This is a genomic window from Inquilinus limosus DSM 16000 (assembly GCF_000423185.1).
Classification (GTDB): domain Bacteria; phylum Pseudomonadota; class Alphaproteobacteria; order DSM-16000; family Inquilinaceae; genus Inquilinus; species Inquilinus limosus.
In genome coordinates this window covers 229,900-284,667 of record NZ_KE383986.1, presented here as the reverse complement: position 1 = coordinate 284,667, position 54,768 = coordinate 229,900, and the positions used below count along the sequence as shown (strand labels likewise).

Genomic DNA, 54,768 nt, shown 5'->3' with positions numbered 1-54,768 from the left:
ATCTATTGGCATTCGCTCAAGAAGCTCGTCGGCCTGCCCGCATGAAGATCGACGGCGCCCTCGGCCGGCGCCTCTCCGACACGCTTGCGAGGGATCTGATAGCTCAGATCGACGCGCTGGACGTGGAGCAACTGGGGCGGGGCGGCCAATCGGCCCCCAAGCTGCTCACCTGGCAGATCGCGTCGGAGCTGGGCAACGACCCGCCAGAACGGGAATGGCTCGTCGAGGGCTGGATTCCCCGTGGATGCGTGACGATGCTGAGCGGCCGGGGCGGCAACGGGAAGACGCTGCTCGCGCAGCAACTCCTCATCTCCGCCACGTCGGGCGTCCCCTGGCTTGGGCTCGAGGTTGCCAGCGGTGCCGCACTCGGCCTCTTCACTGAGGACGACCATGCGGAGATTTGGCGCCGGCAGACTGCCATCCTGCAGGCGGCCCAGCTCGAGCGTGCGTCCCCTGTTCTGCGTTGGGCGGCTCGTGCCGGCTTGCCGAACGTCCTGTTCGAAGTCGAGCCGGGCTTTCAGGGGCGCCACACCGAGCTGTTCAGCCAGCTGCTGACTTGGGTTCACGACGCCAAGCCCACGCTGATCGTCATCGACAACGCGGCCCAGACGTTCGCCGGGAACGAGAATAGCCGGGCCGAGACGACGCAGTTCGTGAACATGCTTGCCAGGCTGTGCGAGCCGTCAGGGGCCGCCGTGATCCTCCTGGCGCATCCGGCGAAGGCCGGCGATTCAGAATACTCCGGATCGACCGCCTGGGATGCGGCAGTGCGCAGCCGGCTCTTTCTCGACCGGCCAAAGGCCGATGCCGACGATGAGGTCGATCCGGATGCGCGCGTCCTGCGACGCGCCAAGGCCAACTATGGCCGCGTCGGCGAGGAGATCTTGATGCGATGGCAGAGCGGGGCTTTCCAGCCTGTTCTTGCCTCGCTGGAGGATACCGTCGATCGCATCGACCGCCGCGTTCGAGCCGAAGGCACTTTTCTTCGCCTGCTGCGCCTGTGCCTTGAGCAGGGTCGGAACGTCTCCGCCAACAAGGGGCCGACCTATGCGCCGGCCGTCATCGCAAGCCTACCCGGCGGCAAGGGTGTGTCGCGGCGGGATTTGGCGGAGGCGATGGAGAGCCTTCTGGCCAGCGGCCGAATTCAGTCGGTGCCGTTCGGCCCGCAGTCGAAGCAGCGTTGGCGTCTCATGCCATGCGAGCAGCCGACATGATCGGAGCCTTCCAACCGGTTTCCAACCGCCTTCCAACCGCTTCCAACCGGTTTCCAACCGCCTTCCAACCGACTTCGGAGCCCAGAGTTTCTGCGGTTCCAACTGACTTCCAACCGCTTCCAACTGCCTGTTCCAACTCCCCCCTTATACCCCCCAGGCGGTTGGAACGCCCCCGCTTGGGGCGGGGCGCCCAACCTGCCGGGCCAATGAGGGCCTGCGACTGGAGGAATCCGTCATGAGCGTGACCGAACGACAGGCCCTGATCCGCGCTGCCATCGCCAAGGCCGAGGTCGAGCTGGAGCAGTTGCGTGCCGCGGCAGCGGCCGAGGTCGTCGGCGAGCTCGAGAGCGGCGAGCGCTCCACCAGGCTCATCGACATCCGGGCCCGCAGGATCGCGCTGCAGGATGACCTGGTGGGCCTGCAGGATGCCCTAGCCCTCCTCGGAGCGGGTCGATGAGGGGGAAGGGGGGGTATCCGAGGATCGGGGGCCAACCGGTCGGGGACCGGCGCAGGGACCTCCGCGCGCAAAGCCGCGTTTCAAAAGAAAAAAGTTGGGCGGCCTCCGGAAAGCCGAAACCCCCCCTTTCAAAATTTGATCTCGGTGCGAACGAAGGGCCCGCGCCGGCCCCTGGGGGAGGCGGACCCGATTTTGACACTCCCCCCGCCTCGCGACCGAGCAGCTTTTCCCTGCGATTTTGGCACGCCGCGTGCGGACCTTCCGGCACCGGCCCGCGAGGGCTCGGTCGGCAGACCGGTCGCTCCCCCCGGTCGGGGGGATCCAGAGGTCTTGTCCCGCCTCGACCGGGGACCGGCGCGGGCACTCGCTCTTTCCAAAACCTGTAGAAAAAACCTTCGCCTAGGAAGCTTCGATGTTGAGTGATGACCTGCTCGATCGGATTGCCTGCATTGCGAATGGGCTGACTGACACGGCGGGGGACGCCGCATGAGCGGTCCCTCGTCGAAGGAACGCATGCGTCGGCTTCGCGAGCGCCGGAGGGCCGGACGTCGGGTGATCATGATCGAGGTCGACGAGGTCGATTTCGGGGCCGCGCTTGAGGCGCTTGGCTTCCTGGATCCGATGCTCGCCGACAGCGAGCAGGCTTTCGATCGAGCCGTGTCCGAACTGATTCAGTCGATCTCAAGACAATGGAACGAATATGAGTGACGCGTCACTACGCAGGCCCAAGAACCGTGACACATTGGCCCTATGATGATTGAGGCTTCCACCATGGACATTGTCTCAGCAGGAACTCGGCCTGCCCTACGTGTTCGGGTGTTCGAGCCCGGGAAGCACTACGAGAGAAGGGCGATCGTGATTCACCATTGCAAATTCTGGTGCGCTCTCCGCGATACCAGCGACGCGCCGCCTTCTAATGACTGGCACGAGATGAAGGCGCGGCCGTCATGGTGAGTTCGGCCGCTGCTCTACATGAGGCTGGGCACGCCGTTGCTGCCTACAAGAAAGGGATCCCAGTCTTCGTCGCTATGGTCGGCGCAGATCCTAGCGTCACATTCGGGCAGCCCCATGACCTGTTCATGCGGGGCAAGCACCACTCGCAAGTGGCAATGGCCTTCGCCATCACCGCGTTGGCCGGAGTTTGCGCCGAGCGGACAGGCGACATGTCCGCGAGCGATGAGCAGCTTCTGGCCCACGCCATTTTCATCGGCTCCTGGGGCGATACCGGCGCCATCCGCGGCGCGCTGCGGGACATCACACAGGAATTTGTCGAGAGGCATCGGGAGGCCATCGAGCGCGTCGCCGTCGCCCTCGACGAGCGCCAAACCCTGACAGGCGCCGAGATCGCCGCGATCATCGGAGGCAAGCCCAAGTGATGGAAGACACGATGGAACAGGCACTCGCTGATGGCGAGGCGCTGCTGCGCCGGCTGGAGGCGAACGAGCGCGCCCGGGAGAGGCGGAGCCAAGAGTTCGTGTATGTGGCGACGGAGCGGCGGATAGGCGCCGACGGCATCGTTAGAGAGCGCGGCGAGGTGGTCCGCCGACAGAAGGGATGGTGACGATGACCCACAAGGACATCGCGGCTCTGATGAAGGGTATGGCGCCGGCCATCCGCGACTATGTCGCGACCGCCGTTCTGCCCCTGGTCGAGCGCCTCGACGCGATCGAGAGGCGCCTGCCGCCCGGCGACAGCGACGCCGAAGACGCGGTTTCCCGGCGCTGGGAGTCGTGATCATGGCCGGCATCGATCCAGAGCGCCTTGCCGATGCCCTAGTCGGGGGCGCCAAGAGATACATCGATAAGGCCATGTCGGACGTGCGGAGCAGGCTGGAGGCGCTGGAGCGCCAGGCCAACGCGGCGGCCGAGCGGGGCTTCCCCTATCGCGGCGTCTGGCAGAAGGCCGAGCAGTACAACCGCGGCGACTTCACCACCTGCGATGGCTCGATGTGGTTCTGCTGCGCCAGCACGCGCGATCGGCCGGGCAGCAGCGACGCTTGGACCCTGGCCGTGAAGCGCGGCCAGGACGGGAAGGATGCCGGCCGATGATCCCTGAGGAACAGCGCGAATTCTGCGAAGACGTTGCCGCCGTCATGCGTGCGGCGATCGAGAAGGCTCTGGCGCCGATCCTGGAACGCCTCGACGCGCTGGAGGCGCGGCGCATCCAGCCGCTTGCCGCCGAAGCAATCACGGCAGCATGGGCAGGAGGCGGAGAGCCATGAGTTCCGACGGGAAGGACGGCGGCTTCAGGATCACGGGCATGACCGAAGACGAGTTCGCGACAGAGATAGGCCTCGTCGTCCGCGAGGCGATCGACAGGGCCGTGAAGCCCATCCTGGAGCGCCTCGACACGCTGGAGAAGGGCCAAGCCGACCTGCGCGCTTCGCAAGCAATCTCCGCCGCTTGGTCAGAAAGGGACGAGCGATGAGTTTCGACGGGAAGGCCATGGGCCAGGAGATCGCCACGATCGTTCGCGGCCATATCGACCGGCGTCTTCAGCCGATCCTGGCCCGGCTCGATGCCATCGAGGCGAAGCTTGCGGATCGCGAGCCCGACCCGGCGGCAGCGGTCGCAAAGGCATGGAGCGCGGACAAGTGACCGAGGATCCGTGCATCTGGAAGCTGATGGCCGAGGTCGACCGTGCCGAGCGGGAGGCTCTCCTCGAGGTCGAGATCGCGCTGCTCGCCAGAGATGCCGAGCCGGATGAGATTGAGGCCGTGATGGCGGAGAACCGGCGACGCTGGGCCGTCTGGCGCGCGGCCGAGCTTCCAAAGGCTGAAGCATGGGTCCGCCGCAGAGGTGCGGCGCTGCACTGAGAAACAACCCGGATCGAGCGTCGTGAGACGGCCGGATCCCTTAGATGGAGACCTCTATGAATCTCGCTCCCTTCCCGATCTCCGGCGACCTCCTGGAGTGCATCCGGGCGTGTCGCCGTTCGCCCTTCCTGACGCGGCTGTGCCTTGTCGCGCTTCGAGCCATCAACGAGGGGAGGGACTTCGTCGCTGATGTGGACGAGCTCCTTGCCGACTACCAGGTCGGCATGGTCGATGCCGGCATCGATCCGCAGAAGGCGGCCGCCACGCTCAGCGAGCAGCGCGCCATGATTCTCGACGAATGGGACCGGTGCACGACTGCCGCCGGTCACGGCGGCGCATAAGGGGGGCTGGGAGATGGCCACCCCGTCCGTTGATCAGGTCTGGGCCGACAACAACCCGGACGGCAGCGTCCATGAGCCGAACAAGCTCGATATCCGCCGATTGCTGCGCTTCATCCAGGCCCTAGCCGAGGCGGCCGGCAGTGGTGCCAAGTCCTACCCGACCAAGGCCGCGATGGATGCCGACACGTCGCAGCCGGACGGCACGGTGGGCATCGTCCGAGCCGATCCGGTCGACGCCAACAACTTCCCGACGCTCTGGGTCTGGCAGGACTCGACCAATCAGTGGATCATGGGCGTCGATCGGGTGTCCAATCTCGCGACGGCCCTCACGACGCTGCAAGGGATCGTCACCGCACTCCAGGCTGTGTTCGTGGTCGATGGTGGGCAGGCCGCATTCGAGTTCGTCGACCCCAACGGCTTGGCCTATGGGCGCGTCCAGAAGGACGGTGTGTGGGAACTGTTCGGGGGCGCCCTGATCGGCGAAACGCCGTTCCAGGTCTATAGGGACACCATCTACTCGCTCGCGGTGCTGGGAGCGAACGGAACCCTGCTCCAGGGCTTCCGGATGGACGGAGACATTGATCTTCTCGGCGCGCGGGTGGGGTACGGCGAGATCGGCGATTACGCCCTCGTCATCACCGATGCCAATGGCGTTGTCCTATTCGGCGCGAAGCCGGACGGCTCATCTTCCGGCGGCGGTGGCGGCCTCACGCCGGAAGAGATCGCCGAACTTCAGCACCAGATCGATCAGATGGTGGCCGACGGCTATGCCGCCGTTGCCGCGGCGACCGGCCCGATCCTCTCCTATGGACCAATCACCAACTATGCGCCGGCCACTGCCTATGACGCCCGCGATCTCGTGCGCGACACCGCGACCGGCGTCGTCTACATGGTCACGACGGCGTATACCTCGACCAGCCTCACGGCGGATGTCACGGCTGGCAATCTGATCCCGTTCATCGGGCTGACGGCGGAGAATTACGTCGGCTCCACCACTGTCACGGACTATGCGGCATTGCGCGTCTATGGCGGCCCGCTCACCAGGATCGTCGTGACGGGCGAGAAGATCGCGGGGGTATTCCAGGTGCGGGCTGGCGACACTACCAGTCCCGATGACGGCGGCGGCATCATCGTCGGCACCGACGGGCGCCGGTGGGAACGCATCTGCCTCCCGGGTCTCGCCAGCGGCGAAGTCACTTGGGAGATGTTCGGAGCCGATGCCACCGGCATCACGCCGACGGAGACGGCGCTGATCAACTGCCACGCCTTCGCCAACGTCAGAGGCCTTCGGGTGCGGCAGAACGATGGTGTCTTCCTGTGGCGCTCCGGTGAGATCCAGGCGAGGACGGATTGCCATCTGAATGGCGCCACGATCCTGACCGACGATCAGTCCGGCGACGGCATCGTCAACTGGGACACCGCCCCTCAGATTTTTCGCATCAGCGGTAAGCCTCGGGTAACTCTCAGCCCCTCGGAAGTCACCGACTTCAATGCGAACTACAAGCAGTACCTGATAAAGGGTGGGGAATATCTCCCATTTCCGAAGCTGCTTGACTACTACGGCGGGATGTTCACCTGGATCTCTGATGAGATCCACATGTGGCGCCGGGGCGATACCTCGAACCTCCGCAACCGGGTCTTCAAGAACGACTGCGTTCTGATTGGCAAGGACGGGAACCTCTCGAACCGGTTCGTTGAGACCCTGACGACCGGGAACGTGGTTGAGGCGATCATCACCCAGAAGGAGGACAGCTTCCTCACCTTCGAGGCCCCGAAGTTCCGTTGCACGGCGCCGCGCTCCTGGGTCGGCATCAAGTGCGACCGGCCCATGACTCGCATCATGGGCTTGGTCGACGAGTACACCTCGGCTCTGACCGACATGGAGAGCCGGCGGATGTTCTTCCCGGAGTATGTGTTCTCGATCCAGCTGAAGGACGCCGAGACCAACGCCCATCCTGCCGTCGCCGGCTCCTACGGCCTGTTCATGACGAACTGTGTCGACGTGCATGTCGACCACTTCCGGGGGCTCTACGGCTGGGGCGTCCTCGGAAACTATATGTGCAAGGACTTCCGGATGACGAACAGCCACGTCAACCGGATCGACTTCCACTGGGGCGGTTGGGACGTCTGGTTTGAGAACAACGTCTTCACGAACCGCGGGGCTCGGCTGATCGGCGGCGGCAAGTTCATCGCCAAGAACAACCGATACGAGTACGTGAACACCCCGGGCGACGTGCTCGGCGAGGCCAACGACTCGCTGCCCGCGATCTTCAGCTTCCGCAACGATTACGGTTGCGACTGGGACGGTGACATCGAAGTCGACGGGCTGACCGTCCGGATCCCCCCGACCGCGACCTTCAACGGCCCCAACTTCGCCAACGCGACCAGCTTCGATGTGGTGCGGCTCGGTTATCCGAATGCCGATAACGTCCAGAGCGACGTCCACATGCCGAACGTGGTCCTGGTCAAGAACATCGTGTTCGACTTCCAGGGCTGCACCAGCATCATCGACCGGCTGCGCTGGGGTGCGGTCCGGATCGTACAGATCAAAGCGCTCGCGAATGCGGGCTACAAGACCTACCTGCCGACCGTGATCGAGGTCGATGGTGTCTCGGCCACGAACGTGCCGGCGAACTCGAATGCGATCTGCTCGGGACTCATCACCGGCACCCTGCACGAGAACACCGACGGGGCGCGGAACCCTCTGCGCTACGACGGCACCAATGCCGACATCGTCATCAAGAACGTCTACTCGACCCTGAACAAGGCGTTCATCGCTGACGGGAACTCGACCCTGGTTCTCGACGGCAATCCGGCGCTGTGGGACTCCGCCTACCTGAACGCGACGCGCAAATGGGTCCCACGCGTCCGGATCGAGAATTGCTGGCCCTGCATGGTCGACATTCGGGCCCTGTGCTCGGTCGATATCCAGGGCGGCGTGATCGGGCGGATAGACACCAACGATCTGACTTCCGCGCACGCGCGGGTCAAGGTCAACGGCGGCGATATCCGGATGATCCCGAGGACCAACGGCGGAACCGATTATGCGATCGGAGATCCCGCCATCACCTCCTTTACCGGGTGCGCCTTCTTCAACCATCTCGGAGGAGGAACGACGCCCATCAATGCTGTGCTCCGGGGCGTCGGCAATGACGCCAGAGCCTCGGCCGGCGTCTATCCGAACCCGCCCGCAACCTTTTGGATCGCATAAGGAGCCTTCAATGCTCGGCACCCGCATCGTCACGCACGTCGTCGCGACCAACCCAAACCTGCCCTCGGTCCCGATGCCCTCCGTTCTGACCAGCATCTCCGGCTGCCTCGCAGCCTGGGAATTCCGGTCGCGCTCCGATGCCACAGGCAATGTGCCTATGTTGCCGGCCGGCCTGACCTTCAGCTCGACCGGCCTAGTGCTGCCCGGCGGCACCTTCGCGGTCGCTACCGGCCTCAAACCATCGACCCCCTATTGCACGGTGGCTTTGGCGGCGATGCCGGCGGCCGACATCTCTGCGACCGGCTACTTCCTCGGGTCGCTTGCCTCGACCAGCGGTTTCGGCATGAATTTCGACAGCGCGACGAACCAGGTCGCAGCCGTGCAGATCAAGTCGGACGGGTCCGTCGCCGCGACGACCGCGACAACTCAACCGAAGGGTGAATGGTTCGGCTTGGTCGTGGCCGTGAACACCACCCAGATCTGGGGGTTGGTGGACGCCGGTTCAAACATCTCCTCGCCAACCTATACCAGCGGTGCTCTGGCGGCCCCCACCAACCAGCTTTACCTGGGAAGCCGTGAAGGCGCGGGGAGCGGCCTCAAGTGCACGCTGGGCGCCTTGGCCGTCTATGACCACTATCTGGACGACACCGGAAGGACTCAGGCCATGGGCCTGCTACGGCAGGTGATGGCAACGAAGGGCGTCACGCTTCCGGGCGGATAACGCCGCACCGGCGTCTCATTTCCGAAGCAGACGCGGCTCCTCTGCGGGATCGAACCGCCGCTTGCCGTCCTTCGCCGCGTCCCAGGGATCGCCATAGGCACGAGGGTGAGGCAGGGCGCCGGCATCGTCCTTGATCGCCACGCGTACCTGGCGACGCTCGCGACGATGCTCAGCGGCCTTGTCCTCCTTATCGGAGGCCGCGGTTGTCATGGCGGAGAAGGGGGATTTACGACGGGATCGGCTCATAGGAGGTCGGCGCCAGATATCCTTTTCTTCGCTGCCGTCATTTAACGGCGGGATGTCGAATGCTGCGGGCCGGTCGCTACTCCGGCTGCGGTGGCTTTCGCGAGACTTCCGATTTCCTGGGCCGGGTATCGGGGGCACGACCTTTCGGCTGTCCTTCCCGCCCTGCTCGCTTCCGCTCCGATTAAGCCTTTTCCTCCGGTCAATTCCGGTCGAGGGCCCCACCCCCTTACCACCTATCGCGCAAGCTCCTCTTGCGAGGAGACGTCTACCCTTTCGGGCAGGCAGCGTGTCTGCTTTCCACGCCGCCGCAGCGAGCGGGACCATAATCCATCTGAGAACAGCGGGGAAGAGCCGGAGGCGCGAGGCTAGCGCCCTTAGCCCACCACGCGGCCGAGGTCGTACAGCCCGAGCCGGACATAACCGTCTTCGTCGAGCCGCTCCGCATCGATCGCGCGAGATGTGGCGTCCAGAATCTCACCTTGGTGAGCTTCGAACGCTCGGACGTGATCTTCGTCGGTCGCTAGATCGGCGCCAGCAAGATCGGAGAGGGCGTCCACGCTGATGAATGCGATGACTTTCCGGCCGCGCCAAGCGACGCGAAACGGAAGGTACTCGCCGGCCACCTTTGTCGGACGCCGGATAACAATCGCCCTTCGTCCGCGCAGGCGCACCCCAGGCCCGTCACCATTAGGCGGGATGAACACAACGCCGGCGTCCTCCAGCGCCCTTCGGATAGCCGCCAAGTTCGCGGCGATGGGCTCCCGCTTTCCGCTCTCCACGTCCTTCACCGTGCTCAGGCCGACATTGGCGGATCGAGCCAAGGTGTCTTGAGACCAATCCAAAAGGGCCCGTCCAGCCCGAACCTGAGCTGGGACGATCACCGGCTCATCCATTTTCAATCACCTCATCTAAAACAGTTGACATGCTGTTTGTGACATCTAACATGGATGATGTCAACCAAAATGGATGACATTTTATGGAGGTGAGCATGCCGGACGGATTGACCATCGAGCCGCGCGCCATTTCAGCGACCATTTGCCTGCGGGAGATCGATGCGATGATTGGCTCTGACGATAATGAGGATCCCAACGCCTACCTTGACGGCATGACCGCGCTCGGGTGGACGCCCTATCTCGTCATGCATGAAGACGGCTCGGCGTCCCTCTTCGAACGGCTTCCCGACCGGCCGTGGATTGCCGCAGACGACGAGGCTCGCCGCATCTCTGCCTATTGGGCGGCGACGGAAGAGCGTCGACAAGCCGTCAAGCGGTGCATGATCGAGCGCGGCTTGGTCGCGCAAGCCTGACGCGAGGGAGGGCCGTCATCATGATAGCTGATACCCGCGCCGAGATCCGCGAGGCGGTGGACGAGTACGAAAATAACCTGCGTGCCGCCGCCGACCTTTGTCACGCCGTTGTCCTGCTGCTGCGCAGCTCAGGCCCGTTCGAGGAGGCTGACGTGGCTGCGGTCCGTCGGGTCGCTGAGGAGGCAGAGATGTTCGCCAAGACTGCGCGCGACGACTGGCCTCTGATCGGCCGGGAGGCAATCGCGGCGTCCTAGCTTCACAACAACGTTGTGAACGGCCCCGGCTTCGGCCGGGGCTTCTGTTTGGAAGAGGACGGATTAGCCTTCCCTGAGGAGGTACCGATATCCCTCTCGGCTCAGCCACCGCGCCCGCTCAAGGTGGCTCTGGTGCATGAGCCTGGCGCGCTCGGGATCGGCTGCAGGATCGATCTCGAAGAGCGCCCGCACCACCTCGCGCCAATCGGCGCCCTCCTCGGCGGCGTCCAGCAGCCGCAGATAGAGCACGAGGTTCTCGCGATCGTAGTCGGTCAGGGTCGGATCGGTCGGCGCTTGGTTGAGATAGGCCCTGGCTTGGGCACTTGACCCATGGCCTACAAGTCGCCTAGCGCGTTGCTTATGGGCACTCCGGCAGGCTCAACAAATTGTTCGGTGGATATCCATCGTTCTGAGTTGCCAGATAATCCCGACCCGACGTCGGGTGCTGTCTGACAACTACCCAGACGTTCTGTCCGTTGGCGGTTGTCCAAAACCGGTGAGTACCAGCCTTGATGAATGCGATCACTCTATCGATCGTATCATTCCAACCAGGGCCGCCGAGCCGATCAATGCGTCGATCGGCATCACTTCTGTCGCGCCGAATACAGGTCACTTGATAATCTGCCATATCAAAAACTCCTCTTGCAATGAAGGGAGTGTGGCTTGCGGAGCGAGGCGAGTCGAGTCGGGATTTCGCGACACCGCCCACGTGCGCCCGCGATACCCGAGACGAAGAGCCCCGCCGAAGCGGGGCTGAGTGAGCGAGAGAGCGTTGCGGACAGCTTCGTATGGCTCAACACGTTGTCAGCCGGATGGTTTGCGGTCCCTTGGATAACAAACTTTCTTTAATATATTGAAAAATAAGGACTTTTCTGGATGGAGTCAGTTGTTATCCTTCACAATAGATAAAGAACCGCCGGGAGGCTCTGGGACCAGTTCATCCGCCGCGGGCTTGTGATAAACCATGTTACGCTTGCCTTTTGTCGGATCCATCTCAAGCAAGCCCTGCTCGACCCACCGTCGAAGGTGCTTGGAGGCGGTCAACGTATCGCATTCGGCTATTCTGCAGACGTCCCCGTTTGCGATCTGACCATGGGTATCGATCCAATGACTGACCTCCTCCCAGATGGCCGGCCTCTCTTCGTTTAAGAGAGTCACGAGGAGCGAGGGGGACGCGATCTCAGTCATTTCCCGATAAATTGGTGGATAAAGATTGCTTGCCTTCATCTCTGAGAACATCATCGGAACCCCCTCTCCTGCATCGACATTTGGAGCAATAGGGAAATCGCGCAGGCATCGCGCGATCATTGGATTTCTGGCGAATGATCCAGATTTATCGATGTTCGTGACTTTGATTACACCGGGTAGCAATCCAGGGCTCTCGATTTCTATTCTATTGTCAAATATCCTGACATGAATATCTTTGTTATAGTGGTAATCTCTATGAATTATAGCGTTGGTAATGGCCTCTCGAATCACCCTGTCGGGATAGCGGTGACGTGATTTGAATCCAGAGCTGGAAAGTACGAGTCCTTTTGAGAGCCTTTCCATTACATAGTTGTATGACATTTCGATTTGCTGAATAAGAGGGCCGCTTATCGTTTTTGGCGGAACATGCAAATTGGGAACGGCTCCTCGCTCTACACTCTTGCCAGAATAATGGAAAACTCTCACATCACCGCGAGCAGATACCCCGGATAGCAGACCGCCGGGCTCTTCTGAGAAGAGAAGAACTGCGGCCCGGGTTGGCGATACCTTGTCAGACTGTCGTTTCGCCAAACCAAGACGGAGAAACTTCTCTTCGTCCGATCCATGAGTAACTCCACGATTTGCACAATAATTTCGCCAAAAAGAAGTGCAAATCAGCTCTAAATCTACATCTACTAATTCGGTTTCCGCACTAATCGTGCCTCTTCTATAGGATAGTTCAACTATCTCTGCCGGCGTCATTTCCCTATTGCTTGTTTCAAAGCGAACCCATGTGCCATCATCTAGGATAGAATGAACCTTCTCGCTTTGCGGCACTCTGACCACGGCAATATTTCCATGCGACCCATCGCGCAGTCGCGTAGGGAATTGGGATATTGCGACGCCAGCTACCGGCGGGATTATATGAGTGCTAAGCTTTCTTCGAAGCTCATCCAATGCTTCAGGATTCTCCTCGACTCCGTAGAGTCGATCTTGGCCAGACGCCTTTCCCCGATCTTCTAAGCCTATTACGAGATAGCCGCCCGATGTGTTGGCGAACGCACAGATGGTCTCTAGGGCCTTTCCAACCATCTTCCCAGACGCACGCTTCGTTTCGAACTTCGTGCTTTCGCGCGCATGCAGCAACGTCGTGACGATTCCGCTGAGATCCTCAGCTTCGACAACTGGTCGCGTTGCATTCATAAAAATCCCCCATCAAAAATCGACGCTCGGTCTAAGAGCGACACACGAAGCGCGCCGAGCCGCTTGAGTATCCTACTACTCCGACAAGTCGCCTCACGCTGCCACGAATGAATCGTGGTAGTAAATGTTGTCGATCTTGGGAGTGGTCGGGACTTCGCTCATACAGGAGCGATAGCGCGGCGGGGCTGAGTCGCCAAGCACCTCATGGCCTAGGCCTGATCGCCGCGTCGATCGCCTCCTGCGCCGCCATGCTGACTGGCAGGTCCTCCTTCGGCGGCGGCCCTTTCCCCTGAGTCCAGATGATCCGAACCACACCGCCGGGCCTTACACGAAACCGGCCGCGGTACTCGTCGCACTCCACGGTGCCCTCGTCACCGTCGTGGCGGACCGTCCAGTCCGATGCGTCGCGCCCCTTCGCCATGCCGCATCAACATCTCCGGCGAGCGTTGAGGTTCCCTCGGCCGAGCGTCAATCAATGTGGCGAAACGGCTTCCCCGGTCGGGGTTGGGATGCCCGTCGCCATCGAGAGCAGGTCGGCCCCTTCAGACTCGGCTTCATGGAGTGGCTGGCCGGCGCCCATCTGCCAGTCGTTCTTTGATCGTCTCATTCTGCGCGATCACATAGGACAGGGCGAAAAACAGCGCTGACATGATCACCGACGCCACAAGGATGGCGGTGGCCCAGACCATTTGCTGCTGCCGGAGGGCGTCCGCCGCACTGTATGAGAGCCCGGCAGATAGGACGTAGCGGAACGAGGGCTCCGGCCAGAGCTTGGCTGCCGCAATGATTCCCCCGAGGATCTGGACGATTCCAAAAAAGATAAGGATCCCCTGCAAAAACCCGGACACGGGATCCCTTCGATAATTCGACATGAATTCCCCCAACTATTCCTTGGCGCACTGCGCCGGCTGGAAATGTCTCGACGATATCACCTGCGGTGCTGCTGCCGGAAGCGGGCCGGGGCCTCGCAGGCGCGGTCGCCTGCCCACACTCCGCGGGCCGCCCGCTCGGCCTCCTCCTGCGCCGGCAGGTAGCGATCCTTGCTGTAGCGGGGAAGAGCCCAGGCCCACCCTGACCGGACCATGGCGTCGCTCACGCTCACCTGCCCGGCCCAGCATTCGGCGACGGTCCGACCGTAGCGGTCGCGGTCCTTTGTCTCGCAGCGCAACTCGCCGTGCGCCAGGATCGACCGCAGCGCCTCGGTCGCCTCCCGGCCGATCGGCTCGTCCCGGCCGTCGATTCGGCAGAGCTGCACCCGTTCTGGCGCGTCGATGCCCCACAGCCGCACGCGCTCGCCGTCCACGCGCAGGGTGTCGCCATCGACGATCTCGACCGCGGCGATGGCAGGGGAGGAGAGAGCGAGGAGAAGGACAACCAGGGAGCGCATGGGCCGCTGTCTACTGCCTCATCCCCTCTTCGTTCAACAGCGCTTCGCACCGCTGCGCGATCAGGCGCCAGGCTGTAGCGCCACAGGTCGATTTCGGAGGGGATGGCCATGCGGCACCTGGACGATCGGTGATCCCGAACTGTACCTGGTCATGCAGCGGTGCAGATCGCTCGCGTAGAGTCTGGGAGGGGAGGACAGGGTGGCCACAAGGAAGCCGAAAAAGCGGCGCACTCCGATCGCAAGGACCGAGGCCATCAGGCGGCTCGATGCCATGATCGGGCCGATCGTGAGAGACGTTCAGTTCGGCCTCGCTGTTGAGGCGGCGTTGGAGGCGGGCAACGACATTGTGGTGAAGCCCCCGGCTCGACCGGTCTATGGGGCTGGGACCTACAACACAATCAGCCACAGCGCGGCTCTGACGTTGGCCCTGGTTCTCAGCCGTCTTTTCGATCCGGGCAGTCGCTGGCGCCACGCCGACGAGAAGGACACAAACTCCATCCCGATCCTGCTCCACTACCTCGCTCAGCAGCGCTGTCGAGGGCTGCTGGGCAATCGAGCCAGGACCTGGGTGACAGGCATGCCGCACATGGCGGATTCACAACAAGCAGCCTGTTTGCAGCACATCGATCGGGCGATCGACGCCTACAAGACCCTCAACCTGTCGCCGAAGGGGCGATTGGCGAAACGGCGGCTTCGGGAATTCCGCAACAAGATCCTCGCGCACAACCTTCGAACGCCGATGGAAACCGGCCATCCGAGATTCGGGGAATTGTTTCTGCTCATGAAAGCCGCCGCGCAAATTGTTGGGAGCGCCGACTTCGCCATCCGAGGCTCGAACCGTGATCTCGGTGAATATGCGGAGAACCGACGAGGCGAAGCTGATGAGTTCTGGACTCACGCCTTAACAGGGCTGATGCAGGAAAGGTGAGCACCGGAACGCGGGACCGCTAGCCTCGCGGGCGGACGCGCAGCGCAGAAAAATCGGGCGACCTCCTTGCAGATGGAACCCATCCACAGCCCGGCGGCCACAGGTCGAAGCCGGAGGACCAGAGGGCTGGCAGCGAAAAAGCGAGGTCGTCGCGCCCCGTCGCCACCATTCGCCCCAGATCGGATCGGAAGTGTAGCCGCAGATGTAGGCTGAAAATCCAGCTGTGGAATTTCGTCAGGAAAATCAATGCGCTGCGGGACTAAATGGCGGAGGGGAAGGGATTCGAACCCTCGATACGGCTCAACACCGTATACCCGCTTTCCAGGCGAGCGCCTTCAACCACTCGGCCACCCCTCCGCTGGAGGCGCCGACAATAGCGACGAGGGTCGGGCTCGGCAAGCGGACTTGTATGCGGTTTTGTGTGTTGCCTCCGGCATGGCCGCCCATCCAGCCTCGCGATAGAGTCGGCACCGACAAATCGGGGAATCCGGGAGAGACAGATGGCCGAGGTGTTCCGGTTCGATCGCGCCCTGGCGCGCCAGCCCGCCGGGTCCGCGGTGGACGGGCTGCGCGCCGTCGATCGGGGGGCGCCCGACATCGCTCGGTTCCGGGCCGAGCACGCGGCCTATGTCGCGGCGCTGGAGCGGGCGGGCGTGGCGGTCGAGGTGCTGCCGCCGCTCGAGGCCTTCCCCGATTCCGTCTTCGTCGAGGATCCGGCGCTGACCTTCCCCGAAGGCGCCATCCTGCTGCGCCCCGGCGCGCCGTCGCGGCTGGGCGAGGCGGCGGAGATCGCCCCCGCCCTGGCCGCCCGCTTCGAGCGGGTGCTGGCGCTGGAGGCCGGCTTCGCCGAGGGCGGCGACGTGCTGGTCACGCCGCGTGCGGTGATGATCGGCCTGTCCGCCCGCACCGACGCCCGCGGCGCCGGGGCGCTGGCGGCGCTGCTCGCCGAGCTCGGCCGCAAGGCCGAGGTGGTGACGCCGCCGCCGGGCGTGCTTCACTTCAAGACCGCCTGCTCGCTGCTCGACGGCGAGACGGTGCTGGCGACAGAGGCCCTGGCCGGCTTCTTCCCCGGCATGCGCGTGGTGCGCGTGCCGGAGGGGGAGGAGGCTGCCGCCAACGCGCTGCGGGTCAACGACGTGGTGCTGGTCGGCGCCGGCTTCCCGCGCACCATCGAGACGCTCGACCGGCTCGGCCACCGTGTCGTGCCGCTCCGGGTCGAGGAGACCGGCAAGCTCGACGCCGGCCTGTCCTGCATGTCGCTGCGCTGGCGCAGCCCTGCCTGACGCTTCCAGCCATGGCGCGCATCCGGCTGCTGATGTAGGGTGCGCGCCCGTTTCGCCCGGTACCATCGTAACTCGTGACCGCTCATCTTCTTCCGCCAGACGCCGCGACCGACGAGCCGCCGACCGCCCCGGTCGACCTGCGGGGCCGCACCATCCTGCAGGTGCTGCCGGCGCTCGGCACCGGCGGGGCGGAGCGCGGCTGCGTCGAGGTCGCCGCGGCGATCGAGGCGGCGGGGGGCCGGGCGCTGGTCGCCTCCGAGGGCGGCGCCATGCTGCGCGACCTGGCGCGGACCGGGGCGGAGCACATCACCCTGCCGCTTGCCGGCAAGAACCCGGTGACGATCTGGCGCAACATCCGCCGGCTCGAGGCGGTGATCCGCGACCGCGGCATCGACCTCGTCCATGCCCGCAGCCGCGCCCCGGCCTGGAGCGCCCACGCCGCCTGCCGGCGCCTGGGCATCCCCTTCGTCACCACCGTGCACGCACCCTACAACCAGCACAACGCGGCCAAGCGGCTGTACAACTCGATCATGGTGCGTGGCGATCGGGTGATCGCCATCTCCGACTACGTCGCCCGATATATCATCCAGACCTACGGCGCCGATCCGGCGCGGATCCGCACCATCCCGCGCGGCGTCGACCTGCGGCATTTCGCGATCGAGGCGGTCTCGGCCGAGCGGATGATCAAGCTGGCCCGCGCCTGGCGGGCGCCGGACGACCGGCCGGTCGTGCTGATGCCGGGGCGCCTGACCCGGTGGAAGGGCCAGACCGTGGTGATCGACGCGCTGGCCCGGCTCGGCCGGCAGGATCTGTGCTGCCTGATCGTCGGCAGCGACCAGGGCCGCAGCAGCTACCGGCAGGAGCTGGTCGACCGGATCGCGGCGAAGGGGCTGAACGGCGTGGTGCAACTGGTCGACCACTGCGACGACATGCCGGCCGCCTACATGCTGTCCGACGTGGTGGTGCACGCATCGACCGATCCCGAGGGCTTCGGCCGCGTGGTGGTGGAGGCGATGGCGTTGGGCCGGCCGGTGATCGCGACCAACATCGGCGCGCCGCCCGAGGTGGTGGCCGAGGGCGAGACCGGCTGGCTGGTGCCGCCCGGCGACCCGGAGGCCTTGGCCGCCGCGATCGACCGGGCCCTGTCGCTGACGCCGGAGGAGCGGGAGCGGATGGCGGAACGCGCCATCGCCACGGTGGCGGCGCACTACACGAAGGAAGCGATGACCGGCTCGACCCTGGCGGTGTACCGGGAGCTGCTGGGCGCCTCGCCCGCGGCGGCCGGGTAGGGGGGCGCGATGCTGCCGCTGCTCGCCAAGACCTATGCCCTGGCCGGGGCCCTGGCCGCGCCCGGCCGCACCCGGCGGATCATGGCGCTGAAGGACCGCCATCGCGGCGAACGCTGCTTCCTGCTCGGCAACGCACCCTCGCTGCTCGAATTCGACCTGTCGAAGCTGGCCGGCGAGCAGTTCTTCGTGGTCAAGAAGGGCTACAAGGCGCTGGAGCACGGGCTGCCGGCGCCGATCCCCTACTACGTGCTGAGCGATTTGCGCGGCTGGGACCGGATCAAGGCCGATGTCTCGACCCTGCCGGTCGAGACCTATCTGGTGCGCGACACCATCGCGGCCCGGCCTGAGTTCCGGCCGCCCACCGACCGTGTGGTGACCTTCCCGACCTATCGCGGGGGGTTGCGCAAGCAGGGCTTCCGGCACCATCCCTGGCAGGGGCTGGGCAATGATTCGACGGTGATCCTGTTCGCGGCCCAGATCGCCCACTACATGGGATTCGCCGAAGCCTACATCCTCGGCGTCGACCTCGACTACAGCCAGGCGACCACCTATTTCTACGCGCCGGGGCAGAGCGAGACCAATCAATACGTCCGCCCCGAGGACGAGATCTATGTCCGGGAGTTCGGCGTCCTGCGCCGGGCCTTCGAGGCGGATGGCCGGATCCTGCGCAATGTCGGCCGCGGCGGCGCGGTGATGGGGCTGGAGCGGGCCGATTACGACGCGGTCCTGGCCACGCCGAGGCCGCGGCCTTCGCGACCAGGCTAGGACCACTTTCAGCCCGACAGGCCGGTGTTCGAGCCACGGCCTACTTCTTGACGACGATGCCGATGACCGGATTACTGATCCACGCAGCGGCATCGCATGGAAATTGATGTCGCCGATACTTCCGAGACCCACTATGCTGGTCCTCAACCAGGGGACGTTCATAAAGAAATCGGTAACATGACTTCCGGGCTTGCCGCGCGCGGGCGCAGATTCGCCGTGGTCACGACCTGCAATGCCGCAGGATACGAAGCCTATGGGCAGCGCATGGTCGAGACCTTCGATCGGCACTGGCCCGCCGAGGTGCCGCTCCTGCTTTATTGCGAGGGCTTCGCTCCCAGGCCTCCCGCCGGCCGGATCGTGGTGCGCGACCTCATCGAGAGTTCGCCGGAGCTGGCCGCGTTCAAGCACCGCCACGCCGACAATCCGCTCGCCCATGGCCTGACCCGGCGTGTGCGGTTCCGGCTGAGCTATGATCTGGCCAAGCTGCGCTTCAAGCTCGGCGAGAAGCGCTGGGGGGAGGGATATCGCTGGAACGCGGTGCGGTTCGCGCATAAGAGCTTCGCCGTCTTCCATGCCGCCGCGACCACCGATGCCGATGTGCTGATCTGGATCGACGCCGACACCCGCTTCTTCGCCGATGTCAGCCGGGAGGAGATCGAAGGATTCGTGCCGCCCGATTGTTTCGTCGGGTATCTGCGCCGCCGCATTCATTCCGAATGCGGTTTCGTCGCCTACAATCTGCGGCACTCGGCGACCCGCGGAATGCTCGCGGAGTTCGAGCGGCTGTACACGCGGGACGAGATGTTCCGCGAATACGAGTTCCACGACTCCTTCCTGTTCGATCTCGTCCGCAAGCAGACCGAGCGCCGCGGTCACAAATCCTTCGACATCGCCGGGGGACTCGGCCTCAAGGTTCCGCATGTGCTGATCAACTCCCGTCTCGGCCGCTTCATGGATCACCTCAAGGGCGGGCGGAAGGAGGAGGGGCGAAGCCGGGTCGACGACCTGGTCCTGCATCGGGAGGAGGCGTACTGGCGCGAATCCGGCTGACCGCACAGGAGGGGCCCCGGGCGCGAATCGAGCGCCGGCGGGCCCGCCGCGATCGGCCTTGCGAAGTCCCCCGCCACGCCATGATTGCGCCCTGCTGCTTCTCCAGGATGCGGAATTGTGGGCGCCTGGGGCTGGGGCAACGCAAACCGGATGTGACGCTAGGCACGTTATGGTATTTCTCGTGACGCTAACGTGCCGGTGAGCGGGCCACCAGCAGCGGGAGGTCGCAGACGATCGCCGCCGCGTCAAAGGAAATGGGGTTTCGGGCAAGACGTCATGAGCGGCTATTCACTCAAGAGATTGTCCCGATGGTTTTTGAGGCGATTGTCCTGCTCTATTCTTCTGGAGAATTTGGCCGACACGAGGACGAAATCTGCTGTCAAGAACTATCGTTTGCGGATTCGCGGCAATACGCCGGATATGGGAACGCCGGGGGTCCTGTTCTGTGGTTGTGACGACAGATACTATAGGAAATTCGCGCCGAGTTTCCTGCTGTCGGCCGAGACGCTGGCCGAGCCGCTGCACATCCATATCCATCTGTATGGTCCGTGCCAGGAGACGCTCGATCACATCGATCGGATGCGTCGATCCCTGTCCCATGTGAAGCTGTCGTTCACATGGGAAGACAACTCCTACGAACGGCTTTCTCTCCCCAGGCCGGTCTATTTCTCGGCCGCGCGATTCCTGGTCCTGCACCATCTGCTGCTGGCCTGCAAGGCGCCGATCCTGTGCGTCGACATCGACGGCATCATCCGCCGCCCGTTGGCTCAGGTGTTCGAGATGATCGAGCGGGCCGACGTGACGCTGCGCTTCCGCCTCGGCGAGCGCAGGGTCTGGCGCCGGGTGTTGGCCGGCGCGGTCGGCGTCAACCATTCCAAGGAAGCGCTCGGCTTCTGCGAAAAGCTGGCGGCCGGCACCTGGCGCGCGCTGCACATGCGCCCCAGCGACCATATCGACCAGCCGGTCATCTACTATCTTTATGTCATCCGCCGGCGGCTCAAGCCGCGGATCCGGTGGCAGAACATGCCGGCCGGCCTCGTCGACGTCGAGTTCGGCGACGACAGCTTCATCTGGTCGGCGAAGGGCGCACTGAAGGAGGGGGCCGTCTTCGCCCGCGCCACCTCGGCGCTCGAGGCGCGCTACACGCAGAGCCTCGAGCAGCCGCATGCGATCTACGCCCAGATCCGCGGCAACGGCACCCATGGCTAGGATCTTCGTGTTCTGGGGCGTGTCGATCGGCAAGCCCGGGGCGGCGCTCGCCGAAGGCGCGGCGCGCCTCGGCACGGTCCATATGAGCACGCCGGCGTGGTTCGAGCCGGACGACATCGCGATTCTCTGGGCCCCGTTCCGCGGTACCTTCCGCAGCGACATCTATCGCCAGATCCGCGCCGCCGGAGGGCGGGCCATCATCGGCGAGAACGGCTGGCTGTCTCCGATCCGGGGGCAGAAGTACTTCCAGCTCGCGCTGCACGGGTGGAACGGCACCGGCGACTTCCCGGCCGGCGACCGCGGGCGCTGGGACTCGTGGAACGTGCCGCTGCGCGACTGGCGGCGCGACGGCGATAGCATTCTCGTGGTGGAGCAGCGACCGAAGGGGATCAATCTCGACCCCCGCGCCATGCCGCCCGGCTGGGCGCAGAGCGTCGTTCCCCAGACCCGCCGCAGGGTGGTGCGGCGGACCCGGTTCACCGAGACGCCGCTGGACCGGCAGCTGGACGAGGCCTTCGCGACGCTGACCTGGACCAGCACGGTCGCGATCAAGTCGATTATCCGCGGCGTCCCGGCCTTCTACTGCGGGCCGCACATCAATTGCGGCGAGTTGATGCGGCGCGGCCTCGACGTCGATAACCCGGTCTATCCGGACCGTGAGCCGGTGTTCCGTCGCTATGCCTGGATGCAATGGACCGAGGACGAGATCCGGTCCGGCGAGCCTTTCGCCCGCCTGCTGTCGCTGCCGCATGACGGACGGCCGGAGATCCTGATGGATCCGGAGCCGGTGCCGTCGGCCTGGACCTTCGCCGGGCGTATGCGGGCTGCGGCGTCACGGCACAAGCCGCTGGCCAGGATCGCACAGCGTCTGGTCGGGTAGAGGAGGGGATCCGCCGCCGGCGGATCGATCGTACACCCCGTCCATCAGGCCGCCGCGGCCCGCCGCCGTCCTTTTTGCTCCATTCCTGCGCTTTTGTTCTCTGCGTCCTGCCGCGGCGCGGCGTCTGATCGCCGCCATGCTTGCCTCGGCGGGCAGGTTGGTGGATACCCGAAGACGATATGGGAGTGACGCCTCGTTTCTTTGTTTATCTGCCCCAGGGCGACCGCAAGCCGTGGCGCGAATGCATCGCCGCCTGCGAGCGCATCGGACCGACCGCGACGGAGCTGCCGGAGCAATTCGGACCCGAAGACGTCCTCATCACCTGGTCGCCGTTCCGCCTGTCCAAGCGCTGGGCGGCGGTCCGTGACGTGCGGGCGGCGGGCGGTCGGGCGGTGATCCTCGAGAATGGCTGGCTCTCGCCACTGTGCGGCGTGCGCTACTTCCAGTTCGCGCTCGACGGGTGGAACGGCACCGGCCGGTTCCCGGACGGCGGACCGTCGCGCTGGGCGGAGTGGGGTGTGAAACTGCAGGACTGGCAGCGGCAGGGCGGGCATGTCCTGGTCCTGGGCCAAAAGGCGCAGTCGATCGGGGATGCCCGGCGGATGCCGCCGGGCTGGGCCCAGAGCCTGCGTCTGGAGACCCGCCGGCCGGTGCTGCGCCGGATGCCCGGCGCGGCGCGCCCGCTGGAGGAGGATCTGCGCGGCGCCTGGTGCACGGTGACCTGGACCAGCACGGCCGCGATCAAGGGGCTGGTCGCCGGCATCCCGGCCTTCCACTGCGGTCCCAACACGCTGTGCCCTGAGCTGTCCAAGCCCGGCCTCGATATCGAGGCGCCGATCTATCCCGAAAGGCAGCCCGTCTTCGAACGCCTCGCCTGGTGCCAGTGGAGCCCGGCGGAGATCGCGACCGGGGAGCCGCTGAGGCGGCTGCTGGACCTGCCGCATGACGGTGTTCCGGTGCGGCTCGAGGAGCCGGCCGAGGTTCGCCCGCACTACACGCTGCTGGGCCGGTTGCGCGACCTGGCCCTGCGCCTGCCCGGCGACCACCCGGTCCGCCGCCGGCTCGGCATGTCCTGACGTCGGAGGCAGCGGCGCATGCGCATCTTCATCGTCCTCGGCGATCCGCCATCTCCCGGACAGACCAACGTCAAGCCCTATGACGAGGTGGCGGCCGGGGCGCACCGGCTCGGCCCGGTCACGATCGGCATGCCCGACCGCGACGCGGGGCCGGACGACGTCTTGATCTGCTGGTCGCCCTTCCTCGGCACCGACCGGCTGGCGGCGCTGCGCACCATCAAGGCGGTCGGCGGCCGGGCGATCGTGATGGAGAACGGCTGGCTGTCGCCGATCGGCCCGCGGCGCTTCTTCCAGGTGGCGCTCGACGGCTGGAACGGGGAGGGGCGGTTTCCGCCGGGCGGGCCGGACCGCTGGCGCGGCTGGGGCGTGCCGATGCTGGACTGGAGGCGCGACGGCAGCCACGTTCTCGTCATCGGCCAGAAGCTGAAGGGGGCGGACCAGGATTTCCGCCGCATGCCGGAGGGCTGGGACTACAGTCTGACGCTGCCGACCCGGCGTCCGGTGGTGCGCCGGACGCGTAAGACCGCCGTGTCGCTCGACGAGCAGCTGCGCGACGCCTGGTGCACGGTGACCTGGACCAGCACCGCGGCGGTCAAGGGGCTGATCGCCGGGGTCCCGGCCTTCTATTGCGGGCCGACCCTGATCTGTCACGAGCTGTGCCGGCGCGGCACCGATGTCGACCATCCGGCCTATCCGGAGCGCGAGCCGGTGTTCGAGCGTCTCGCCTGGTGCCAATGGACGCGGGAGGAGATCGCGACCGGCGAGCCCTTCGCGCGGCTTCTGGACCTGCCGCACGACCGGGTGCCGCAGGCGATCGCCGAGCCCTTCACGCTGCCCGCTGCGGTGACGCAACGCGGGTTGCTGCGCGAGCAGCTGGACCATGCGCGCCGGCGATGGCGCCGCCGCCTGGCGCGCTGGAAGAGCTGATCAGACCCCCTGCTGCCTTGCGGCCAGCCGTTCCCGGAGGATGCCGGCGATGCGGCCGGCCTCGTCCAGCGGCGTGTAGGCGTAGGGCTCGATCGTGCCGGTGAACGGCCGGGTGAGCCCCAGCGTCTCCTGCATGTCCCGGTGGAAGCGATGGAACTTCTCGAGATATGGGCCGGGCTTCTCGTCCAGCGGGATCGAGAACACCGGCGTTCCGGTCGACGCCGCCTCGCAGGTCATGGTGATCGAATCCACCGTCACCAGCACGGCATCGGCGATCGCGAGATACTGGAAATACGGATTTTCGCCGGTGCGGTCCCAGACGAAGCCGCGATCGCCGGACAGCGCCTGCTGCAGCCGCGGCAGCACCGCAGGGTCGGAGCGGCGCGAGGTCGTGACCAGGAGGCTCCAACCTTCCGCCTGAAGCGCCTGCAGCTGGGCGATGAGCGCGTCGATGCGCTCGCCGGAGTAGCCGTAGCCGGGATTGGGACCGCCGATCATCACCGCCGCCCGGCGGCCGGGCAGGGCGCCGAAGCGCTGCTCCGCCGCCGCGCGATGACCGGCGACCAGCGCCGTGTCGACCCGATGCGGCGCGCCCACCATCGGCAGCACGTCGTCGCGGCCGTCGAACTCCGGCCGCCAGTCGTGCCGGCCGACGAAGCACAGGTCGAACCGGTCGAAGCCGACCATCGGGATCTGCAGATGGACGGTGAAGATCGAGCCGCCGGAGCGGCGCGTTGCGGCCATCACCGCCGGCTCCGCCTGGCGGCCGCAGGAGATCGAGAGATCCGGCCAGGGCGGCCGGATCCGGTTCAGATGGACGTTGCGGATATGGGTCCAGCGTCGGTTCAGGCGGCGTGCCAGCCCGGTCTTGGTCCGATCGGGGCGCTGTACCAGCCGTGTCTCCGCCGCGACGCCCAGCTTCTCGGCCACGCCGCGGCACTGTGCGATGGTGCCGGCCTTGCTTTCGCTGACGATCCAGCAGCGGATCGCGGAGATGTCGGACGGATCGGTCAACCCCAATGCTCGGCGACCCATGGGGTCGGGCGCACATGCTTCGACCAGCGGCCCGGCCAATGGCCGTTGATCGCATATTCCGGCTTCGGATCGCCGTGGAACACGACGATGCGGGCGCCCTCGGGGCGGCGCGGGGTCATGAACCAGTTGAACAGGCCGAACGGACCGCCGGGCATGCAGTGCTTCTTGAAGCTCTTGCACCAGGCGTCCGGCCACCAAGTGATCTCGCCGATATGGTCGGAGACGTAGGTCTGCGAATTGCGGTAGCGCGCGAAGATCTGGCGATGGTTGGCGACCAGGTTGTCCAGCACGTCCTGATGCGCCCCGATCTCGAAGCGGTAGACCGAGGTGTTGCCGACGCGGCGGTCCGGGTGCGTCCAGTTGTGGATCACGCAGAACCGGCCCGGATGGTCGAAGAACGGGTCCAGGCTGTCGACGATGACGATGTCGAGGTCGAGGAACAGCGTCGGCCCTTCGAGGTCGCCGAGCGGCTTGCCGAACAGCGTCACCTTGCGCCAGGGCAGGTTGCGGTGCGGCTCCGGCACCTGCAGCACCGGCATCGGGAAATGCTCGACATCGGGGGCGAGGCCGGTCGGGTCGTCGGTGAAGCACACGAAACGGTGCGGCCGCGCCAGGTTGCGGCTGACCATCGACTTCAGCCGATTGACGTAGTCCGGCCCGTATTTCGGGCCCCATTTCGCGCAGATGACGTTGACCATCGAGATATTTCCGTTCACTTGCCTGCCGAGTTAGCATGCGGGTTCGGCCGGCTCAAGCGACGTGCCGCCGCGCCCCGGATGACCGGACTTCTCCGCATGGCTCCTCGAACTTGCCTTTGTCCGGCAACATTCCCAATTTTCGGCCTGAGCGAATCCCGATCCCGATTTCTCTGATGAGTCGATTGCGCAATAGACTGAAACGGCTGCGGAAGGACGCGCCGCGCCTGGTGCGGTCCTACGTCGTCCATCCGCTGCAGGCGGCCCTGGCCTACACGGCCTACGGGCTGCTGCGCTGCGTGCCGATCGACGTCGCCTCGAACATCGGGTCCTGGGTGGCGCGGACCATCGGCATGCGGATCGGCGCCACCCGTCACGGTGACCGCAACCTGCAGCTGGTGATGCCGGAGCTGACGGCGGCCCAGCGGCGCAAGATCCTGGCGGGGATGTGGGACAATCTCGGCCGGGTGATCGGGGAATATCCGCATCTGCGGGCGCTGGGGCGGGCCGAGGCGCGCCGCGCCGACCGGATCATCGTCGACGGGGTCGAGAACTACGAGGCCGCGCGGGCCGACGGCCGTCCGGTGATCATGGCGCTGGCCCATTTCGGCAACTGGGAGGCCGGGCCGATCGTCGCCACCCGACACGGCGCCCCCCTGACCATCTTCGTGCGGCCGCTGAACAATCGGCTGGTCGACCGGCTGGTCCGCGGCGTGCGCAGTTCGCTCGGCACCGGCCTGCTGGAGAAGCGCATGGCCGGCAACGACGCGCGCCGGGCCCTCGGCCTCCTGCGCAATGGCGGGGTGCTGGGGGTGATGGTCGATCAGCGCTACACCGGCGGGCTGAAGGTGCCGTTCCTCGGCCAGGATGCGCTGACCTCGCCGGCGGCGGTGGAGATGGCCTACCACTTCAACTGCGCCCTGCTGCCGATGCGGGTGGAGCGCACGAAAGGCGCCCGCTACCGCGCGGTGATCGACCCGCCGCTCGACATCCCCCGCACCGGCGACCGCAAGGCCGATGTGGAGGAGGGAGTGATCCGGCTGAACCGGGTGGTCGAAGGCTGGATCCGCGCCCGGCCGGAGCAGTGGCTGTGGCTGCACAAGCGCTGGCGACTGACCCCGAAACGGCCGATCAAGCCGCCGCGGGTGATGCGCCAGCCCGCGCCGCCGTCGCAGGCGGCATGAGCGCGCCGCTGCCCAGGCCGCTTGACAGGCCTTGCCTGCCCCGTACAGTGCCTCGCCCCCTTCCGGAAGAATGAACGTGGATAGACCCATGGCCGAGCCCGCCGGCATCGCCATCACCCTGCCCGACGGCGCGGTCAGACGCTACGACCGCCCGATGTCGGGCGCCGACATCGCCGCCGATATCTCCAAGAGCCTGGCCAAGGCGGCGATCGCCATGACGATCGACGGCAAGCTGTCGGACCTGGCGACCATGGTCGACCGGGACGCGAAGGTCGGCATCGTCACCCGCAGCTCGCCCGAGGCGCTGGAGCTGATCCGCCATGACGCCGCGCATGTCATGGCCGAGGCGGTGCAGGACCTGTATCCCGGCACCCAGGTGACGATCGGCCCGGCGATCGAGAACGGCTTCTACTACGACTTCGCGCGCGACGAGCCGTTCACGCCCGACGATCTCGAGAAGATCGAAGCCAAGATGCGGCAGATCATCGCCCGCAACGCGCCCTTCACTCGCGAGGTGTGGGACCGCACCGAGGCGATCGAGTTCTTCAAGAACAAGGGCGAGAAGTACAAGGCCGAGATCATCCAGGACCTGCCGGAGGCCGAGACCATCTCGATCTACCGCCAGGGCGACTGGCTCGATCTCTGCCGCGGCCCGCACATGCCCTCCACCGGCGGGGTGGGGCAGGGCTTCAAGCTGATGAAGGTGGCCGGCGCCTATTGGCGCGGCGATCACCGCAACGCCATGCTGCAGCGGATCTACGGCACGGCCTGGCGCGACCAGAAGGAGCTCGACGCCTATCTGCACCAACTGGAGGAGGCGGAGCGCCGCGACCACCGCAAGCTGGGCCGCGAGATGGACCTGTTCCATCTGCAGGAGGAGGCGGCCGGCAGCGTGTTCTGGCATGCGAAGGGCTGGACCCTGTACCGGACGCTGGAGAACTACATCCGCGAGAAGCTGGCCCGGGCCGACTATGTCGAGGTGAAGACGCCGCAGCTGGTCGATTCCAGCCTGTTCAAGGCGTCCGGCCACTGGGACATGTACGGCGACAACATGTTCAAGGTGGCGATCGGCCAGAAGGAGGACGGCTCGCCGGAGCGGCTGGCCGGCATCAAGCCGATGAACTGCCCCTGCCATGTGCAGATCTTCAAGCAGGGCATCGTCAGCTACCGCGACCTGCCGATCCGGATGGCGGAGTTCGGCAGCTGCCACCGCAACGAGCCTTCGGGCGCGCTGCACGGGCTGATGCGGGTGCGGGCCTTCACCCAGGACGACGCCCATATCTTCTGCACCGAGGAGCAGTCGGTGTCGGAGGCGGCGCGCTACATCGCGCTGCAGTACGAGGTCTATCGCGACCTCGGCTTCCCCGACGTGGCGGTGAAGCTGGCGCTGCGCCCCGACGTGCGGGCGGGGTCGGACCAGCAATGGGACGTCGCCGAGCAGGCGCTGCGCGATGCGCTGATCGCGGCCGGGCTGGAGTTCGAAGAGCTGCCGGGCGAGGGCGCGTTCTACGGGCCGAAGATCGAGTTCCACCTGACCGACGCGATCGGCCGGACCTGGCAGTGCGGCACGCTGCAGTTCGATTCCGTGCTGCCGGAGCGGCTCGACGCCACCTATGTCGGCGAGGACGGGGCCAAGCATCGGCCGGTGATGCTGCACCGCGCGATCCTCGGGTCGCTGGAGCGCTTCATCGCCATCCTGATCGAGAACTATGCCGGCAAGCTGCCGCTGTGGCTGGCGCCGGTGCAGGCGGTGGTCACGACCATCACCAGCGAGGCCGATCCCTACGCGCAGGAGGTGCATGCGGCGCTGGTGGCCGCGGGGCTGCGCGCCGAGATCGACCTCCGCAACGAGAAGATCAACTACAAGGTCCGCGAGCACAGCCTGAAGAAGGTGCCGCTGATGCTGGTGGTCGGAAAGCGCGAGGCGGAGAGCCGGAGCGTGGCCCTGCGCCGCCTTGGCGGAGAGGCGCAGGAAGTCCTTGCCCTGAGCGAGGCGCTTCATAAACTTGTGGAAGAGGCGCGATCCCCGTTGACATCCAAGAGGGGGGAGGTGCAGACGGGGGCGCAGCAATTGACGGAGGCTATCCATAGCTAGACTACCAACGAATGCCCTGCCGACCCGCGAAGGGCCGAGGGTGAACCGCGAGATCGATACGGCCCAGGTGCGGCTGGTCGGCGCGGATGGCGAAATGATCGGGGTCGTGCCCCTGCGCGAGGCCCTTTGGGCCGCGGAGCAGGCCGGGCTGGACTTGGTCGAGATCTCGCCCAACGCCGTGCCGCCGGTCTGCAAGATCCTCGATTACGGCAAGTTCAAATTCGAAGCGCAGAAGAAGAAGAACGAAGCGCGGAAGCGACAAAAAGTCATCGATGTCAAGGAGATCAAGCTCCGCCCCAACATCGACGACAACGATTACAACGTGAAGATGCGCAGCGCGCGGCGCTTCCTCGAGGAAGGCGACAAGGTCAAGGTGACCATGCGCTTCCGCGGGCGAGAGCTGGCGCACCAGGAGCTGGGCATGAATGTTCTGGTCAAGGTGCGCGACGAGCTGCAGGACCTGTCGAAGGTCGAGCAGATGCCGAAGATGGAAGGCCGGCAGATGATCATGGTGCTCGCGGCGAAATAGCCGCGGGCACGCCTGATGACGGTGGTGCGGTCCTGCACCCGGGTGCAGGGCCCTTTTCTTGGCTTGAGGAAGGGCGGAGGCGGGTATGCGGATCGGCGTCGATCTCGGAGGCACGAAGATCGAAGCGATCGCCTTGGACGATGCCGGGACGGAGCTGCACCGCCAGCGCATCCCGACGCCGCGGCACTATGAGGGCACGGTCCAGGCGATCCGGGATCTCGTCGCCGCGGTCGAATCGGCGGCCGGCCAGCGCGGTACGGTCGGCGTCGGCATGCCCGGCGTTCTGTCGCCGCAGACCGGGCTGGTCAAGAACGCCAACTCCACCTGGCTGATCGGCAAACCCTTCGACAAGGATCTCAGCGCCGCCCTGGACCGCGAGGTGCGTTGCGAGAACGACGCCAACTGCCTGGCCGTGTCGGAGGCGACCGACGGTGCCGCAGCCGGCAAGGGGCTGGTTTTCGCCGTCATCATCGGCACCGGCACCGGAGCTGGCATCGCCGTCAACGGCCGCGCCCATCGCGGCGGCAACGGCCTGGGTGGCGAATGGGGCCACAACCAGCTGCCCTGGGCCACGCCCGAGGAGCTGCCGGGCCCGGACTGCTACTGCGGCAAGCAGGGCTGCCTCGAGACCTGGATCTCCGGCACCGGCTTCGGCAAGGACCACGTCCGGGTGACCGGGCAGGAGATCTCGACGCATGAGGTGGTGGCGCGGGCGGAAGCCGGCGATCCGGACGCCTCGGCCAGCCTGGAGCGCTATATCAGCCGGCTGACCCGGGGCTTGGCCCATGTCGTCAACCTGCTCGACCCCGACGCCATCGTGCTCGGCGGCGGCATGTCGAACGTCGTGCGCCTGTACGAGGAGGTGCCGAAGCGCCTGCCGCCGATCGTGTTCGGCCGGGAATGCGCGACGCCGATCCTGAAGGCCAAGCACGGCGACAGCAGCGGCGTCCGCGGCGCCGCCTGGCTGTGGCGGCAGGGCGAGGTCGGCTGATCGCTACTGTCCGCCTCGTGGTTCCAGCGGGGCAAACGCGGTCGCCTTGATCTCGACCAGCCCGCCATCTGGGTTCAGTTCCGCCACCGCCAGTTCGACCGCAGCGGGATAGGGGGCGGCAAAGAACTCGTCCCGCACGGCCGCGATTGCGGCCAGCTGTCCGGCCTTGTCCAGCGCCAGCCGGTCGCTGCCGAAGATGTGGAACATCTGCAGCTCAACCACGTCCTCCAGGCGCGCATCGCAGGCGTTCAGAAGGTCTTCGATCTGCCGGAAGACGCGGCGCAGCTCTTCGCGGAATTCCGCCGCATCCATCGGCTGCGGCTGCGGGTTGCAGGCGACCACCCCCGACAGATGGACGAAATCCCCGGCCCGTCGTGCCGGCGCGTAGTGGAACTGGTCGACATCGGCCTGCAACGCGGCCGGGATCGCCACTTTGCCGGTGCGGGTTGCGATGCTGCGGATGTCCGCTTGGCTGACCATCGACGTTCTCTATTTTGTAATCCGTGATACAGAATAGCTCCCAAAGATCGGGCGGATGGTCAAGTGATTTATGGAATAGTAACTACAGAATCGTGATGGCTGTCGCACGATATATCGAAATCGATGTTCATGGAATGTTCTCCATCTCGCGGCGGCGCGGCTGGTGGGTTATGATCCGGTCTCGATCTGTTATGAGGCCGCCATGCCGCCGGAACGCCGCCTGACCGCCATCCTATGCGCCGACGTGGTCGGCTATTCGCGGCTGGTCGGGCGCGACGAGACCGGCACCCTGGCGCGGCTGGATCAGGCCCGCGACATCCTGCGGGCGGCGACCGAAGCGCAGGGCGGTCGCGTCTTCAACCTGGCCGGGGACGGGCTTCTGGCCGAGTTCCCGAGCGCGCTGGCCGCGGTGCAGGCCGCGATCTCGGCCCAGGACAGGCTCGGCGTCTGGGCGGCGGACCAGCCGGAGGACGACCGCATGCGCCTGCGCATCGGCGTCAATCTCGGCGACGTCGTGGTCAATGGCGGCGACCTGCTGGGCGATGGCGTCAATGTCGCGGCGCGGCTGCAGGCGCTGGCCATGCCGGGCGGCATCTGCCTGTCCGGCGCGGTCTACGACCAGGTCCGCGGCAAGATCGAGATCGGCTTCGCCGATCTCGGCCCACAGCCGATGAAGAACATCGCCGAACCGGTGCGGGTCTATGCCCTCAGGATCGGGCCGGAGGCGGACCGGGTCGGGACTATGACGCCTCCGGCCGAGGTGCCGCAGCCGTCTTCGCCCTTCGATGGTTTCCGACGCCGGTTGCTGGGCTCCCTGTTGATCCTGGCCCTGCTCCTGGTCATCAACCTTATGACGAGTCCGGACTACCTCTGGGTACGATGGCCGGCGCTCTGGTTCGCCTTCATGCTGATCTGGCCCTTCCTGCGGATTCTGCTCTGGGACCGATCTGAGAACGCCGGCAGCAAATAGGCGGCCTTACGCCAGCAGCAGGCTGTCGTCGTCGAGCTGCTCGCCGCGCACCTTGCTGAACAGCTTCAAGAGGTCCGGCACGTCGAGGCCGTGCCGTTGGTCGCCGGCCACGTCGAAGGCGACCTGGCCCTCGTGCAACATCACCGTGCGGCTGCCGTGGTCGAGCGCGTCGCGCATCGAATGGGTGACCATCAGCGCCGTCAGCTTCTGCTCCTCGATGATGCTGCGGGTCAGGCGCAGCACGAAATCGGCGGTGCGGGGGTCGAGCGCCGCGACATGCTCGTCCAGCAGCAGGATCTTCATGCCGGCCAGGGTCGCCATCAGCAAGCTGACCGCCTGGCGCTGGCCGCCGGAGAGCTGGCCCATGGCGTCGCCCAGCCGGTTCTCCAGCCCCAGCCCCAGCACCGCCAGCTTGTCGCGGAACACCTTGCGGCGCGGACCGTCGAGGGAGGCGGCGAAGCCGCGCGCGCGGCCGCGGGCATAGGCCAGGGCCATGTTCTCCTCGATCGACAGCCCCTCGCAGGTGCCGGCCATCGGGTCCTGGAACACCCGGGCGACCAGGCCGGCCCGCTTCGGCGCCGGCCAGCGGGTGACGTCGACGCCGTCGATCTCGATCCGGCCGCGCTCCGGGCTGGCGTCGCCGCTCAGCACGTTCAGCAGGGTCGACTTGCCGGCGCCGTTCGAACCGATCACGGTGACGAACTGACCGGCCGGGATGGCGAGGTCGATGCCGCGCAGCGCGCGGTTCTCCAGCGGCGTGCCGCGTCCGAAGGTGACGTGGACGTTCTCGACTCGGATCATCGTCAGGCGCTCCGCCGCATCAGCGTCTTCAACGGGTTGCGGACGCCCGGCAGCATCAGCGCAACGCCGACCAGGACGGCGGTGACCAAGTTGAGGTCCGAGGATTGCAGCCCGAGCCAGCCGGTGTTCAGCGCCAGCGCGATGGCGATGCGATAGAGCACGGCGCCGATCACGCAGGCCAGCAGCATCATCACGATCGAGCGGGTGCGGAAGATGGTCTCGCCGAGGATCACCGCGGCCAAGCCGCTGACGATCGTGCCGGTGCCGACGGTGACGTCGGCGAAGCCGGCCGTCTGGGCGAACAGGGCGCCGGCCAGCGCCACCAGCGCGTTCGACAGCGCCATGCCGACATAGATGTGCAGCTTGGTCGAGATGCCCTGGGCCCGCGCCATCCGGGGGTTGGCGCCGGTGGCGCGCATGGCGAGGCCGAATTCCGAGGTCAGGAAGCGGCCGAGCGCCAGGCCGACAACCAGCACGATGATCGCCAAAACCACCACCTTCAGCGTCGCCCGGACCGGCAGCCCCGTGGCCTCGATCGCCGGCGACAGCCAGGTGAACAGGTTGATCACCGTATCCTGGTTGATCAGAGCGACGTTCGGCTTGCCCATGATGCGCAGGTTGATCGAGAACAGCGCGATCATGGTCAGGATGCTGGCCAGGAGGTGCAGGATGCCGAAGCGGACGTTGAGCCAGGCTGTGACCCAGCCGGCCGCGGCGCCGGCGGCGACCCCGACCAGCGTCGCCAGAACCGGGTCGATGCCGCCGACGATCAGCGTGGCGGTGGTGGCGGCGCCGAGCGGAAAGCTGCCGTCGACGGTCAGATCGGGGAAGTTGAGGACCCGGAAGGACAGAAACACCCCGAGCGCGACGAGGGCAAAGACCAGCCCGATTTCGATCGCGCCGAGAAAGGCGATCAGACTCATCAACACATCCTGCGGAACGGCCGCCGGCGGCCGCGGAAACGAGAAGGCCCCGATATACGGGCTTCGGCCGGATCTGTCATGTCCGGACGGCCCGATCGGGGCAGTGCCCGTAGGTTGGGTTCGCCATGACGAACCCAACACCTCGCCGGTCACTGACGACGATGTTGGGTTCGCTGACGCGAACCCAACCTACGCGTTCAAGCTTACTCGATCACCTTCTTGGCGCGGCTCAGCACCGCTTCGGGGACGGTGACGCCCATCGCCGCGGCCGATTTCTTGTTCACGAACAGGTCGGTGCCGCTGGCGTTCTTGACCGGGATGTCGCCCGGCTTCTCGCCCTTCAGCACCCGGGCCACGACCGCGCCGGTCTGGCGGCCGACCTCGAAATAGTCGAAGCCGACGGAGGCGATGGCGCCGCGGGCGACGCTGTCGGTGTCGCCCGAGAAGACCGGCAGCTTGTTCTCGCTGCCGACCGCGATCACAGCCTCGAGCGCCGAGACGATGGTGTTGTCGGTCGGGACGTAGATCACGTCGGCCTTGCCGACCAGGCTCTGTGCCGCGCCCTGGACATCGGCCGACTTGGACGCCGCGGCGGTGACGATGTCGACCTTCCACTCCGGCGCCATCTCCTGCAGCGCCGCGATCAGCGCCGCCGCGTTCGCCTCGCCCGGGTTGTAGGGCACGCCGATCGTCTTCACCGTCGGCACGATCTCCTTGATCAGATTCAGGTGGTCGGCCAGAGGCGACAGGTCGGAGATGCCGGTGACGTTGCCGCCCGGCTTCTCGAGGTTCTTGACCAGCTGGGCGCCCGCCGGGTCGGTCACCGCGGTGAACACGACAGGGATGTCCTGGGTCGCCGCGACCACGGCCTGGGCCGAGGGGGTGGCGATCGGCACGATCACGTCCGGGCTCTCGCCGACGAACTTCTGCGCGATCTGGGCGGCGGTGGCCGGGTTGCCCTGCGCCGATTCCCACTGGAAGACGAGGTTGTCGCCGTCCTTGTAGCCGGCCTCCTCCAGCGCCTTCTTCACGCCGTCGCGGGCGGCGTCGAGCGCCGGATGCTCCACGATCTGCGTGACCGCCACCGTGACCTTGTCGGCGGCGACGGCCACCGAGGACAGAAGCGCCAGGGCCGCGCCGGCCGCAAGTGCCAAACGGCTGATATGCATGATACCTCCCCTGTTTCTCCGCCGGCGGGCCTCGCCGGTCGTGTCTGAGCGCATTAGCGCAGGCGGCCGGCGGGCCGTCAAGAAACCCGCCCGCCGCCTGCGTTTTGTCAGAGTTTTCGGCCGATCAACCCAGGTCGAAGACGATGCCCTGGGCCAGCGGCAGCTCGCGGCTGTAGTTCACCGTCGCGGTCTGCCGGCGCATATAGGCCTTCCAGGCGTCCGAGCCGCTCTCGCGCCCGCCGCCGGTCTCCTTCTCGCCGCCGAAGGCGCCGCCGATCTCGGCGCCCGAGGTGCCGATGTTGACATTGGCGATGCCGCAGTCGCTGCCCGCCGCCGACAGGAAGGTCTCGGCCTCGCGCATGTCGGTGGTGAAGATGCAGGAGGACAGGCCCTGCGGCACGTCGTTGTGCAGCATCAGCGCCTGGCCGAAGTCCCGGTACTTCATGACGTAGAGGATCGGCGCGAAGGTCTCGTGCTTGACGATGTCGCTCTGCGCCGGCATCTCGGCGATCGCCGGGCGGACATAGAAGCCACCCTCCGGCACGCCCGCGGTGACCCGCTCGCCGCCGGTGACGGTGCCGCCCTGGTCGCGGGCCGCCGCCAGCGCCTTCTGCATGCCGTCGAACGACGCTTGATCGATCAGCGGCCCGACCAGCGTGCCCTGCTCCAGCGGGCTGCCGATGCGCACCGCACCATAGGCCTGCTTCAGGGCCGGGATCAGCTTGTCGTAGACGCTCTCATGCACGAACAGGCGGCGCAGCGTGGTGCAGCGCTGGCCGGCGGTGCCGACGGCGCCGAACAGGATGGCGCGGACCGCCATGTCGAGATCGGCCGAAGGGCAGACGATCATGGCGTTGTTGCCGCCAAGCTCGAGCAGCGAGCGGCCCAGGCGCTGGGCGACGCGCGGCCCGACCTCGCGGCCCATGCGGGTCGACCCGGTGGCCGAGATCAGCGGCACCTTCGGGCTGTCGACCAGCGTCTCGCCGATGCCGCGGCCGCCGATCAGGATCTCGGCCAGCCCGTCCGGCACGCCGCCGAAGCGCTCGGCCGCCTTGCGGAAGATCGCCATGGTGGCCAGCGCCGTGAGCGGCGTCTTCTCCGACGGCTTCCAGATCACCGGGTCGCCGCAGACGAAGGCCAGCGCGGCGTTCCAGGACCAGACCGCAACCGGGAAGTTGAAGGCGGAGATGACGCCGACGGGGCCGAGCGGATGCCAGGTCTCGGCCATGCGGTGGCCCGGCCGCTCCGAGGCGATGGTCAGTCCATAGAGCTGGCGCGACAGGCCGACCGCGAAGTCGCAGATGTCGATCATCTCCTGCACTTCGCCGAGGCCCTCCTGCAGGATCTTGCCGGCCTCGATCGAGACCAGCCGACCCAGCTCCGTCTTATGGGCGCGCAGCTCCTCGCCGAACAGGCGCACCAGCTCGCCGCGGCGCGGCGCCGGTACGCTGCGCCAGTTCAGGAAAGCGTTGGACGCGCGCTCGATCGCGGCCTCGGCGTCGGCGTCCGTATGCTCGCGCAGGCGGGCGATCTCGAGGCCGTCGACCGGCGACCGGACGACCAGCGTGCCGCCGGTCAGGGCATCGGGATCGAGCCCGAGGCTGCGGATGAGGTCATGCAGCTCCATGAAACACAACTCCGGAGAACGAGAGCGCCGAAGGCGCTGATGGGCGGCATTCGTATCGTCGCCGGGTCCGCGGGGCAAGCGCAGTGGCGACGGGCAAGGGCGAGCGGATGCACCACCAAAAATAGCATTGCGGCTTGATTAAAAATAGTGTTTATGATTTGTTCGTGTCCTGAAAGTGGTGGATGGGGAAGATGGGCGCGGCATTCCTCGAAGCGCTTCATGTCGAAGCTGTGGCCATGGTCACGGCGGTGCGGCGGACCCGCAGCGCCCGCAGCCTGCTCGACGGCACCGCCGGGATCGCGACCTATGCGAACATGCTGCGCGAGGCCTATCACTACCAGCGTGTGCTGCCCTCCACCCTGGCCCTGGCGGCGGAGCGGATGCTGGATCACGGCCGCCATGTTCCGGTCGCGCTGCTGCTGCAGGAGAAGGCGGGCGAAGTGGCGGGGCTCGACCTGCGGATCCTGGCCGATCTCGAGATGCTCGGCTTCAGCCGGGCGGATGTGGTCAACTCGGTCCCAGCGCCGCCGACCCAGGCCTATATCGCCTGGCTCCGGTTCCTCTGCCGCAGCGACCATCCCGCCGGCTTCCTCGGGACCGCCTATGCGCTCGAATATCTCGCCGCCACCTGCGCCGGCGTGGCCGCCGACAGCCTGGGGCGGGCGGGGCGGATCCCCGGCATCCGACGGGCGCTGGGCTTCCTGCGGAACCGGGCCGACGCCCGCGAGGGGCATGTTCGGACGCTGGCCGCAGCGCTGCCGGAGCTCGACGATCCGGCGGAGATCGACTCGATCCTGACCTCGGCCCGGGTGACCCGCATGGCCTATGCCGGGCTGCTCAAAGCGGTCGACGGGATGTCGTCGATGCCGGCGCGCCTGCCCCAGGTCTGAGGCTCGCCGGGCAGGCGACGGCTGTCGGTCCGCTGCGCCCTCTGGTAGAAGCCATGGCCTGCAGAGGCTCGAGAAGGGGAGGGACCGATGCACGAGGGCATGGCGCTCAACCGGGCGAACTGGGACGAGCGGGTCGCGGTCCATCTCCGCTCCGCCTTCTACAATGTCGACGGGTTCCGGCGCGGCGAGACCGACCTCGGGCCGATCGAGGCGGCGGAGATCGGCGATGTCGCCGGGCTGTGCGTGGCCCATCTGCAGTGCCATTTCGGCCTGGACACCATGTATCTGGCCCGGCGCGGCGCCCGGGTCACCGGCCTCGACTTCTCCGCCAACGCGATCGCTGCCGCCCGCGCCTTGGCGGCCGAGACCGGCAGCATCGCCGAGTTCGTCGAGGGCGACGTCTACGACGCGCCGCGCCTGCTCGGCGCGGGTCTCCACGACCTCGTCTTCACCAGCTGGGGCACGATCCTCTGGCTGCCCGACATCGCCGGCTGGGCCCGGGTGGTGGCGGCGCTGCTGAAGCCGGGCGGGCGGCTCTATTTCCTCGACGACCATCCGGCGGCGCGGGCGCTGGACCAGGCGGGCGCGGATGCGCCGGTCGTGCCGACCTACGCCTATTTCAACGACTCGCCGTTCGAATTCGACGCACAGGGCAGCTACGCCGACCGCGATGCCGCCTTCACCCACACCCGTTCGGTCGAGTGGATGCACCCGCTGGGCGCCATCGTCGGCGCGCTGCTGGCGGCCGGGCTGCGGCTGACGGCGCTGCGCGAGCACGACGCCACGGCGTGGCAGATGTGGCCCTGCCTGGTGCGGGGAGAGGACGAGCTATGGCGGATGCCGGCGGACGGGCCGAACCTGCCGCTCAGCCTCACCATCGAGGCGGTGAAGGGCTGAGGTGAGCCGTCGAGGCTGATTTGGAGAAGAGTCCGGCCGGATCGGCTGCGCCGCGGCCGGGGCGGCGTCTCACCGGGGCCTTCCGCATCGCCCCTTCTGGGTGAGACCGGCTTCGCTCAGCCGCGGGCCGCGATCCGGGCAGGGCCCGACGGGGTCGGGATCTCGATGTCGACCTCGAGCGTCGACACCGAGTCGCCGCGGTCGAGCTTGACCTGGACCTTCTCGCGGTCGACCGCGATGTGCTTGGCGATCACCGCCAGGATCTCCTCCTGCAGGACCGCCATCAGATCGGACCGCCCGCCGATCACCGACCGTTCATGCGCCAGCAGGATCTGCAGCCGCTCCCGCGCCACCGGGGCGGAGTTGCGCTTGGTGAAGAAGCTGAACAGGCTCATGCAACCCTCCGGCCGAACAGCTTGGCGAAGATGCCCTTCCGGTCGCTGGGCACCGACATCTCGACCGTCTCGCCCTTCAGGCGCTTCACGGCGTCGAAATAGGCCCGGGCCGGGGCGCTGGTCGGGGCATTGAGCGTGACCGGCGCGCCCATGTTCGAGGCCCGCAGCACCTCCTCGCTCTCCGGAATGATGCCGAGCAGCGGGATCGACAGGATCTCCAGCACGTCCTCGGTCTTCAGCATCTCGCCGCGCTCGGCCCGGCCCTGGTCGTAGCGGGTCAGCAGCAGGTGCTTCTCGACGCGCTCGCCCCTTTCCGCGCGCTCGGTCTTGGAATCGAGCAGGCCGATGATGCGGTCGGAGTCACGGACCGAGGAGACCTCGGGGTTGGTCACCACCACGGCGGCGTCGGCATGGCGCATCGCCAGAACCGCACCCTTCTCGATCCCGGCCGGGCTGTCGCAGATCACCCAGTCGAACTTCTCCTTCAGCTCGCCGATGACGCGCGACACGCCCTCCATGGTCAGGGCGTCCTTGTCACGGGTCTGCGATGCGGCCAGCAGCGACAGGGTGTCGATCCGCTTGTCGCGGATCAGTGCCTGCGGCAGCTTGGCGTCACCCTGGACGACATTGATCAGGTCGAACACGACCCGCCGCTCCGACCCCATCACCAGGTCGAGGTTGCGCAGGCCGACGTCGAAGTCGACGACGACGACGTTCTGCCCGGTCTGGGCCAAGGCCGCGCCCAGCGCCGCGGTGGAGGTCGTCTTGCCGACCCCGCCTTTTCCGGATGTCACGACCAAGACCTTGGCCATATTCGCTCCTCTCCTCTAATGCCTCAGTCCAGGGCTGCCAGAACCATGGCGTCGCCGTCGAGCCAAACCTGCACCGCCCTGCCGCGCAGCTTCGGCTCCATATCGTCCGCGGTCTTGTAGAGACCGTCGATCGCCAGCAGCTCGGCCTCGAGCTTGCGGCAGAAGATCCGGGCCCGCCCGTTGCCGGTGGAGCCGGCGATCGCACGGCCGCGCAGCGTGCCATAGACGTGGATCGACCCCCCCGCGATGATCTCGGCCCCCGAGGCGACCGACCCCACGACCGTGACGTCGCCCTCGGGGAAGATCACCGACTGGCCGGAACGCACCGGCCGGTCCAGCAGCAGCGAGGCGGCGGGCCGCGGTTCGGCCGCAGGCGCCGCCGCGGCCTGGGCGCCGTCCGGCACCTCGATCATCCCGGCGGGGCGGCTGCCGGTCATCATCGGCGGCAGGCCCCAGGCCTCGGAGCCGAGCCAGGACGGGTCGGCGCCTTCGATCCCGATCAGGCGGATATCGCGCTGCTGCAGGTCCTCGATCAGGGCGGTGAGGTCCTGTTTGCGCATCGGCAGGGCCGACAGGTCGACCACCACGGGGCGGCCCTGGAAGAACGCAGGCGAGCGCTGGATCTGGGCGTCGAGTTCGGTGAGCCAGTCTGTGATCGGCGGTTCCGGCGCCAGGACGAGCGCCATGAAGGAGCGACCACGGAAGCGGATGGCGGGGCGGGTGCGGGCTGCTGTTGTCACGGTCAGGGGCGTAGCCGGGCGCGATCCGGCCGTCAACACGGGGGTTCTCGACCATTGAACCCGGTTCGATCCGGATATGCAACAGGTTGTGGTTCCCAGGGCGCGAGGCCGCCATTTGTTGTGTCGCGTTCCCTTCTGTCCCGGCCGGTTTGCAAAGCTTTCGCCGCTCTCCCGATCGGTCGGACCGCCATGCCGGCCCCGGTTCCGGATCCGGCCGGACGTCGGCAAGCGAGACGGAAAGCCGGGCGACTCGGAGTCCGATCGAATATGTCGGCCGCAACCGTTGTCGGTCAGCCGGCCGGAGCGGCCTCGAATCGCCGCAGCGTCTCGGCGAGATGGGGCGGCGGCGGCGCCTCGGCCGTGACCGGCGGCTTCTTCGGATACAGCGGCACCGACACGCCGCGGGCGTGCAGATGCAGCGGCGGGGCGTCCGCGCCGCGGCCGGCGGTGCCGTAGATCGCGTCGCCCAGGATCGGGAAGCCGGAGGCGGAGCAGTGCAGCCGCAGCTGATGGGTGCGTCCGGTCAGCGGCCGCAGCTCCAGCCAGGTCAGGCCGCCGGCGCGGCCCAGCACGCGGAACTCGGTCTCGGCCGGCTGGCCCGAAGGGTCGATCTTCATCCACCAGCCGCGCTCTGCCGACCGCCTGGCCAGCGGCAGGTCGATGCGGCCCTCATCCGCGGCCGGCCCGCCTTCGACCACCGCCCAGTAGGTCTTCGCGACCTTGCCGGAGGCGAAGAGCTGACCCAGCGTCGCCGTGGCCTTGCGGTGCCGGCCCAGCACCAGGCAGCCGCTGGTGTCCTTGTCCAGGCGATGGGCGAGGGCGGGCGGGTGCGGCAGTCCGAAGCGCAGCGCGTCGAGATGCCGGTCCAGCACCGGCCCGCCCTTCGGCCCGGCATGCACCGGCAGCCCGGCCGGCTTGTCGAGGATCAGCATCAGCCCGTCGCGGTACAGCAGGCGGGCCAGGATCTCGGCGTCGGTCAAGGCTGGGGTCGGGGCGGCGATCATGCCGGCGTCATCGCACCGGGGAGGTATCCGGCGCAACGGCGTCGATGCTCCGCCACCCGTGCAGCAGCCTGCGCCCGATCGCGGCGAAGGCGAAGTAGTGGCCGCCTTGGCCGGCGGGCTGGTCGGCCTCGCGGCTGATCGGCCGCCCCTGCAGATGGCACAGCAGCAGCGCCCCGACGCCGCCATGCGAGACGATGCCGACATCGCCATCCGCCGGAGCCCGGCGCAAGACCTCGTCGACGGCGGCGACGATGCGGCGCTGGGCGTCGGCCGCGCGCTCCCAGCCGCGCACGCTCTCCTGCGGCCGGGCGAAGAATGCGTCGGCCATGGCTTCGAACTCGAACTTCGGCAGATAACCGGTTGAAGAACGATCATTTTCGCCGAGTTCTTCAAGTTCGGTGACAGGCAGGCGAAGGGCTTCAGCGAGGATGGCCGCGCCGTCCCTGGCCTTGCGCTCGGTGCTGCAGAACACGCTGTGCAGCCGGGGCACCCAGGGCCGGTCCAGCACCGCCCGCATGCGGGCCCGGCCGCGCTCCGACAGCGGCCACTCCGGCACCGGCACCGCCGGATCGATCACCACATCGGGGTGGGTGATGAAATAGAGGTGCTGGGCCATTCGATCCTCGATCCGGAAAGCCGGTCATCATCTCCGATTTGCCAGACCGACGAAATTCCTGCATCGATCATGCCGGAGCGCGCTGTCCGGCGCGCCGGGGGTCCGATCGGAGAGGGAAGGAATGGTCAAGCTGGGCAAGCTGGCGAAGCGCTACCGGATCGAGGATGGTGACGGCTTCCGCCTGAAGGACTGGGATCCGGCGGACACCGCCTGGCTCGACAAGGACGACAAGGTGGCGGCGCAGGAGGCGCTGGCCGAGAGCGTCGCCCGGCTGGCGGAGATGCAGGACATGCTCTACGCCCAGGACCACTGGTCGGTGCTGCTGATCTTCCAGGCCATGGACGCGGCCGGCAAGGACAGCACCATCAAGCACGTCATGTCCGGGATCAACCCGCAGGGCTGCCAGGTCACCGCCTTCAAGCAGCCTTCGGCGGAGGATCTGGACCATGACTTCATGTGGCGCACCACCCGGCACCTGCCGGAGCGGGGGCGGATCGGCATCTTCAACCGCTCCTATTACGAGGAGGTGCTGGTGGTCCGGGTGCATCCGGACATCCTGGCCAGGCAGCGGCTGCCGCCGAGGCTGGTGACCAAGAAGATCTGGAAGGAGCGGTTCGAGGACATCAACGCCTTCGAGCGGTATCTGGCCCGCAACGGCACCCTGATCCTGAAGTTCTTCCTCAACGTCTCGCAGGAGGAGCAGAAGAAGCGCTTCCTGGCGCGGCTGGACGAGCCGGAGAAGCACTGGAAGTTCCAGCCCGCCGACGTGGCGGAACGCCAGCTCTGGCCCGACTACATGAAGGCCTATGACGAGATGATCCGGGCGACCGCCACTCCGCATGCGCCCTGGCATGTGGTCCCGGCCGACAGCAAATGGTTCACCCGCCTGGCCGTGGCCGCGGCCATCGTCGGTGCGATGGAGGGGCTGGACCTCGCCTATCCGAAGGTCGCGCCGGACCTGAAGGACAAGCTGCAGGCGGCCCGGGCGTCGCTGGAGAACGAATAGACCGCGACATCCGGTTGGATGCCGCCGGCGTATCCGGGTGGTATCCGCAGGCCGTCGATGAGTCTCATGAGGGGCGGCATGGCGATCCGGATCGGTTGGAAAGGGCCATGTGTCGCCGCGGCTCTCTGGCTGGCTGCTCTTCTTCCGGCCGGCCAGGCCTGGGCGGCCAATCCGGTCTTGCTACCGGCGCCGGCAGGGATATTCGCGGTCGATCCCGCGACCTTGGCCGTATCCTTACGCACGGCGGCGGGGGCGGAACAGGCGCTGGCGGCGCCGGCCTTCGACTCCGGAGCGGTGACTGACCGGACCGGCCGTGCCTGGCATGTGAGCTCCGGCAGCAATGGCTTCTCGATCGAGGCCGCGATCGCGGACGGGGTGCTGCGCCTGTCGATCCGCTCCGACCGGCCTGCCACCCTGGCCTGGCCGAAGACCGCCGATCCGGCAGCGATCACCGCCTATGCCATGCCCTTCGGCGAGGGCCGCTACGTCCCGGCGGACGATCCGGCTTGGCTCGGCTGGCTGACTCGGCGCTACGAGGACGGCGAGCTGAGCGAACAGCTCTCGATGCCGTTCTGGACCGAGCTGCGGCCCGGCGGCTCGATCACCTGGCTGGTCGAGACGCCGTTCAACACCGGCTTCGCCGTCACCGAGGCGGCGGGCCGGCCGCGGCTGGATCTGACCCAAATTCACGCGATTGGCGCCCGGCGCGCCCTATATCGTCCGCATCCTGCCCGGTCCGGCCGATCCGCTGGCCGGGGCGAAAGCCTATCGCGCCTGGTTGCAGGCGACCGGGCGGTTCGTGCCGATGACCGACAAGGTGAAGGCGAACCCGGAGACGGCGAAGCTGGCCGGCGCCGCGCACATCTATCTCTGGTCCACGGGGCTTCTGAAGACCGGAGATGTCCTGCAATGGCGGGCCTTCGTCCGCCAGTTCCAGGCGAAGCTGTCCGATCCCGGGGATGTCGCCGGCAAGCTGTGGCAGGTCTTCGACGCCGGGACGAGGAAGGAGTTCGAGGACGCGTTCAAGGAAGCCGCGGGCGAGAACGGCTTTGTCGCCGCCTATCGGCGGTCGGCGCTGATCCGGGCGATCAATGCCGGCTTGGCAAAGGCCGTGCCGATCGTGCCGGTCGCGCCGCTGCCGGGCAGGCACGACCCGACGGGCGAGGCGGCCTGGGCCGCCGGCCCGGCCAGGGCGGCGCTGGTCGACGGCTTCGGTTCGCTTCTGGCGCCGCCGGAGCGCTGGGGCGGCGGAATGTCGGCCGATACCGTGGCGGCGCTGCGGAAGGCCGGGCTGACCCGACTCTGGCTCGGCACCGAGACTTGGGACGACGCTGTCCTGCATCCGGAGGCCGTCGCCGCCGCCAAGGCGGCGGGCTGGCTGGTCGGCGCCTATGACAGCTATGGCAGCGCCCATCCCACCACCCAGGCCGACACCTGGCCGACCGCCCAGATGGGCGACGAACTGGCGGCGGCGGGCTATCGCGACCGCGACGGGAATCCGGTCACCGGCTTCGGCGGGCGCGGCGTCTATGTCAGCGCGGCGGCCGTCGAACCCTATGCCCGCCGGCGGATGGCGGCGGTGGCGAAGGCGGCCGGGCTGAACAGCCTGTTCCTCGATGTCGATGCCACCGGCATGGTCTATGACGACTACACCCCGGGGCGCGAGACCAGCCAGGCCCAGGATGCCGAGGCCCGCCGCCGCCGGCTCGATGACGCGGCCGCGCTGGGGCTGGTGGTCGGCAGCGAGGGCGGCTCGGCCTTGTTCGCGCCCGATATCGCCTTCGCCCACGGCATGACCACCCAGCCCTTCGCCTGGATGGTGCCGGAGATGAAGGACAAGGCCTCGCCCTATTACCGCGGCAATTACTGGCCGCCGGAGACGCCGTCGCTCTACTTCAACCCGGTGAAGCTGAAGCCGGAGGTGGCGCGCTTCGTCGCCGATCCGCGCTTCCGGCTGCCGCTGTATGAAATCGCGCTGCACGACAGCGTCGTCACCACGCATCATTGGGAATACGGCTCGCTGAAGTTCTCCGGCCAGCGCGAGGCCACGGCGCTGCTGCAACTGCTCTACGCCGTGCCACCGCTCTACCACCTGAACACGACAGTGCTGGACCGCGACCTGCCGGTGATCGCCGCCTACGACCGGGTGTTCCGGCCGCTGCACGAGCGGGCCTTCAACCAGCCGATGACCGATTTCGCGGTGCTGTCGCCCGACCGGCTGCTGCAGCGCTCGACCTTCGGCGACGGCACCACGGTAACGGTGAATTTCGACGCGAAGCCGCGGGCGCTGCCAGACGGCGCGGCGCTGCCGGCGCAGTCGGCCCGGATCGCCGTGCCGGACCAGCCGTCCCGAACGATCGAGATCGGCAAGATCTTCAAATAGGCGGATACGCAAAACTATCAGCGAATCCGCTTGGTCGGCGCCATGAGGCGCGCCTACCATCGCCTTGCACGTCAAACAGGGGGGGGCGTCCAATGAGAACAATCCTCCGCGGTGCCATCGCCGCGATCCTGCTCGGCTGCGCCGCGCTGCCGGCCCGGGCCGAGACGCCGAGGGACACGCTGGTCCAGGCCTACCGGATCGACGACATCATCACGCTCGACCCGGCCGAGGTGTTCGAGTTCTCCTCCACCGAATACCTCGCCCAGGTCTATGACCGGCTGGTCTATTACAATGCCCAGGACCCGGCGAACTTCCGGCCCGGTATCGCCGAGAGCTGGTCCGTCTCCGACGACGGCAAGACCTTCACCTTCAAGATCCGCGACGGCGTGACGTTCCAGTCCGGCAATCCGCTGACCGCCGAGGACGCGGCCTATTCGATCCGCCGCGCCATCAAGCTGAACCTGGGGCCGGCCTTCATCATCGGCCAGTTCGGCCTGAACGCCGAGAACGTCGACAGCATGGTCACGGCGCCGGATGCCCGCACGCTGGTGTTCAAGACCGACCAGGTCTATGCGCCGAGCTTCGTGCTCAACTGCCTCAGCGCGCCCGTCGCCTCGGTGGTCGACTCCAGGACGGTGGAGGCGAACGCCAAGGGCGGCGATTTCGGCCATGACTGGCTGAACACCCACTCGGCCGGCTCCGGCCCCTACAGGCTCGTCACCTGGAAGCCGAATGAGAGCCTCGTGATCGAGCGGTTCGACGATTACTGGCAGGGCAAGCCGGGCTTCCGGCGGATCTTCTTCCGCCATGTGCTCGACCCGACCTCGCAGATGCTGCTGCTGCAGAAGGGCGACGTCGACATCGCCCGCGGCCTGACCGGAGAGCAGATCGAATCGCTGAGGTCGAACCCCGACGTGACGCTGCAGGAGGTGCCGCGCGGCACGATCTGGTACCTGTCGATGAACACCCAGACCGAGCCGCTGAAGAAGGTCGAGGTGCGGCAGGCGCTGAAATACCTGATCGATTACCAGGGCATGGCCGACAGCTTCATGAAGGGCCGGGCCGTGCTGCATGAGAACTTCCTGCCCAAGGGCTTCCTCGGCGCGGTCGACGACGAGCCGTTCAAGCTCGATGTCGACAAGGCCAGGCAGCTTCTGGCGCAGGGCGGTTATCCAGACGGCTTCAAGATCACAATCGATGTATCGGACGGGTCGCCCTATCTCGAAATGGCGCAGTCGATCCAGGCGACCTTCGCCAAGGCCGGGGTGGAGGTCCAGATCATCGCTTCCGACGACAAGCAGACCACCAGCAAGGTCCGGGCGCGCAAGCACCAGCTGGCGATCGGCCGCTGGGGCCCGGACTATCAGGACCCGCACACCAACGCCCAGAACTTCGCCATCAACGTGGACAACGGCGACAACCCGCCGATGAAGACCACCGCCTGGCGCAACGCGTGGGACATTCCGGAGCTGACCCGCGAGACCGAAGCCGCGGTGCTGGAGACCGACACCGCCAAGCGCAAGGCGATGTACGAGGATCTGCAGCGCAAGGTGCGCGAGACCGGGCCATACGCCTTCATGTTCCAGCAGGTCGAGGTGGTCGCCGCGCGCAAGGATGTCCAGGGCCTGGTCTGGGGCCCGGGGACGGAGAACGACTTCTTCTGGCGGGGGAAGAAGGAGTAGAGCCGGAGGCGGGGCGGCGGTTATGCCGCCTCCCGCGCCACCAGATGCCCGCCGCCGACATCGGCCAGGTCGACCAGCACCGGCCGGTAGCCCACCGGCCGCACCGGGCTCGGCACCTCGCCGGACAGGCGCTGGAAATGGTCGCGGCGGCGGCGCGGATCGGCGATCGGTACCGCCTGCATCAGCTTCTTCGTGTAGGGGTGGCGCGGATCCTCGAAGATCTGGCGGCGCGTGCCGGTCTCGACGATCTGGCCAAGATACATCACCGCCACCCGGTGGCTGATCTGCTCCACCACCGCCATGTCGTGCGAGATGAAGAGATAGGCGAGGCCGAGGTCGGCCTGCAACTCGTGCAGCAGGTCGAGCACGCGGGCCTGGACCGAGACGTCGAGGGCGGAGACGGATTCGTCGGCGATGATCGCCTTGGGCGACAGGCTGAGCGCACGGGCGATGCAGATGCGCTGGCGCTGGCCGCCTGAGAACTCGTGCGGGTGGCGGTGGCGCAGCTCCGGCGCCAGCCCGACCCGGCGGAACAGCCATTCGACCCGGTCGGTCAGCTCGCTGCCCTTGGCCAGGCCATGGATCACCAGCGGCTCGGCCACCAGCTCGCCGACGGTCATGCGCGGGTCGAGCGAGGCGTAAGGGTCCTGGAACACCATCTGGATGTTCCGGCGCAGTGGCTTCAGGGCCACGGGGCCCAGGCCCGCGGCCTCGACCCCGGCGATGCGGATCGAGCCGCGCCAGGGCACCAGGCCCATCAGCGCCTTGCCGGTGGTCGACTTGCCGCAGCCGCTCTCGCCGACCAGGGCCAGGGTTTCGCCCGGGTTCAAGACGAAGGACAGGCTCTCGACCGCATGCACGCGCCTGACCGTGCGCTGCAGCAGCCCGCCCGCGATGTCGAAGCGGACGGTCAGGTCCTTGACCTCGACCACCGGCTGGTTCGCCGCCGCGGGCAGGGCAGGGGCGGCGGCGCGCAGCGGCGCGTCGCGGCCGGCCATCTGGCCCAGCTTCGGCACGGCGGCCAGAAGCTGCCGCGTGTAGTCCTGCTGCGGCGCCTCGAACAGCGGCACCACCGGGCCGCTCTCCACCACCCGGCCCTGGCTCATCACCACCACGCGGTCGGCCATCTCGGCCACCACGCCCATATCGTGGGTGATCAGGATCAGGGCGGTGCCGAACCGGCGCTGCAGGTCCCGCATCAGCTCCAGGATCTGGGCCTGGATGGTGACGTCCAGCGCCGTGGTCGGTTCGTCCGCGATCAGCAGCTTGGGCCGGCAGGCCAGCGCCATGGCGATCATCACCCGCTGCCGCATGCCGCCCGACAGCTCGTGCGGATATTGCCGCAGCCGCCGCTCGGGCTCGGAGATGCGCACCGCCTGCAGCGCCTCCAGCGCCGTCTGCCGGGCCTCGCCCGCATCGACCTTGTGGTGTGCGCGGACCGCCTCGCCGATCTGCCGGCCGACCGACATCACCGGGTTCAGGCTGGTCATCGGCTCCTGGAAGATCATCGCGATCTTCCCGCCGCGGACCCGCCGCATCTGGCGTTCCGAAAACGCCAGAAGGTCGCGCCCCTCCAGCAGCACCTGGCCGCCGGCGACCCGCGCCATGGGCTGCGGCAGCAGGCCCATGATGGACAGCGAGGTCATGGACTTGCCGCTGCCCGATTCCCCGGCGATGCACAGAGTCTCGCCGGGGTTCAGGTCGAAGCTCAGATCCTCGACCACCAGCCTCGGCCCTGCCGGCGTCGCGACCTGAGTGCTGAGGTTGCGGACGCTCAGCAGCGGCGTCGTTCCACCGCTCATTCGAAGACGATGCGCGGGAAGTAGAACGACACCACCCAGTTCGGCTGATCGACGATCTCGCTGATCCTGAGGTCGCCGCAGACCGAGCACAGCATGTAGGCGTCGACCGGGGCCATGTTGCGGGTACGGCACAGCAGCTCGATCATCTCCGAGACGGCGACGCGAGCTCCTTCCATCAGGTCGGGTCCGACGCCCGTGGTCACCTCGTAGCCCTTGCCGTCGAGATGCCGAGCCACCGGGCCAGGCGTGGTGAAGCGCGGCATCTTCAGATTGGCGCCCTTCACCAGATCGAGCCGCAGTGTCACCTTCATCGGGCTTTCGATGGCAGTCCCGCAGACCTCGCCGTCGCCCTGGGCGGCGTGGGTGTCGCCGATCGAGAACAGCGCCCCCGCCACCTCGACCGGAAGGTACAGCGTCGCCCCGGCCGCCAGGTCCCGGATGTCGAGATTGCCGCCGACCCGCCGCGGCGGCACCACCGAATGCCGCCCGGGCTCGGCCAAGGCCACCCCGATGGTCCCGGCGAAGGGCTTCAGCGGCACCTTCGCCAGGGTCGAGAACAGGGCGGGGGCCAACGTGTCTGGCTCATAGCGCCAGAGATGCAGCGCCGGGTCCTTGAACTGGTCCGCCAGCAGGCCGAAGCCGGGGATGTTGGCGGTCCAGCCGAAGCCCGACGGCGCGTAGTGGTCGAGCGTGATCTTCAGCGCGTCGCCTGGCTGCGCCCCGTCGACGAAGACCGGCCCGGTCACCGGGTTGACCTTGCCGAAATCGAGCGCCGCGACATCGGCGACCGTGCTGGAGGCGCTGAGCTGGCCGCCCGAGGCGTCCAGGCAGTCGAACTCCAGCGTCGTGCCCGGCGCGATCGTGGCGGCCGGCGGAATCGACCGGTCCCAGCCGAAATGGTGGTGCGCGCCGTGGATCGTGTGGTGGTGATGCGGCTTACTGGACATCTTTGACATACACGTTGTCGTAGTTGACCGGGATGTGCACCGGGTCGACGAACAGGGCGTCGTCGCCGCCCATCCGTTCGGAGCGGATGGTGTAGCGCTGCTCGTTGAACACCGGGGCCCAGGGCGCGTCCTTCATGATGTCGAGGAAGATGTCCCGCCACTTGGCCTCGCGCTCCGCCGCCTTGGCCGGGTCGGCGATCGAATCCGCCTCGGCCGCGCGCTTGTCGAGATCCTCGTTGCAGTACCAGGACCAGTTCCAGCCGCCGGGCACGGCGCCGCCGCAGCCCAGGATCGGGCCGTAGAAGTTGGACGGGTCGGGGAAGTCGGCGATCCAGGCCATGCCGCCGGACCAGATCATGGTCGACTGCTTCTCGTCGCCGCCGGCGGCGATGACGTTGGCCTGGGCCAGGGCCTTGATCTCGGCCTTGATGCCGATCTGGGCCAGGTCCTGCTGGATCGCCTGGGCGATGCGCGGCTGCGGGTCGGTGTTGGCGACATAGAGATCGGTGGTGAAGCCGTCGGCCAGCCCGGCCTCGGCCATCAGCTTCTTGGCGCCCTCGACATCATAGGGATATCCCTTGTAGTCGGCGGCGTAGCCCGGCATCGACGGCGGCAGCGGCTGCGTCGCCGGCTTGGCCCGGCCGTTGATGATGCGGATGATCCGGTCCTTGTTGATCGCCATGTTGACGGCCTGGCGCACCCGGACGTCGTCGAAGGGCTTGGCCTTGACGTTCATGGTGATGTAGCCGGTGTGCAGCTGGTTGCCCTGGATGATCAGGCCCTTATAGGCCGGGTCCTGGGTCACCTCGAGGAACTTGGCCGGCGGGATGCCGTCGCCGGCGATGTCGACTTCGCCGCGCTGCAGCCGCAGCAGCGCCACCACCGGCTCCTGGCCCACCTCGAACACGATCCTGTCGAGATGCGGCAGCCCCTTCTGGAAATAGTCCGGGTTGCGCTCGAACACGATGCGCTGGCCCAGCGTCCACTCCGTCATCTTGAAGGCGCCGGTGCCGACCGGATGCTTGCCGAAATCGGCGCCGTACTTCTCGACCTCCTCCTTCGGCACGACATGCGCGAAGTTCAGCGCCATCTTGTGCAGGAAGGGCGCGTCCGGCCGGGTCAGATGGAACACCACCGTATGGTCGTCCGGAGTGGTGATGCCGCTCAGCGCCTTGGCTTTGCCGGTGGAGACGTCTTCGAAGCCCTGGATCGAATCGAAGAAGCCGGCGCCGGGGCTCTGCGTCTCCGGCTGCACCACGCGGTCCAGCGAATACTTGACGTCGGCGGCCTTCAGCTCGCGGCCGTTGTGGAACTTCACGCCCCGGCGCAGCTTGAAGGTGTAGGTCAGGCCGTCGGCCGAGACCTCGAAGCTCTCGGCCAGGTCCGGCACCAGCTCGGTGGTGCCGGGCTTGTAGTCCATCAACCCGTCGAACAGGCTCTTGATCATCGACCAGTTCTGCCAGTCGTAGCCGATGGCAGGGTCGAGGGTGGTGACGTCGTCCTTGTAGGTGATGGTGATCGAGCCGCCCTGCTTGATCTCCTGGGCCGTGGCGGGTGCCGCCAGGGCCAGGGCGAGAGACGCGGCGCCCGCGAGCAATAAGGTCTTCAGCATGAAACCTCCTGTGGTTCGGCTTGTCACCGCAGTTTGATTCTCGGGTCGATGAAGGGGGCGATCAGGTCGGCCAGAAGGTTGCCCAGCACGATGGCGACGGCCGAGACGAGGGTCACCCCCATGATGATCGGGATGTCGACGCGCTGGATCGCCTGCCAGGTCAGTTGGCCGATGCCGGGCCAGCCGAACACGGATTCGACGACGACGATCCCGCTCATGAACAGGCCGATATCGATGCCGATCATGGCGATGATCGGCAGGAGGGCATTGGGCAGCGCATGCGCCAGCACGACTCGCCACGCGGCGAGGCCCTTGGCCTGGGCGGTGCGCATGTAGTCCTGGCGCAGCACGTCCAGCATCGCGGATCGCATCATCCGCGAATACCAGCCGGCGCCGAGCAGCCCGAGCGTGAGCGAGGGCAGGACGAGGTGGGCGAAGCTGCCGTAGCCGCCGAGCGGGAACCAGGCGAGCTGCCAGGCGAAGACGTAGAGCAGCAGCATGCCGACCACGAATTGCGGCGCCGAGACGCCGATGAAGGAGGTCAGCATCAGCGCGTGGTCGGTCGTGGTGTTGCGCCGCAGCGCCGCGATCACGCCCATGGTCAGGCCCAGCACCAGCTCGCACAGGATGGCGCCGACCATCAGCAGCAGGCTGGCCGGCAGGCGGCTCATGATCAGCGTCGCCACCTCGGTCCGCTGCAGGTAGGAGCGGCCGAGATCGCCCTGCAGCAGGGCGCCGAGATAGCGCAGATACTGCTCGTGGAACGGCCGGTCGAGGCCGAGCTGGGCGCGGATGCTGGCCACCACCTCGGGCGTCGCGCTGCGGCCGGCGATCTGCCGCGCCGGGTCGGCCGGCAGCAGGTACAGCAGCACGAAGGTGACCAGGCTGACCCCGAGCAGGATCAGCACGGCCTGGGCCAGGCGGCGGAGCAGATAGGCGCCCATCAGTGCCGGCCCTTCTGCGTCGGGTCGAGGATGTCGCGCAGCGCGTCGCCGACCAGGTTGAAGGCCAGCGCCAGCAGGATGATGGAGGCGCCGGGGATGAACACCAGCCAGGGCGCGCTGGAGAAGTAGGTCTGGTTCTCGAAGATGATATTGCCCCAGCTCGGCGTCGGCGGCTGCACCCCGATGCCGAGGAAGGAGAGGGTGGCCTCCAGCAGCACCGTGGTGGCGATGCCGAGCGTGCCCCAGACGATGGTGGTGGACAGGAGGTGCGGCAGGATGTGGCGCAAGAGGATGCGGGCGCGGGAGGCGCCGAGGCCCCATTCCGCCTCGATGAAGTCGCGCTCCGCGATCGACCGGGTCTCGGTGTAGATGATCCGGGCGATCTGCACCCAGTTCACCATGGCGATGACCAGCGCCACGATCCACAGCGACGGCCGGAAGATCGCGGCCAGCACGATCGCCAGCAGGAGGGCCGGGAAGGCCATCATCAGGTCGGTGAAGCGCATCATCGCGGCGCCCAGCCAGCCGCCGACGAAACCGGCGACGACGCCGAAGAAGGTGCCGATCAGCACTGCCGCACCGTTGGCGACCACGCCGATGATCAGCGAGGTCTGGGCGCCGTAGACCAGGCGCGAGAACATGTCCCGGCCCAGGAGGTCGGTGCCCATCCAGAAGCGGCCATCCGGGGGCAGGGGGGCGCCCTCCAGCGTCAGCCCGTCGAACATCTGCTCGTCGGGTGAAAAGGGTGCGACCCAGGGGGCGAAGACCGCGGCCGCCACCACGACCAGGATGACGAGCAGGCCGAACAGGGCGAGCTTACGGCGCAGCAGCTGGCTCAGGATCGCCACGGCTCAGCCTCCGCGACGGCCGGCGGCCGGCCCGGTGGTCCCGGCGGCGAGGTCGAGGCAATGCTCCTCGATGCTGCGGCGGCGCTGCATCGCGGCGCTGCGGATCTCGCGGAAGGCGTCCGCCTCGTTCAACCCTCGCTGGGCCATCAGCATCAGGATGGCGCGCACCACCACGGGCCGCAGGCGCAGCCTCGTCTCCAGATCGGCGATCCGGGCCTCGCGGTCACGGCGCTCGGCGAAGCCGTGCTCGGCGATGACGAGGGCGCTGAACACGCCGCCCGAGGCGACCGGCTTCAGCAGATGGGCGGTGGCGCCCTGGGCCAGCACCCAGTCCAGCCGTCCCGGCGCCTCCGACCCGATCAGGGCGACCAGCGGCATCGGCGGCGAACCGGCCGGCCAGGGGAACTGGCCGTCATGGGCGGCGTCGGCGTCGAACAGCACGAAATCGGCGGCCAGGTCGGCCTCGGCCAGCACAGGCCAGGCCGGCCGTGCCGCGATGCCCAGCCGCTCGAGCTGGCGCAGCACGGCGTCGGCCGCGGCGTGCGGCCGATGCAGCACCACGGCGCTGCGGCCGCGGAAGTTCGGGGTGGGGACGCGGCGCATGTCACTTCACCCGCTTCAGCCGCGGGGCGGCGCCGGGCCCGAGGACGCGCCGGGCCAGGGCCGCGGCGTCGAACTCGACCAGATACGGGTCCGGCGCCACCGGCGACGCGGCGCGGTCGAGGATCTCGAAGCCGCCATTGGCTCCGATCCGGCCCAGGCAAGGCGTCAGCGCCGCATGGTTGGTCCGCGGGTCGATGCCGAGCGGCCCCAGCGGCGTGGCGAAGCGGCGGGCGTGCAGGACCGGACGCAGCGCCTCCGGCGCGTCGGTGCCGGCCTCGCGGATCGCTTCGGCCAGCATCCGCACGGCCGCATAGCCGCCGGCGAGGAAGGCGGAGCAGCGCCGGCCGGCGCCGAAGCGCGCTTGCACCCGGTCGCGGAAGGCGCGGTTCTCCGGCGTGTCGACGCTGTCGAAGTAGATCGCGCTGCTGAGATGGCCGGTACCGGCCGGACCCACCAGAGCCAGCTCGCATTCGGTCAGGTTGCAGCTGACGATCGGGCAGCGGTCCGGCCCGAAGGCGGGGTCGCTCTCGGCGAGGTCCCGATAGGCCCGGAAGAAGGCATAGCTCGACGGGCCGATCAGGTTGTTCAGGATGAAGTCCGGCCGCTTCTCCCGCACCTCCTGGACCAGCCTTCCGACATCCTCGCTGCCGATCGGCAGGTAGCGTTCGGCCAGCACTTCGCCGCCGCAGGCGCCGATCAGCTCGCGCGCCACGCGGCTGACCTCCCAGCCCCAGATGTAGTTCGAGCCCAGCAGCGCGGCGCGGGTGCCCCAGCGCGGCAGCACGTGCTGGAACAGCGGCACGATGTGCTGGTTCGGGGCAGCGCCGGTGTAGATCACGGCCTCGCTGCTCTCGAAGCCCTCATAGGGGCAGATGTACCAGAGCAGCGCGTCGTGCTTCTCGATCGTCGGCAGCACCTCCTTGCGCGACAGCGAGGTGATGGTGCCGACGATCTGCCGGCAGCCGCCCTCGCGGATCGCCGCCTCGCACAGCGCATGGTAGCGGTCGATCACGCCTTCGGGGTTGGCGGCGACGGGGACGAGGGTGAAGCCGAAGGCGTCGTCGGCATTGACCTCCTCCAGCGCCATCAGCGCGCCGTCCAGCGCCTCGCGGCCGATCGCGCCATAAGGCCCAGTGGTCGAATAGAGAAGACCGATCGCGTAACTCGCCCGCACGTCCGCCTGTCCCCTGAACGCACGAAACCCCATCGCCCGCCGTCGCCGGCTTGCGGATGGGGCTTCATTGCCGCTCCTGCCCGTCGGGCAAGAAGAATGTCGTGTTGTTGGCCTCAGGATAAGGCCCGGCCGATTTCTGTCAATTGCGATGCAACAATGCGTCC

General features: G+C 67.2%; 62 protein-coding genes, 1 tRNA gene and 1 pseudogene (1 of these 64 only partly in view). 36 read left to right on the top strand and 28 right to left on the bottom strand.

Features of this window, described 5'->3' with window-relative positions:
• From G537_RS44145 to G537_RS0132935, 15 genes are all read left to right on the top strand, one after another.
• On the top strand, positions 1–45 hold the final stretch of the coding sequence (locus tag G537_RS44145; protein WP_155888892.1) for a helix-turn-helix transcriptional regulator. It extends 171 nt beyond the left edge of the window; only the last 45 of its 216 coding nucleotides appear in the window; its start codon lies off the left edge, out of view; its stop codon occupies positions 43–45.
• Positions 42–1,214 (top strand): AAA family ATPase, encoded by a 1,173-nt coding sequence (locus tag G537_RS41330; RefSeq protein ID WP_051249434.1) that lies wholly within the window; start codon positions 42–44, stop codon positions 1,212–1,214. Before G537_RS44145 ends, G537_RS41330 begins: the two co-directional genes overlap by 4 nt.
• Positions 1,215–1,449: 235 nt before the next feature.
• A complete protein-coding gene (locus G537_RS0132995; RefSeq protein WP_026873665.1) occupies positions 1,450–1,671 on the top strand; it encodes a hypothetical protein in 222 nt (73 codons plus the stop codon).
• 558 nt (positions 1,672–2,229) lie between these two features.
• The gene (locus tag G537_RS43305) at positions 2,230–2,379 is read left to right on the top strand and encodes a hypothetical protein (RefSeq protein WP_211230593.1); all 150 of its coding nucleotides are present in this window, start codon (positions 2,230–2,232) and stop codon (positions 2,377–2,379) included.
• A 401-nt stretch (positions 2,380–2,780) separates the two neighbouring features.
• Positions 2,781–3,047, top strand: coding sequence for a hypothetical protein (locus G537_RS0132985; protein ID WP_155888891.1), 267 nt, complete (start codon positions 2,781–2,783; stop codon positions 3,045–3,047).
• 11 nt (positions 3,048–3,058) lie between these two features.
• Positions 3,059–3,232: a hypothetical protein gene (locus tag G537_RS0132980; protein WP_155888890.1), complete on the top strand. Its 174-nt coding sequence runs from the start codon at positions 3,059–3,061 to the stop codon at positions 3,230–3,232.
• 2 nt (positions 3,233–3,234) lie between these two features.
• Entirely contained in the window at positions 3,235–3,405 is a 171-nt protein-coding gene (locus G537_RS44140; protein WP_155888889.1) for a hypothetical protein, read from the top strand.
• Between the two features lie 74 nt (positions 3,406–3,479).
• Entirely contained in the window at positions 3,480–3,719 is a 240-nt protein-coding gene (locus G537_RS41325) for a hypothetical protein (protein WP_064742256.1), read from the top strand.
• Positions 3,716–3,892 (top strand): hypothetical protein, encoded by a 177-nt coding sequence (locus tag G537_RS44135; protein WP_155888888.1) that lies wholly within the window; start codon positions 3,716–3,718, stop codon positions 3,890–3,892. Before G537_RS41325 ends, G537_RS44135 begins: the two co-directional genes overlap by 4 nt.
• Entirely contained in the window at positions 3,889–4,098 is a 210-nt protein-coding gene (locus G537_RS0132960; protein ID WP_026873662.1) for a hypothetical protein, read from the top strand. The genes G537_RS44135 and G537_RS0132960 overlap by 4 nt, the downstream gene beginning before the upstream one ends.
• Before the next feature lie 17 nt (positions 4,099–4,115).
• Positions 4,116–4,268: a hypothetical protein gene (locus G537_RS44130; protein WP_155888887.1), complete on the top strand. Its 153-nt coding sequence runs from the start codon at positions 4,116–4,118 to the stop codon at positions 4,266–4,268.
• A complete protein-coding gene (locus G537_RS0132950; RefSeq protein WP_026873661.1) occupies positions 4,265–4,486 on the top strand; it encodes a hypothetical protein in 222 nt (73 codons plus the stop codon). Before G537_RS44130 ends, G537_RS0132950 begins: the two co-directional genes overlap by 4 nt.
• Before the next feature lie 56 nt (positions 4,487–4,542).
• The gene (locus tag G537_RS0132945; protein WP_155888886.1) at positions 4,543–4,827 is read left to right on the top strand and encodes a hypothetical protein; all 285 of its coding nucleotides are present in this window, start codon (positions 4,543–4,545) and stop codon (positions 4,825–4,827) included.
• A 13-nt stretch (positions 4,828–4,840) separates the two neighbouring features.
• Positions 4,841–8,038, top strand: a complete 3,198-nt coding sequence (locus G537_RS0132940) for a hypothetical protein (protein ID WP_026873659.1) — start codon at positions 4,841–4,843, stop codon at positions 8,036–8,038.
• A 10-nt stretch (positions 8,039–8,048) separates the two neighbouring features.
• Positions 8,049–8,759: a LamG domain-containing protein gene (locus tag G537_RS0132935; protein ID WP_026873658.1), complete on the top strand. Its 711-nt coding sequence runs from the start codon at positions 8,049–8,051 to the stop codon at positions 8,757–8,759.
• Between the two features lie 15 nt (positions 8,760–8,774).
• Here the strand turns inward: G537_RS0132935 and G537_RS43300 are convergent, their stop codons facing one another.
• Both G537_RS43300 and G537_RS44435 read right to left on the bottom strand, forming a co-directional pair.
• Positions 8,775–9,005 carry a hypothetical protein gene (locus G537_RS43300; RefSeq protein WP_081689202.1) on the bottom strand — a complete coding sequence of 77 codons (231 nt, stop codon included), beginning with the start codon at positions 9,003–9,005 and terminating at the stop codon, positions 8,775–8,777.
• A 374-nt stretch (positions 9,006–9,379) separates the two neighbouring features.
• A complete protein-coding gene (locus G537_RS44435) occupies positions 9,380–9,898 on the bottom strand; it encodes a DUF1488 family protein (protein ID WP_162146184.1) in 519 nt (172 codons plus the stop codon).
• A 95-nt stretch (positions 9,899–9,993) separates the two neighbouring features.
• On the opposite strand from G537_RS44435, the gene G537_RS0132925 reads away from it, so the two are divergent.
• Positions 9,994–10,311 carry a hypothetical protein gene (locus G537_RS0132925; RefSeq protein WP_155888885.1) on the top strand — a complete coding sequence of 106 codons (318 nt, stop codon included), beginning with the start codon at positions 9,994–9,996 and terminating at the stop codon, positions 10,309–10,311.
• 20 nt (positions 10,312–10,331) lie between these two features.
• Complete coding sequence (locus tag G537_RS0132920) at positions 10,332–10,565, top strand: hypothetical protein (protein WP_026873656.1); 234 nt, start codon at positions 10,332–10,334, stop codon at positions 10,563–10,565.
• A gap of 63 nt (positions 10,566–10,628) precedes the next feature.
• Here G537_RS0132920 and G537_RS41315 read toward each other — a convergent pair.
• The 6 genes and pseudogenes from G537_RS41315 to G537_RS41310 all read right to left on the bottom strand — a co-directional run.
• A pseudogene (locus tag G537_RS41315) lies at positions 10,629–10,853 on the bottom strand (DNA -binding domain-containing protein); the annotation flags it as partial.
• 70 nt (positions 10,854–10,923) lie between these two features.
• A complete protein-coding gene (locus tag G537_RS45695) occupies positions 10,924–11,193 on the bottom strand; it encodes a DUF3892 domain-containing protein (RefSeq protein ID WP_081689201.1) in 270 nt (89 codons plus the stop codon).
• 254 nt (positions 11,194–11,447) lie between these two features.
• Complete coding sequence (locus G537_RS43285) at positions 11,448–12,956, bottom strand: ATP-binding protein (RefSeq protein WP_211230592.1); 1,509 nt, start codon at positions 12,954–12,956, stop codon at positions 11,448–11,450.
• A gap of 202 nt (positions 12,957–13,158) precedes the next feature.
• On the bottom strand, positions 13,159–13,377 hold the full coding sequence (locus G537_RS44430) for a hypothetical protein (protein WP_026873654.1): 219 nt from the start codon (positions 13,375–13,377) through the stop codon (positions 13,159–13,161).
• Positions 13,378–13,510: 133 nt separating this feature from the next.
• Positions 13,511–13,828: a hypothetical protein gene (locus G537_RS0132900; RefSeq protein WP_155888884.1), complete on the bottom strand. Its 318-nt coding sequence runs from the start codon at positions 13,826–13,828 to the stop codon at positions 13,511–13,513.
• A gap of 56 nt (positions 13,829–13,884) precedes the next feature.
• Positions 13,885–14,343 (bottom strand): thermonuclease family protein, encoded by a 459-nt coding sequence (locus tag G537_RS41310; protein WP_034853870.1) that lies wholly within the window; start codon positions 14,341–14,343, stop codon positions 13,885–13,887.
• 199 nt (positions 14,344–14,542) lie between these two features.
• On the opposite strand from G537_RS41310, the gene G537_RS0132890 reads away from it, so the two are divergent.
• Entirely contained in the window at positions 14,543–15,271 is a 729-nt protein-coding gene (locus G537_RS0132890; RefSeq protein WP_026873652.1) for an AbiU2 domain-containing protein, read from the top strand.
• A 264-nt stretch (positions 15,272–15,535) separates the two neighbouring features.
• On the opposite strand, the gene G537_RS0132885 is transcribed toward G537_RS0132890, so the two are convergent.
• Positions 15,536–15,628: transfer RNA gene (locus G537_RS0132885), tRNA-Ser, on the bottom strand.
• Positions 15,629–15,771: 143 nt separating this feature from the next.
• Between G537_RS0132885 and G537_RS0132880 the strand changes: the two genes are divergently transcribed.
• The 8 genes from G537_RS0132880 (at position 15,772) to G537_RS0132845 (ending at position 23,750) form a co-directional block, all read left to right on the top strand.
• Positions 15,772–16,554 carry an arginine deiminase family protein gene (locus G537_RS0132880; RefSeq protein WP_034853798.1) on the top strand — a complete coding sequence of 261 codons (783 nt, stop codon included), beginning with the start codon at positions 15,772–15,774 and terminating at the stop codon, positions 16,552–16,554.
• Between the two features lie 74 nt (positions 16,555–16,628).
• Entirely contained in the window at positions 16,629–17,843 is a 1,215-nt protein-coding gene (locus G537_RS0132875) for a glycosyltransferase family 4 protein (protein WP_026873650.1), read from the top strand.
• A gap of 9 nt (positions 17,844–17,852) precedes the next feature.
• Positions 17,853–18,608, top strand: coding sequence for a hypothetical protein (locus G537_RS0132870; RefSeq protein WP_026873649.1), 756 nt, complete (start codon positions 17,853–17,855; stop codon positions 18,606–18,608).
• A 96-nt stretch (positions 18,609–18,704) separates the two neighbouring features.
• Positions 18,705–19,658 carry a hypothetical protein gene (locus tag G537_RS0132865; protein ID WP_155888883.1) on the top strand — a complete coding sequence of 318 codons (954 nt, stop codon included), beginning with the start codon at positions 18,705–18,707 and terminating at the stop codon, positions 19,656–19,658.
• Positions 19,659–19,934: 276 nt separating this feature from the next.
• Positions 19,935–20,867, top strand: a complete 933-nt coding sequence (locus G537_RS0132860; RefSeq protein WP_155888882.1) for a hypothetical protein — start codon at positions 19,935–19,937, stop codon at positions 20,865–20,867.
• Complete coding sequence (locus G537_RS0132855; RefSeq protein ID WP_026873646.1) at positions 20,860–21,747, top strand: hypothetical protein; 888 nt, start codon at positions 20,860–20,862, stop codon at positions 21,745–21,747. Before G537_RS0132860 ends, G537_RS0132855 begins: the two co-directional genes overlap by 8 nt.
• A 185-nt stretch (positions 21,748–21,932) precedes the next feature.
• Positions 21,933–22,823 (top strand): hypothetical protein, encoded by an 891-nt coding sequence (locus G537_RS0132850; protein ID WP_155888881.1) that lies wholly within the window; start codon positions 21,933–21,935, stop codon positions 22,821–22,823.
• An 18-nt stretch (positions 22,824–22,841) separates the two neighbouring features.
• On the top strand, positions 22,842–23,750 hold the full coding sequence (locus G537_RS0132845; RefSeq protein WP_026873644.1) for a hypothetical protein: 909 nt from the start codon (positions 22,842–22,844) through the stop codon (positions 23,748–23,750).
• Here G537_RS0132845 and G537_RS0132840 read toward each other — a convergent pair whose 3' ends face one another.
• Together G537_RS0132840 and G537_RS0132835 are read right to left on the bottom strand one after the other, a co-directional pair.
• Positions 23,751–24,764, bottom strand: coding sequence for a mitochondrial fission ELM1 family protein (locus G537_RS0132840; RefSeq protein WP_051249432.1), 1,014 nt, complete (start codon positions 24,762–24,764; stop codon positions 23,751–23,753).
• The gene (locus G537_RS0132835) at positions 24,761–25,483 is read right to left on the bottom strand and encodes a hypothetical protein (RefSeq protein ID WP_051249431.1); all 723 of its coding nucleotides are present in this window, start codon (positions 25,481–25,483) and stop codon (positions 24,761–24,763) included. Before G537_RS0132835 ends, G537_RS0132840 begins: the two co-directional genes overlap by 4 nt.
• 173 nt (positions 25,484–25,656) lie before the next feature.
• On the opposite strand from G537_RS0132835, the gene G537_RS41305 reads away from it, so the two are divergent.
• From G537_RS41305 to mak, 4 genes are all read left to right on the top strand, one after another.
• A complete protein-coding gene (locus G537_RS41305; RefSeq protein ID WP_162146183.1) occupies positions 25,657–26,664 on the top strand; it encodes a lysophospholipid acyltransferase family protein in 1,008 nt (335 codons plus the stop codon).
• A gap of 88 nt (positions 26,665–26,752) precedes the next feature.
• On the top strand, positions 26,753–28,759 hold the full coding sequence (gene thrS, locus G537_RS41300; RefSeq protein ID WP_081689199.1) for a threonine--tRNA ligase: 2,007 nt from the start codon (positions 26,753–26,755) through the stop codon (positions 28,757–28,759).
• A 40-nt stretch (positions 28,760–28,799) separates the two neighbouring features.
• Entirely contained in the window at positions 28,800–29,288 is a 489-nt protein-coding gene (gene infC, locus G537_RS0132820; protein ID WP_245579188.1) for a translation initiation factor IF-3, read from the top strand.
• A gap of 85 nt (positions 29,289–29,373) precedes the next feature.
• Complete coding sequence (mak, locus tag G537_RS0132815; protein ID WP_026873640.1) at positions 29,374–30,279, top strand: fructokinase; 906 nt, start codon at positions 29,374–29,376, stop codon at positions 30,277–30,279.
• Positions 30,280–30,282: 3 nt separating this feature from the next.
• Here mak and G537_RS0132810 read toward each other — a convergent pair whose 3' ends face one another.
• The gene (locus G537_RS0132810) at positions 30,283–30,759 is read right to left on the bottom strand and encodes a Rid family hydrolase (RefSeq protein ID WP_026873639.1); all 477 of its coding nucleotides are present in this window, start codon (positions 30,757–30,759) and stop codon (positions 30,283–30,285) included.
• 202 nt (positions 30,760–30,961) lie between these two features.
• On the opposite strand from G537_RS0132810, the gene G537_RS41295 reads away from it, so the two are divergent.
• Positions 30,962–31,729 (top strand): adenylate/guanylate cyclase domain-containing protein, encoded by a 768-nt coding sequence (locus tag G537_RS41295; RefSeq protein WP_051249427.1) that lies wholly within the window; start codon positions 30,962–30,964, stop codon positions 31,727–31,729.
• A 6-nt stretch (positions 31,730–31,735) separates the two neighbouring features.
• Here the strand turns inward: G537_RS41295 and G537_RS0132800 are convergent, their stop codons facing one another.
• The 4 genes from G537_RS0132800 to amaB all read right to left on the bottom strand — a co-directional run bounded on the left by G537_RS0132800 (position 31,736) and on the right by amaB (position 36,249).
• Positions 31,736–32,530, bottom strand: a complete 795-nt coding sequence (locus G537_RS0132800; RefSeq protein ID WP_026873638.1) for an ABC transporter ATP-binding protein — start codon at positions 32,528–32,530, stop codon at positions 31,736–31,738.
• Positions 32,531–32,532: 2 nt separating this feature from the next.
• On the bottom strand, positions 32,533–33,453 hold the full coding sequence (locus G537_RS0132795) for an ABC transporter permease (protein ID WP_026873637.1): 921 nt from the start codon (positions 33,451–33,453) through the stop codon (positions 32,533–32,535).
• Positions 33,454–33,656: 203 nt separating this feature from the next.
• Positions 33,657–34,622 carry an ABC transporter substrate-binding protein gene (locus tag G537_RS0132790; RefSeq protein ID WP_026873636.1) on the bottom strand — a complete coding sequence of 322 codons (966 nt, stop codon included), beginning with the start codon at positions 34,620–34,622 and terminating at the stop codon, positions 33,657–33,659.
• 124 nt (positions 34,623–34,746) lie between these two features.
• Complete coding sequence (gene amaB / locus G537_RS0132785) at positions 34,747–36,249, bottom strand: L-piperidine-6-carboxylate dehydrogenase (protein ID WP_026873635.1); 1,503 nt, start codon at positions 36,247–36,249, stop codon at positions 34,747–34,749.
• Between the two features lie 191 nt (positions 36,250–36,440).
• Between amaB and G537_RS41290 the strand changes: the two genes are divergently transcribed.
• Together G537_RS41290 and G537_RS0132775 are read left to right on the top strand one after the other, a co-directional pair.
• Positions 36,441–37,139 carry a TenA family protein gene (locus tag G537_RS41290; RefSeq protein ID WP_051249426.1) on the top strand — a complete coding sequence of 233 codons (699 nt, stop codon included), beginning with the start codon at positions 36,441–36,443 and terminating at the stop codon, positions 37,137–37,139.
• Positions 37,140–37,226: 87 nt separating this feature from the next.
• Positions 37,227–38,036 (top strand): class I SAM-dependent methyltransferase, encoded by an 810-nt coding sequence (locus tag G537_RS0132775; protein ID WP_026873634.1) that lies wholly within the window; start codon positions 37,227–37,229, stop codon positions 38,034–38,036.
• A gap of 116 nt (positions 38,037–38,152) precedes the next feature.
• Here G537_RS0132775 and minE read toward each other — a convergent pair whose 3' ends face one another.
• The 5 genes from minE to G537_RS0132750 all read right to left on the bottom strand — a co-directional run bounded on the left by minE (position 38,153) and on the right by G537_RS0132750 (position 41,603).
• On the bottom strand, positions 38,153–38,431 hold the full coding sequence (gene minE / locus G537_RS0132770) for a cell division topological specificity factor MinE (protein ID WP_026873633.1): 279 nt from the start codon (positions 38,429–38,431) through the stop codon (positions 38,153–38,155).
• Positions 38,428–39,243, bottom strand: a complete 816-nt coding sequence (gene minD, locus G537_RS0132765; protein ID WP_026873632.1) for a septum site-determining protein MinD — start codon at positions 39,241–39,243, stop codon at positions 38,428–38,430. Before minD ends, minE begins: the two co-directional genes overlap by 4 nt.
• Before the next feature lie 23 nt (positions 39,244–39,266).
• Positions 39,267–39,983 (bottom strand): septum site-determining protein MinC, encoded by a 717-nt coding sequence (gene minC, locus G537_RS0132760; protein WP_026873631.1) that lies wholly within the window; start codon positions 39,981–39,983, stop codon positions 39,267–39,269.
• 290 nt (positions 39,984–40,273) lie between these two features.
• Entirely contained in the window at positions 40,274–40,987 is a 714-nt protein-coding gene (locus G537_RS0132755) for an RluA family pseudouridine synthase (protein ID WP_034853795.1), read from the bottom strand.
• A 7-nt stretch (positions 40,988–40,994) separates the two neighbouring features.
• Entirely contained in the window at positions 40,995–41,603 is a 609-nt protein-coding gene (locus G537_RS0132750; protein ID WP_034853793.1) for a histidine phosphatase family protein, read from the bottom strand.
• 121 nt (positions 41,604–41,724) lie between these two features.
• Between G537_RS0132750 and G537_RS0132745 the strand changes: the two genes are divergently transcribed.
• The 3 genes from G537_RS0132745 to G537_RS0132735 all read left to right on the top strand — a co-directional run bounded on the left by G537_RS0132745 (position 41,725) and on the right by G537_RS0132735 (position 46,674).
• Positions 41,725–42,609, top strand: a complete 885-nt coding sequence (locus G537_RS0132745; protein ID WP_026873628.1) for a polyphosphate kinase 2 family protein — start codon at positions 41,725–41,727, stop codon at positions 42,607–42,609.
• A 694-nt stretch (positions 42,610–43,303) separates the two neighbouring features.
• Positions 43,304–44,992 carry a glycoside hydrolase gene (locus tag G537_RS41285; RefSeq protein WP_051249425.1) on the top strand — a complete coding sequence of 563 codons (1,689 nt, stop codon included), beginning with the start codon at positions 43,304–43,306 and terminating at the stop codon, positions 44,990–44,992.
• Positions 44,993–45,084: 92 nt separating this feature from the next.
• Entirely contained in the window at positions 45,085–46,674 is a 1,590-nt protein-coding gene (locus G537_RS0132735) for an ABC transporter substrate-binding protein (protein WP_026873627.1), read from the top strand.
• Positions 46,675–46,694: 20 nt separating this feature from the next.
• On the opposite strand, the gene G537_RS0132730 is transcribed toward G537_RS0132735, so the two are convergent.
• The 7 genes from G537_RS0132730 to G537_RS41280 are packed head-to-tail and all read right to left on the bottom strand — an operon-like array spanning position 46,695 to position 54,604.
• Positions 46,695–48,476 carry an ABC transporter ATP-binding protein gene (locus G537_RS0132730; protein WP_026873626.1) on the bottom strand — a complete coding sequence of 594 codons (1,782 nt, stop codon included), beginning with the start codon at positions 48,474–48,476 and terminating at the stop codon, positions 46,695–46,697.
• Positions 48,473–49,423 carry an acetamidase/formamidase family protein gene (locus G537_RS0132725; protein WP_026873625.1) on the bottom strand — a complete coding sequence of 317 codons (951 nt, stop codon included), beginning with the start codon at positions 49,421–49,423 and terminating at the stop codon, positions 48,473–48,475. Before G537_RS0132725 ends, G537_RS0132730 begins: the two co-directional genes overlap by 4 nt.
• Positions 49,413–51,035, bottom strand: coding sequence for an ABC transporter substrate-binding protein (locus G537_RS0132720; RefSeq protein WP_162146182.1), 1,623 nt, complete (start codon positions 51,033–51,035; stop codon positions 49,413–49,415). Before G537_RS0132720 ends, G537_RS0132725 begins: the two co-directional genes overlap by 11 nt.
• Positions 51,036–51,058: 23 nt before the next feature.
• Positions 51,059–51,979: an ABC transporter permease gene (locus G537_RS0132715; protein WP_026873623.1), complete on the bottom strand. Its 921-nt coding sequence runs from the start codon at positions 51,977–51,979 to the stop codon at positions 51,059–51,061.
• Positions 51,979–52,827 carry an ABC transporter permease gene (locus tag G537_RS0132710; RefSeq protein ID WP_026873622.1) on the bottom strand — a complete coding sequence of 283 codons (849 nt, stop codon included), beginning with the start codon at positions 52,825–52,827 and terminating at the stop codon, positions 51,979–51,981. Before G537_RS0132710 ends, G537_RS0132715 begins: the two co-directional genes overlap by 1 nt.
• A 3-nt stretch (positions 52,828–52,830) precedes the next feature.
• Positions 52,831–53,430, bottom strand: a complete 600-nt coding sequence (locus G537_RS0132705; RefSeq protein WP_026873621.1) for an ANTAR domain-containing response regulator — start codon at positions 53,428–53,430, stop codon at positions 52,831–52,833.
• 1 nt (position 53,431) lies between these two features.
• Positions 53,432–54,604, bottom strand: coding sequence for a transporter substrate-binding domain-containing protein (locus G537_RS41280; protein ID WP_211230591.1), 1,173 nt, complete (start codon positions 54,602–54,604; stop codon positions 53,432–53,434).
• Positions 54,605–54,768 lie beyond the last annotated feature (164 nt).

Excerpts from the sequence above, each read along its gene's own strand:
- G537_RS44130 (WP_155888887.1), top strand. The coding sequence starts at position 4,116 with ATGGGCCAGGAGATCGCCACGATCGTTCGCGGCCATATCGACCGGCGT.
- G537_RS0132790 (WP_026873636.1), bottom strand. The coding sequence starts at position 34,622 with ATGCATATCAGCCGTTTGGCACTTGCGGCCGGCGCGGCCCTGGCGCTT.
- G537_RS0132705 (WP_026873621.1), bottom strand. The coding sequence starts at position 53,430 with ATGCGCCGCGTCCCCACCCCGAACTTCCGCGGCCGCAGCGCCGTGGTG.
- G537_RS0132865 (WP_155888883.1), top strand. The coding sequence starts at position 18,705 with ATGGAAATTGATGTCGCCGATACTTCCGAGACCCACTATGCTGGTCCT.
- G537_RS0132845 (WP_026873644.1), top strand. The coding sequence starts at position 22,842 with ATGCGCATCTTCATCGTCCTCGGCGATCCGCCATCTCCCGGACAGACC.
- G537_RS0132795 (WP_026873637.1), bottom strand. The coding sequence starts at position 33,453 with ATGAGTCTGATCGCCTTTCTCGGCGCGATCGAAATCGGGCTGGTCTTT.
- G537_RS0132725 (WP_026873625.1), bottom strand. The coding sequence starts at position 49,423 with ATGTCCAGTAAGCCGCATCACCACCACACGATCCACGGCGCGCACCAC.
- thrS (WP_081689199.1), top strand. The coding sequence starts at position 26,753 with ATGGCCGAGCCCGCCGGCATCGCCATCACCCTGCCCGACGGCGCGGTC.
- G537_RS0132960 (WP_026873662.1), top strand. The coding sequence starts at position 3,889 with ATGAGTTCCGACGGGAAGGACGGCGGCTTCAGGATCACGGGCATGACC.
- G537_RS0132870 (WP_026873649.1), top strand. The coding sequence starts at position 17,853 with ATGCTGCCGCTGCTCGCCAAGACCTATGCCCTGGCCGGGGCCCTGGCC.
- G537_RS45695 (WP_081689201.1), bottom strand. The coding sequence starts at position 11,193 with ATGGCAGATTATCAAGTGACCTGTATTCGGCGCGACAGAAGTGATGCC.
- G537_RS41305 (WP_162146183.1), top strand. The coding sequence starts at position 25,657 with ATGAGTCGATTGCGCAATAGACTGAAACGGCTGCGGAAGGACGCGCCG.
- G537_RS0132935 (WP_026873658.1), top strand. The coding sequence starts at position 8,049 with ATGCTCGGCACCCGCATCGTCACGCACGTCGTCGCGACCAACCCAAAC.
- mak (WP_026873640.1), top strand. The coding sequence starts at position 29,374 with ATGCGGATCGGCGTCGATCTCGGAGGCACGAAGATCGAAGCGATCGCC.
- G537_RS0132940 (WP_026873659.1), top strand. The coding sequence starts at position 4,841 with ATGGCCACCCCGTCCGTTGATCAGGTCTGGGCCGACAACAACCCGGAC.
- G537_RS41295 (WP_051249427.1), top strand. The coding sequence starts at position 30,962 with ATGCCGCCGGAACGCCGCCTGACCGCCATCCTATGCGCCGACGTGGTC.
- G537_RS0132945 (WP_155888886.1), top strand. The coding sequence starts at position 4,543 with ATGAATCTCGCTCCCTTCCCGATCTCCGGCGACCTCCTGGAGTGCATC.
- G537_RS43300 (WP_081689202.1), bottom strand. The coding sequence starts at position 9,005 with ATGAGCCGATCCCGTCGTAAATCCCCCTTCTCCGCCATGACAACCGCG.
- G537_RS0132750 (WP_034853793.1), bottom strand. The coding sequence starts at position 41,603 with ATGGCCCAGCACCTCTATTTCATCACCCACCCCGATGTGGTGATCGAT.
- minD (WP_026873632.1), bottom strand. The coding sequence starts at position 39,243 with ATGGCCAAGGTCTTGGTCGTGACATCCGGAAAAGGCGGGGTCGGCAAG.
- G537_RS0132800 (WP_026873638.1), bottom strand. The coding sequence starts at position 32,530 with ATGATCCGAGTCGAGAACGTCCACGTCACCTTCGGACGCGGCACGCCG.
- G537_RS44135 (WP_155888888.1), top strand. The coding sequence starts at position 3,716 with ATGATCCCTGAGGAACAGCGCGAATTCTGCGAAGACGTTGCCGCCGTC.
- G537_RS44140 (WP_155888889.1), top strand. The coding sequence starts at position 3,235 with ATGACCCACAAGGACATCGCGGCTCTGATGAAGGGTATGGCGCCGGCC.
- G537_RS0132995 (WP_026873665.1), top strand. The coding sequence starts at position 1,450 with ATGAGCGTGACCGAACGACAGGCCCTGATCCGCGCTGCCATCGCCAAG.
- G537_RS0132745 (WP_026873628.1), top strand. The coding sequence starts at position 41,725 with ATGGTCAAGCTGGGCAAGCTGGCGAAGCGCTACCGGATCGAGGATGGT.
- G537_RS0132980 (WP_155888890.1), top strand. The coding sequence starts at position 3,059 with ATGGAACAGGCACTCGCTGATGGCGAGGCGCTGCTGCGCCGGCTGGAG.
- G537_RS0132900 (WP_155888884.1), bottom strand. The coding sequence starts at position 13,828 with ATGTCGAATTATCGAAGGGATCCCGTGTCCGGGTTTTTGCAGGGGATC.
- G537_RS0132855 (WP_026873646.1), top strand. The coding sequence starts at position 20,860 with ATGGCTAGGATCTTCGTGTTCTGGGGCGTGTCGATCGGCAAGCCCGGG.
- minE (WP_026873633.1), bottom strand. The coding sequence starts at position 38,431 with ATGAGCCTGTTCAGCTTCTTCACCAAGCGCAACTCCGCCCCGGTGGCG.
- G537_RS0132720 (WP_162146182.1), bottom strand. The coding sequence starts at position 51,035 with ATGCTGAAGACCTTATTGCTCGCGGGCGCCGCGTCTCTCGCCCTGGCC.
- G537_RS41290 (WP_051249426.1), top strand. The coding sequence starts at position 36,441 with ATGGGCGCGGCATTCCTCGAAGCGCTTCATGTCGAAGCTGTGGCCATG.
- G537_RS0132835 (WP_051249431.1), bottom strand. The coding sequence starts at position 25,483 with ATGGTCAACGTCATCTGCGCGAAATGGGGCCCGAAATACGGGCCGGAC.
- G537_RS0132810 (WP_026873639.1), bottom strand. The coding sequence starts at position 30,759 with ATGGTCAGCCAAGCGGACATCCGCAGCATCGCAACCCGCACCGGCAAA.
- G537_RS41330 (WP_051249434.1), top strand. The coding sequence starts at position 42 with ATGAAGATCGACGGCGCCCTCGGCCGGCGCCTCTCCGACACGCTTGCG.
- G537_RS0132775 (WP_026873634.1), top strand. The coding sequence starts at position 37,227 with ATGCACGAGGGCATGGCGCTCAACCGGGCGAACTGGGACGAGCGGGTC.
- G537_RS41325 (WP_064742256.1), top strand. The coding sequence starts at position 3,480 with ATGTCGGACGTGCGGAGCAGGCTGGAGGCGCTGGAGCGCCAGGCCAAC.
- G537_RS44430 (WP_026873654.1), bottom strand. The coding sequence starts at position 13,377 with ATGGCGAAGGGGCGCGACGCATCGGACTGGACGGTCCGCCACGACGGT.
- G537_RS0132755 (WP_034853795.1), bottom strand. The coding sequence starts at position 40,987 with ATGATCGCCGCCCCGACCCCAGCCTTGACCGACGCCGAGATCCTGGCC.
- G537_RS0132715 (WP_026873623.1), bottom strand. The coding sequence starts at position 51,979 with ATGGGCGCCTATCTGCTCCGCCGCCTGGCCCAGGCCGTGCTGATCCTG.
- G537_RS0132730 (WP_026873626.1), bottom strand. The coding sequence starts at position 48,476 with ATGAGCGGTGGAACGACGCCGCTGCTGAGCGTCCGCAACCTCAGCACT.
- G537_RS0132925 (WP_155888885.1), top strand. The coding sequence starts at position 9,994 with ATGCCGGACGGATTGACCATCGAGCCGCGCGCCATTTCAGCGACCATT.
- G537_RS0132985 (WP_155888891.1), top strand. The coding sequence starts at position 2,781 with ATGGCCTTCGCCATCACCGCGTTGGCCGGAGTTTGCGCCGAGCGGACA.
- G537_RS0132735 (WP_026873627.1), top strand. The coding sequence starts at position 45,085 with ATGAGAACAATCCTCCGCGGTGCCATCGCCGCGATCCTGCTCGGCTGC.
- G537_RS0132880 (WP_034853798.1), top strand. The coding sequence starts at position 15,772 with ATGGCCGAGGTGTTCCGGTTCGATCGCGCCCTGGCGCGCCAGCCCGCC.
- G537_RS41310 (WP_034853870.1), bottom strand. The coding sequence starts at position 14,343 with ATGCGCTCCCTGGTTGTCCTTCTCCTCGCTCTCTCCTCCCCTGCCATC.
- G537_RS0132920 (WP_026873656.1), top strand. The coding sequence starts at position 10,332 with ATGATAGCTGATACCCGCGCCGAGATCCGCGAGGCGGTGGACGAGTAC.
- G537_RS0132860 (WP_155888882.1), top strand. The coding sequence starts at position 19,935 with ATGAGCGGCTATTCACTCAAGAGATTGTCCCGATGGTTTTTGAGGCGA.
- G537_RS43285 (WP_211230592.1), bottom strand. The coding sequence starts at position 12,956 with ATGAATGCAACGCGACCAGTTGTCGAAGCTGAGGATCTCAGCGGAATC.
- amaB (WP_026873635.1), bottom strand. The coding sequence starts at position 36,249 with ATGGAGCTGCATGACCTCATCCGCAGCCTCGGGCTCGATCCCGATGCC.
- G537_RS44435 (WP_162146184.1), bottom strand. The coding sequence starts at position 9,898 with ATGGATGAGCCGGTGATCGTCCCAGCTCAGGTTCGGGCTGGACGGGCC.
- G537_RS43305 (WP_211230593.1), top strand. The coding sequence starts at position 2,230 with ATGATCGAGGTCGACGAGGTCGATTTCGGGGCCGCGCTTGAGGCGCTT.